General features: G+C 69.1%; 44 protein-coding genes (1 of these 44 running past the window's edge). 20 read left to right on the forward strand and 24 right to left on the reverse strand.

Features of this window, described 5'->3' with window-relative positions:
- Positions 1-362, forward strand: partial view of a dihydrolipoyl dehydrogenase family protein gene (locus ACIRG5_RS43910; protein WP_402916595.1) — the 3' portion only. 979 nt of this gene lie to the left of the window's left edge; 362 of the gene's 1,341 nt are visible here — the last part of the coding sequence; the start codon falls outside the window, past its left edge; it ends in the stop codon at positions 360-362.
- On the opposite strand, the gene ACIRG5_RS43915 is transcribed toward ACIRG5_RS43910, so the two are convergent.
- The 3 genes from ACIRG5_RS43915 to ACIRG5_RS43925 are packed head-to-tail and all read right to left on the reverse strand — an operon-like array spanning position 350 to position 1,893.
- Positions 350-1,087: a TetR/AcrR family transcriptional regulator gene (locus tag ACIRG5_RS43915; RefSeq protein WP_402916597.1), complete on the reverse strand. Its 738-nt coding sequence runs from the start codon at positions 1,085-1,087 to the stop codon at positions 350-352. The two genes, ACIRG5_RS43910 and ACIRG5_RS43915, sit on opposite strands and share 13 nt — an antisense overlap.
- Entirely contained in the window at positions 1,071-1,289 is a 219-nt protein-coding gene (locus tag ACIRG5_RS43920) for a DUF6343 family protein (RefSeq protein ID WP_319978537.1), read from the reverse strand. The genes ACIRG5_RS43915 and ACIRG5_RS43920 overlap by 17 nt, the downstream gene beginning before the upstream one ends.
- Position 1,290: 1 nt before the next feature.
- Positions 1,291-1,893, reverse strand: a complete 603-nt coding sequence (locus ACIRG5_RS43925; protein WP_402916599.1) for a hypothetical protein — start codon at positions 1,891-1,893, stop codon at positions 1,291-1,293.
- Positions 1,894-2,028: 135 nt separating this feature from the next.
- Between ACIRG5_RS43925 and ACIRG5_RS43930 the strand changes: the two genes are divergently transcribed.
- Both ACIRG5_RS43930 and ACIRG5_RS43935 read left to right on the forward strand, forming a co-directional pair.
- Positions 2,029-2,457 (forward strand): MarR family winged helix-turn-helix transcriptional regulator, encoded by a 429-nt coding sequence (locus ACIRG5_RS43930; RefSeq protein ID WP_402916601.1) that lies wholly within the window; start codon positions 2,029-2,031, stop codon positions 2,455-2,457.
- Between the two features lie 125 nt (positions 2,458-2,582).
- Positions 2,583-4,814: a HelD family protein gene (locus tag ACIRG5_RS43935; RefSeq protein ID WP_402916672.1), complete on the forward strand. Its 2,232-nt coding sequence runs from the start codon at positions 2,583-2,585 to the stop codon at positions 4,812-4,814.
- A gap of 68 nt (positions 4,815-4,882) precedes the next feature.
- Here the strand turns inward: ACIRG5_RS43935 and crcB are convergent, their stop codons facing one another.
- From crcB to ACIRG5_RS43950, 3 genes are read right to left on the reverse strand one after another with little or no spacing between them, the layout of a single operon-like run.
- On the reverse strand, positions 4,883-5,221 hold the full coding sequence (gene crcB / locus ACIRG5_RS43940; RefSeq protein WP_402916603.1) for a fluoride efflux transporter CrcB: 339 nt from the start codon (positions 5,219-5,221) through the stop codon (positions 4,883-4,885).
- Positions 5,218-5,544 carry a fluoride efflux transporter FluC gene (locus ACIRG5_RS43945; protein ID WP_402916605.1) on the reverse strand — a complete coding sequence of 109 codons (327 nt, stop codon included), beginning with the start codon at positions 5,542-5,544 and terminating at the stop codon, positions 5,218-5,220. Before ACIRG5_RS43945 ends, crcB begins: the two co-directional genes overlap by 4 nt.
- Positions 5,525-5,968 carry a MarR family winged helix-turn-helix transcriptional regulator gene (locus ACIRG5_RS43950; protein WP_402916607.1) on the reverse strand — a complete coding sequence of 148 codons (444 nt, stop codon included), beginning with the start codon at positions 5,966-5,968 and terminating at the stop codon, positions 5,525-5,527. Before ACIRG5_RS43950 ends, ACIRG5_RS43945 begins: the two co-directional genes overlap by 20 nt.
- Positions 5,969-6,025: 57 nt before the next feature.
- On the opposite strand from ACIRG5_RS43950, the gene ACIRG5_RS43955 reads away from it, so the two are divergent.
- From ACIRG5_RS43955 to ACIRG5_RS43965, 3 genes are all read left to right on the forward strand, one after another.
- Complete coding sequence (locus tag ACIRG5_RS43955) at positions 6,026-7,060, forward strand: MFS transporter (RefSeq protein ID WP_402916609.1); 1,035 nt, start codon at positions 6,026-6,028, stop codon at positions 7,058-7,060.
- Between the two features lie 73 nt (positions 7,061-7,133).
- Entirely contained in the window at positions 7,134-7,937 is an 804-nt protein-coding gene (locus ACIRG5_RS43960; RefSeq protein WP_402916611.1) for an SAM-dependent methyltransferase, read from the forward strand.
- 54 nt (positions 7,938-7,991) lie between these two features.
- Positions 7,992-9,965 (forward strand): putative bifunctional diguanylate cyclase/phosphodiesterase, encoded by a 1,974-nt coding sequence (locus tag ACIRG5_RS43965; protein ID WP_402916613.1) that lies wholly within the window; start codon positions 7,992-7,994, stop codon positions 9,963-9,965.
- Here ACIRG5_RS43965 and ACIRG5_RS43970 read toward each other — a convergent pair.
- From ACIRG5_RS43970 to ACIRG5_RS43990, 5 genes are all read right to left on the reverse strand, one after another.
- Positions 9,931-11,274, reverse strand: coding sequence for an NAD(P)(+) transhydrogenase (Re/Si-specific) subunit beta (locus ACIRG5_RS43970; RefSeq protein WP_402916674.1), 1,344 nt, complete (start codon positions 11,272-11,274; stop codon positions 9,931-9,933). The genes ACIRG5_RS43965 and ACIRG5_RS43970 overlap by 35 nt on opposite strands.
- A gap of 11 nt (positions 11,275-11,285) precedes the next feature.
- Positions 11,286-11,552, reverse strand: coding sequence for an NAD(P) transhydrogenase subunit alpha (locus tag ACIRG5_RS43975; protein ID WP_053737731.1), 267 nt, complete (start codon positions 11,550-11,552; stop codon positions 11,286-11,288).
- Positions 11,549-12,646, reverse strand: a complete 1,098-nt coding sequence (locus ACIRG5_RS43980; RefSeq protein ID WP_402916615.1) for a Re/Si-specific NAD(P)(+) transhydrogenase subunit alpha — start codon at positions 12,644-12,646, stop codon at positions 11,549-11,551. Before ACIRG5_RS43980 ends, ACIRG5_RS43975 begins: the two co-directional genes overlap by 4 nt.
- A 180-nt stretch (positions 12,647-12,826) precedes the next feature.
- The gene (locus tag ACIRG5_RS43985; protein WP_402916617.1) at positions 12,827-14,002 is read right to left on the reverse strand and encodes a nitric oxide synthase oxygenase; all 1,176 of its coding nucleotides are present in this window, start codon (positions 14,000-14,002) and stop codon (positions 12,827-12,829) included.
- Between the two features lie 291 nt (positions 14,003-14,293).
- Positions 14,294-15,340, reverse strand: a complete 1,047-nt coding sequence (locus tag ACIRG5_RS43990) for an FAD-dependent monooxygenase (protein ID WP_402916619.1) — start codon at positions 15,338-15,340, stop codon at positions 14,294-14,296.
- Between the two features lie 58 nt (positions 15,341-15,398).
- Between ACIRG5_RS43990 and ACIRG5_RS43995 the strand changes: the two genes are divergently transcribed.
- The 5 genes from ACIRG5_RS43995 to ACIRG5_RS44015 all read left to right on the forward strand — a co-directional run bounded on the left by ACIRG5_RS43995 (position 15,399) and on the right by ACIRG5_RS44015 (position 19,928).
- Complete coding sequence (locus ACIRG5_RS43995) at positions 15,399-15,947, forward strand: TetR/AcrR family transcriptional regulator (RefSeq protein WP_402916621.1); 549 nt, start codon at positions 15,399-15,401, stop codon at positions 15,945-15,947.
- Between the two features lie 77 nt (positions 15,948-16,024).
- Positions 16,025-17,614 carry an ABC-F family ATP-binding cassette domain-containing protein gene (locus ACIRG5_RS44000; protein ID WP_402916676.1) on the forward strand — a complete coding sequence of 530 codons (1,590 nt, stop codon included), beginning with the start codon at positions 16,025-16,027 and terminating at the stop codon, positions 17,612-17,614.
- A gap of 31 nt (positions 17,615-17,645) precedes the next feature.
- Positions 17,646-18,854, forward strand: a complete 1,209-nt coding sequence (locus ACIRG5_RS44005; RefSeq protein WP_402916623.1) for a cytochrome P450 — start codon at positions 17,646-17,648, stop codon at positions 18,852-18,854.
- Entirely contained in the window at positions 18,851-19,042 is a 192-nt protein-coding gene (locus tag ACIRG5_RS44010) for a ferredoxin (protein ID WP_319978552.1), read from the forward strand. Before ACIRG5_RS44005 ends, ACIRG5_RS44010 begins: the two co-directional genes overlap by 4 nt.
- 85 nt (positions 19,043-19,127) lie before the next feature.
- Positions 19,128-19,928: a phospholipid scramblase-related protein gene (locus tag ACIRG5_RS44015; RefSeq protein WP_402916625.1), complete on the forward strand. Its 801-nt coding sequence runs from the start codon at positions 19,128-19,130 to the stop codon at positions 19,926-19,928.
- Here the strand turns inward: ACIRG5_RS44015 and ACIRG5_RS44020 are convergent.
- Positions 19,909-22,845 (reverse strand): BTAD domain-containing putative transcriptional regulator, encoded by a 2,937-nt coding sequence (locus ACIRG5_RS44020; protein WP_402916627.1) that lies wholly within the window; start codon positions 22,843-22,845, stop codon positions 19,909-19,911. The two genes, ACIRG5_RS44015 and ACIRG5_RS44020, sit on opposite strands and share 20 nt — an antisense overlap.
- A 73-nt stretch (positions 22,846-22,918) precedes the next feature.
- On the opposite strand from ACIRG5_RS44020, the gene ACIRG5_RS44025 reads away from it, so the two are divergent.
- Entirely contained in the window at positions 22,919-23,356 is a 438-nt protein-coding gene (locus tag ACIRG5_RS44025) for a hypothetical protein (protein ID WP_402916629.1), read from the forward strand.
- A gap of 114 nt (positions 23,357-23,470) precedes the next feature.
- On the opposite strand, the gene ACIRG5_RS44030 is transcribed toward ACIRG5_RS44025, so the two are convergent.
- The 6 genes from ACIRG5_RS44030 to ACIRG5_RS44055 form a co-directional block, all read right to left on the reverse strand.
- Positions 23,471-24,427, reverse strand: coding sequence for a hypothetical protein (locus ACIRG5_RS44030; protein WP_402916631.1), 957 nt, complete (start codon positions 24,425-24,427; stop codon positions 23,471-23,473).
- 279 nt (positions 24,428-24,706) lie between these two features.
- Positions 24,707-24,904, reverse strand: coding sequence for a ferredoxin (locus ACIRG5_RS44035; RefSeq protein ID WP_402916633.1), 198 nt, complete (start codon positions 24,902-24,904; stop codon positions 24,707-24,709).
- Complete coding sequence (locus ACIRG5_RS44040) at positions 24,901-26,094, reverse strand: cytochrome P450 (protein WP_402916635.1); 1,194 nt, start codon at positions 26,092-26,094, stop codon at positions 24,901-24,903. Before ACIRG5_RS44040 ends, ACIRG5_RS44035 begins: the two co-directional genes overlap by 4 nt.
- Before the next feature lie 64 nt (positions 26,095-26,158).
- Positions 26,159-26,737 (reverse strand): TetR/AcrR family transcriptional regulator, encoded by a 579-nt coding sequence (locus ACIRG5_RS44045; protein ID WP_402916637.1) that lies wholly within the window; start codon positions 26,735-26,737, stop codon positions 26,159-26,161.
- 23 nt (positions 26,738-26,760) lie between these two features.
- Positions 26,761-28,653, reverse strand: coding sequence for a glycosyltransferase (locus ACIRG5_RS44050; protein ID WP_402916639.1), 1,893 nt, complete (start codon positions 28,651-28,653; stop codon positions 26,761-26,763).
- 82 nt (positions 28,654-28,735) lie between these two features.
- Positions 28,736-29,155 carry a DUF6542 domain-containing protein gene (locus ACIRG5_RS44055; RefSeq protein ID WP_402916641.1) on the reverse strand — a complete coding sequence of 140 codons (420 nt, stop codon included), beginning with the start codon at positions 29,153-29,155 and terminating at the stop codon, positions 28,736-28,738.
- Positions 29,156-29,189: 34 nt separating this feature from the next.
- Here ACIRG5_RS44055 and ACIRG5_RS44060 point away from each other — a divergent pair, with 34 nt between their 5' ends.
- Complete coding sequence (locus ACIRG5_RS44060; RefSeq protein WP_402916643.1) at positions 29,190-30,257, forward strand: LCP family protein; 1,068 nt, start codon at positions 29,190-29,192, stop codon at positions 30,255-30,257.
- Positions 30,258-30,270: 13 nt separating this feature from the next.
- On the opposite strand, the gene ACIRG5_RS44065 is transcribed toward ACIRG5_RS44060, so the two are convergent.
- Positions 30,271-32,502 (reverse strand): ATP-binding protein, encoded by a 2,232-nt coding sequence (locus ACIRG5_RS44065; RefSeq protein WP_402916645.1) that lies wholly within the window; start codon positions 32,500-32,502, stop codon positions 30,271-30,273.
- Positions 32,503-32,691: 189 nt separating this feature from the next.
- On the opposite strand from ACIRG5_RS44065, the gene ACIRG5_RS44070 reads away from it, so the two are divergent.
- Positions 32,692-33,468 (forward strand): STAS domain-containing protein, encoded by a 777-nt coding sequence (locus tag ACIRG5_RS44070; RefSeq protein WP_402916647.1) that lies wholly within the window; start codon positions 32,692-32,694, stop codon positions 33,466-33,468.
- Between the two features lie 15 nt (positions 33,469-33,483).
- Here the strand turns inward: ACIRG5_RS44070 and ACIRG5_RS44075 are convergent, their stop codons facing one another.
- Positions 33,484-33,738, reverse strand: a complete 255-nt coding sequence (locus tag ACIRG5_RS44075; protein WP_402916649.1) for a hypothetical protein — start codon at positions 33,736-33,738, stop codon at positions 33,484-33,486.
- 157 nt (positions 33,739-33,895) lie between these two features.
- On the opposite strand from ACIRG5_RS44075, the gene ACIRG5_RS44080 reads away from it, so the two are divergent.
- From ACIRG5_RS44080 to ACIRG5_RS44095, 4 genes are all read left to right on the forward strand, one after another.
- Complete coding sequence (locus ACIRG5_RS44080) at positions 33,896-34,768, forward strand: hypothetical protein (RefSeq protein ID WP_402916651.1); 873 nt, start codon at positions 33,896-33,898, stop codon at positions 34,766-34,768.
- 92 nt (positions 34,769-34,860) lie between these two features.
- Positions 34,861-35,223 (forward strand): hypothetical protein, encoded by a 363-nt coding sequence (locus ACIRG5_RS44085; protein WP_402916652.1) that lies wholly within the window; start codon positions 34,861-34,863, stop codon positions 35,221-35,223.
- Between the two features lie 132 nt (positions 35,224-35,355).
- Positions 35,356-36,027 carry a response regulator transcription factor gene (locus tag ACIRG5_RS44090; RefSeq protein WP_402916654.1) on the forward strand — a complete coding sequence of 224 codons (672 nt, stop codon included), beginning with the start codon at positions 35,356-35,358 and terminating at the stop codon, positions 36,025-36,027.
- Positions 36,024-37,355: a histidine kinase dimerization/phospho-acceptor domain-containing protein gene (locus ACIRG5_RS44095; protein WP_402916656.1), complete on the forward strand. Its 1,332-nt coding sequence runs from the start codon at positions 36,024-36,026 to the stop codon at positions 37,353-37,355. Before ACIRG5_RS44090 ends, ACIRG5_RS44095 begins: the two co-directional genes overlap by 4 nt.
- On the opposite strand, the gene ACIRG5_RS44100 is transcribed toward ACIRG5_RS44095, so the two are convergent.
- From ACIRG5_RS44100 to ACIRG5_RS44110, 3 genes are read right to left on the reverse strand one after another with little or no spacing between them, the layout of a single operon-like run.
- The gene (locus ACIRG5_RS44100; protein WP_402916658.1) at positions 37,311-37,931 is read right to left on the reverse strand and encodes a hypothetical protein; all 621 of its coding nucleotides are present in this window, start codon (positions 37,929-37,931) and stop codon (positions 37,311-37,313) included. The two genes, ACIRG5_RS44095 and ACIRG5_RS44100, sit on opposite strands and share 45 nt — an antisense overlap.
- A 16-nt stretch (positions 37,932-37,947) precedes the next feature.
- Complete coding sequence (locus ACIRG5_RS44105; protein WP_402916678.1) at positions 37,948-38,817, reverse strand: exodeoxyribonuclease III; 870 nt, start codon at positions 38,815-38,817, stop codon at positions 37,948-37,950.
- A 31-nt stretch (positions 38,818-38,848) separates the two neighbouring features.
- Positions 38,849-39,961 (reverse strand): MFS transporter, encoded by a 1,113-nt coding sequence (locus ACIRG5_RS44110; protein WP_402916680.1) that lies wholly within the window; start codon positions 39,959-39,961, stop codon positions 38,849-38,851.
- A 75-nt stretch (positions 39,962-40,036) separates the two neighbouring features.
- On the opposite strand from ACIRG5_RS44110, the gene ACIRG5_RS44115 reads away from it, so the two are divergent.
- The gene (locus ACIRG5_RS44115; RefSeq protein ID WP_402916660.1) at positions 40,037-40,768 is read left to right on the forward strand and encodes an AraC family transcriptional regulator; all 732 of its coding nucleotides are present in this window, start codon (positions 40,037-40,039) and stop codon (positions 40,766-40,768) included.
- Here the strand turns inward: ACIRG5_RS44115 and ACIRG5_RS44120 are convergent.
- Positions 40,765-41,466, reverse strand: coding sequence for an SDR family NAD(P)-dependent oxidoreductase (locus tag ACIRG5_RS44120; protein ID WP_402916662.1), 702 nt, complete (start codon positions 41,464-41,466; stop codon positions 40,765-40,767). The genes ACIRG5_RS44115 and ACIRG5_RS44120 overlap by 4 nt on opposite strands.
- Before the next feature lie 110 nt (positions 41,467-41,576).
- Here ACIRG5_RS44120 and ACIRG5_RS44125 point away from each other — a divergent pair, with 110 nt between their 5' ends.
- On the forward strand, positions 41,577-42,134 hold the full coding sequence (locus ACIRG5_RS44125; RefSeq protein WP_402916664.1) for a TetR/AcrR family transcriptional regulator: 558 nt from the start codon (positions 41,577-41,579) through the stop codon (positions 42,132-42,134).
- The last annotated feature ends 224 nt before the right edge of the window (positions 42,135-42,358 follow it).

Raw genomic sequence — 42,358 nt, forward strand, 5'->3', positions numbered from 1 at the left:
CCGATCACGTGGCGGTGCCGCAGGTCGTGTTCACCGACCCCGAGGTGGCGTTCGTCGGGCACACCGCCGAGGAGGCGCGGGCTCAGGGCCGCGACGTGAAGGTGGTCGACCTGGACATCGCGGTCGCCGGGTCGTCGCTGCACGCCGACGGTTACAAGGGCAAGGCGCGGATGGTCGTGGACGAGCGCACGCGCACGCTGGTCGGTGTCACGTTCGTCGGCCAGGACGTCGCCGAGCTGCTGCACTCGGCCACCGTCGCGATCGTCGGGGAGGTGACCGTGGACCGGTTGTGGCACGCGGTGCCCTCGTACCCGACGATCAGCGAGGTGTGGCTGCGGTTGCTGGAGTCCTACGGGCTCTGAACCGGATCCTGGGGTTTCTCCAACACCGACCCCAGCATGCCGGTGAGCAGTTCGTTCGCCGTGCCGACCACGTACGCGCGGTCGTCCTCGTCGACCCGTTCGGCGAGCTTGAACAGCGCGTCCGCGGTCTGCACGGCGATCCGGAACGTCAGCATCACCGGGGCGTCGCCGTGGGCGCCGAACCGGTTGACGAACATCTCCGCCAGCCGTTCGGCCATCAGCTCGTACTGGTCGACGCTGGAGTCGAGCCGGTGGCTGTCCAGCATGTCGCTGAACCGCACCCGGCCGAAGCCCGGCACGTCCGTCAGCATCCGCATGTACACCGCGACGATCTGCGCCATGGCCTCGCGCCACGTGTCCGCGATCAGATCCGCGGCGAACAGTTCCCCGACCTCGCGGAGATAGGTCTCCATACCGCGAAGTGCCAGAGCGTGCACAACGGATCGTTTGTCGGGGAAGTACTGATAGAAGGAACCAATGGGCACTCCGGCCACATCGACGATGCGAGCTGTGGTGATGTCGTCGTAGTCGTATTCGTTCAGCAGGCTCGCACAAGCGTCCAGGATCGCGGAGACAGTCGCCGCGCCGCGCTGTTGCACAGGCTGCCGGCGCATCACCCTGGCTAACCTGCCTTTTGCCGGATCTTCATGCACACGAACATCTTTATCCATAAGTGTGCTCATTGCCCAGCACAGGTTCCTGACAGGTTCAGCCCGGATCTCCACGCCGTTTGCGGTGAACCACCCAGCCGAAGTCCACGAGACAGACGACGGCGAGTAGTAAAAGCAGGATTCCAAGCCAGGTGAAGTCGGCTCGCAGCGCCAGCCAGCCCGCGACCGAGTTGAAGACCAGCCCGAACCCGGCCAGCCACAACCGCAAGGTCAGCGCACTGCGCGGGGGCGCCGGAGGCGGCAGGTAGTCGCTCACCTCATCCGGTTTCCCGCAGCAACGGGACCTCAACCCGCCTCAACTGGCGCGGAGGTTTCGTCACATAGGGACGAACGAGACGGGTCAGGGCCAGACCAGGAGCGATGAGCGGGACCACGGCGGTCAGCACGGCGGCGGTGATGCCCGCTCGCACGACGTCCTTCGGCATGACGGCGACGCGGTCGACGACGAACGCGCGCCGCCCGGTGATCGACACGGCCGCGAGGACGAGCAGGAACACGACCATGCTGAGCATCGCCCGCTGCACCGCGTGCTCGTACCCGGCCGCCTCTCCCGCGACGAGCACCGCGAACCACCCGGCGAGAGCAGGCAGCTGACCCTGTTCGGTGGTGGCCGCCCAGCTCAGACCGCCGAGCGTGGCGAGCCAGGCGAGGACCTCCGCGCGCTCCTGAGCCCATAGGGATGCCGAATCGAGGGGAATGCCGGTCCAGGCGAGTAGCCCGAGCGGGCTCAGGGGGTTCTCGGCGAGCTGGCCGAGCACCCAGGCGAGCGTCCACGCGGACAGCAGGACCGCCACGACGAGCTGCCACCGGGGCCGGCGCACCACGCAACGGGCGAGCCGGACGATCTCCGCACGCGTCATACCCCCACCTTGCCGTTTCCTGGTGGTTTGCGGAGAAACGTCACCCCAACGCTCACCCTGTCGGCCCCCGTCCGAGGCGGTTCCTCACGCAGCGCTATCCACGATCGGGGGACAGATCTTTTCTAGACTGACGACATGAGCATTGATCAGCTTCTGCGTCTTCCCAGCTACCTGATGCTCGGGCTGGTGAGGGAGGCGCGCCGGATCGGGCGGGCGGACCTGCGGGGTCCTCACCTGACGGTGCTCGCATACCTCTCCGAACAGGAGGCGGTGGCGCAGAAGCGGATCAGCGACCGGGTGCGGATGGATCCGAGCGACCTCGTGTCGGTGCTCGACGTGCTCGAGGGCTTCGGGTTCGCCCAGCGCAGACGCGACGAGAAGGACCGGCGGCGGTTCACCGTGTCGATCACCGAAGAGGGCAGGCAGGCGCTGCTGGAGCGACTGGAGGCAGCGCGGGCACATGAGGACGAGCTGCTGGCGCCGTTGACTCCGCACGAGCGCGATACGTTGGCCACACTGCTGCGTAAGGCGTACCTGCATCACGCTGATATGCGTGTAGATTAGACAGTCTGCGCTCAGCGACCACAGCGCGGGCAGGACAGTGCGAATCGGAATAAAAGCCGACGCCGCATGATATCGAGAAATGAGGCAAGTTGTCAAGCCCCTCCGATGACCTCCGGCTCGCCGAAATGGAGCCGGAGCAGGAATACGTGGCCATGTTGTACGGCCGGCTCGACGACCTCCGCGAACAGACGTCGAAACGACTCGCACAATCGTTGCGACAAACCGGCGGCACGCATCAGATGCGGTCCGAGCGCGACACCTCCGTCGCGATGTACACAGATCAATTGGCCCAGTACAGCGCGGTCGAGAACGGACTCGCGTTCGGCAGGCTCGATTTCCACAACGACGACCGCTTCTACATCGGCCGAATCGGTCTCTTCGACGAGGACAAGGATTACGAGCCGCTGCTGATGGACTGGCGGGCGCCCGCCGCCAGGCCGTTCTACCTCGCCACCGCCGCCTCCCCTGACGGCGTGCGGCGGCGCAGGCACCTGCGGACCCGCTCGCGCAAGGTGATCGGCCTCGACGACGAGGTGCTCGACATCAACTCGGTCAGCCGCTCGTCCAAGGACAGCCTGACCGGCGAGGCGACGCTGCTCGCCGCGCTGAACGAGTCGCGCACCGGCCAGATGAGCGACATCGTCGCGACCATCCAGGCCGAGCAGGACAGGATCATCCGGTCCGAGCTCAACGGCGTCGTCGTCGTGCAGGGCGGACCCGGCACCGGCAAGACCGCCGTGGCCCTGCACCGGGCCGCGTACCTGCTGTACACCCACCGTCGCCAGCTGGCGAAACGCGGTGTTCTCGTCGTCGGTCCGAACACGACGTTCCTGCGCTACATCAGTCAGGTCCTCCCCTCCCTGGGTGAGACCGGCGTCCTGCTGTCCACGGTCGGCGAGCTCTACCCCAACCTGACCGCCACCGGCCGCGAGTCGGCAGCGGCGGCCGCGGTCAAGGGCCGCCTCGAGATGGCCGACGTGATCGCCGCGGCCGTGCGGGACCGCCAGGAGGCGCCGCCGTCCGTCGAGATCCGCTTCGACAACGACGTGCTGCGCCTGGACCGGCGGGCGATCGCCGAGGCACGGGGCAGGGCGCGCCGGACCCGTCGCGCGCACAACGAGGCACGCCGCACGTTCGCCCGCGAGATCATCTCGACGCTCTCGGGCATGGTGGCGAACCGGCTGGGCAATCATCTGCTCGACAAGGCGGACATCGACGACATCCGCCGCGAGCTGCGCGAGTCCCCGGAGGTCCAGGCCGCGATCTCGTCGCTGTGGCCGGTGCTGACGCCGTTCTCGCTGCTCTCGGAGCTCTACGCGAACCCGAAGCGCCGCAACCGCGCGATGTCGAAGTTCACCCGCGAGGAACGCGACCTGCTGCAGCGCGTGGGCGACGACTGGACGCCGGCGGACGTGCCGTTGCTGGACGAGGCAGCCGAACTGCTCGGTGAGGACGACACGGAGGCCAAGGCCCGCGCCGAACGCCAGCGCCGCCAGGCCGTCGAGTACGCCCAGGGAGTTCTCGACATCCTCGACCTGGAGGACGACGCGGACCCCGACATGCTGACGGCCACGGACCTGATGGACGCGTACCGACTGGCCGAGCGTCACGGCGTCGACCGCTACGAGACCGCCGCGGAACGTGCCGCGGCCGACCGCACCTGGACGTTCGGCCACATCATCGTGGACGAGGCCCAGGAGCTGTCGGCGATGGCGTGGCGCACGCTGATGCGCCGCTGCCCCAGCAAGTCCATGACGGTCGTGGGCGACATCGCGCAGACCGGTGACATCGGCGGCGCCACCTCGTGGGGTTCCGTGCTGTCGCCGTACGTGCAGAACCGTTGGCGCCTCACGGAACTGACGGTCAACTACCGCACGCCGGCCGAGATCATGGAGGTGGCCGCGGACGTGCTCGCCTCGGTCGACGCCTCCCTGGTGCCGCCGACGTCGGTGCGCGAAACCGGTGTGGCGCCCTGGGTCTCGACGGTGACGTCGTACGCGTCCGAGGTGCCCGCCCTGATCGCGCGCGAGGTCACCGCGGTCGGCGACGGCAAGATCGCGGTGATCGTGCCGGCCGCGCTGCTGTCGTCGGTGGGCTCCGCCGTGGCGTCGTCGGTTCCGAACTCCTCCGTCGGCAACGAACTGGAGGAGGCGCAGGTCGTAGTGCTCGGTGTGACCGACGCGAAGGGCCTGGAGTTCGACGCGGTGGTCGTGGTCGACCCGGACGGCATCCTCGCCGAGTCGCCGCGTGGCGCGTCGGACCTGTACGTCGCGCTGACCCGTGCCACGCAACGGCTCGGCGTCGTGCACACCGGGACGCTGCCAGATGTGCTATCCCGGTTGAAGGACGTTTCGTAGCGGCCGAGCGGAAGCCTGGGTGGCGGCTGTTCGCCCCCAGGCTCTCCCCAGGTCGTGCCGCGGTGGAGTCAGTGCGCCAGAGCGAGACCGACGGCCGCCGCCCCTACTCCGAGCACCACGCTGACCAGAACGTTCAACAACGCCGGGCGGTACTTCTCCGCCTCCAGCAGCTTCACCGTCTCGTAGCTGAACGTCGAGTACGTCGTGAGCCCACCGCAGAACCCGACGCCGAGCAGCGGCATCCAGGACGTCCCCGCGACGAACCCGATGAGCAGGCACCCGACGACGTTCACCGTCAGAGTCCCGAAAGGGAAGTCCGACGAGTGCCGCGACTGCACGAACCGATCGAGCAGGTACCGGCAAGGCGCACCCAAAGCAGCCCCGAGGAACACCGCCAGCACGGTCATCGAGTCACCCTCAGCCCGAGAAACGCGGCCAGCACAGCACACACCGGCGTGGCGAGCAGCGCCCACGACCACGACGCCGCGTACGACGAGAACGTCGTGAAGCCGCCCAGCATCCCGACCCCGAAGAACGCGCGCACCAACGGCTTGGGCACCAGCCCCATCAGCACGCCGATCAAGAACGACCCCAGCACGTTGATGACGAACAGGCCCCACGCGCCCGGCACGAACACCGACAGGCCGTAGCGCGCCACTCCCCCGAGCCCGCCGCCCAGCGACACCAAAGAGACGAAGGCCAGCGGACGGTCAGGCTGTGGGTTCGGCAAGGTGCTCCACCAGGTGGTCCAGGGCCTTCAACGCGCGCACGACGTCCTCCCGTTCCGAGGACTCCAGCTTGCCCAGTGCGGCACCGATCCGCTTCTCGTGTTCGCGCTGCCAGACGAGCAGCTGGTCGTGTCCACGGGGTGAGACGGACAGCCGGGCTACCCGTCTGTCCTTGGGGTCTCCGCCGCGGACGACGAGGCCCGAGTCGATCAGCTGGGACACCAGTCCGGACACCGTGTTGGGGGCCAGTCGCAGGGCCGCGGCGAGGTCGCCGACCTTCATCGGCGGGCGCTCCGCCAGGGTCTGCAGCAGCTCTACCTGCGCCATCGGCAGGGATTCCCACGGCCAGTCGGCCCGGATGCTCGTCCGCAACGCCCGGCGCAGGCGAGTGACGACGTCGGTGAGCGTGCGGGCTTCGTCTGACATGCGGAAATCTTACTGGGCTCACGACAATAGCTCTGTGTCAGATATAATCTGACCACGATGAACTGGTTCGTCACGGAGTCGCCCAGACCGGCGTGGATCGCCCGCCGGTCGTACGCGCCCTGGCTGGTCATCGCGACGGTCTGCTTCGGCGCGTTCATGGGTCAGCTCGACGCCTCGATCGTCACGCTGGCGTTCCCCGCGATGAGCGCGCACTTCCAGGCCGATCCGGAGTGGATCTCGCTCAGCTACCTGATCACGCTCGTGGCGCTGCTCGTCCCAATGGGCAGGATCGCGGACCGGATCGGCCGCAAGATCGTCTACATCTACGGCTTCGCGCTGTTCACCGGAGCGTCCATCGCGTGCGTGTACGCGCCGGGGTTCGACTCGCTCATCGCCGCCCGGATCGCGCAGGCCGTGGGGGCCGCGATGCTGCAGGCCAACAGCGTCGCGCTCGTCACCACGGCGGTCGCGCCGGAGCAGCGGCGCAAGGCGCTCGGGGTTCAGGCCGCGGCGCAGGCGACCGGGCTGGCGGCGGGGCCGTTGCTCGGCGGGTACCTGACCGAGAACTACGGGTGGCAGGCCGTGTTCGCGATCAACGTGCCGGTCGGCGTCGTCGCGATGGTCATGGGCCACTACCTGCTCCCCCGCACGAAAACCGCGCGGGACAGGGGAAAGCCGACGTGGAAGGTGCTGCCGGGGCTGGTGGGTGTGCTGCTCACCTATGCCGCGTTGTTCGCGCCGATGACGTTGCTGCCGTTCACCATGAAACAACCCTTGGCACATATAGGATTCACGGTCGCCGCACTGCCGCTCGGGTTCGCGGTCGCGGCGACGCTGCTGAACAGGACGGGGATCAGGACCGGAGCGCTGATCACGGCCGTGGCGCTGATCCTGCCTGTGCCGCAGGTGATTCAGCTCGTCGTCGCGGGCATCGGGCTCGGGATCATCGCGCCGGCCTGCACGAAACGGGTGATGGGCGTGCTTCCGGACGGATCGGCCGGGGTCGGCAGCGGGCTGGTCAACGTCGCGCGAGGCCTCGGCACCGCACTGGGCGTCGCCGTGGCGACGCTGCTGATTCACACTTTCCAGTGATAGCAGCGGTTCTGTTGGAGCAATGGGGCTCAGGGGCTGCCGTACGCGTGTGGCGTCTCAGTAGCCTGGTCACATGTCTGAACGGGTGAGCTGGGTTCCGGAAGGTGTCGACACGGGCAGGCCGAGCGCCGCTCGCCTCTACGACTATCTGCTCGGGGGCGGGCACAACTTCGCCGCCGACCGGGCACTCGCGGAGAAGTTCCTGCAGGCCCAGCCGAACGGCCGCACGATCGCCCGGCTGAACAGGGCGTTCCTGCGCCGGGCCGTGCTGCTCATGATCGACGAGGGCATCCGCCAGTTCCTCGACCTCGGCTCCGGCATCCCGACTGTCGGCAACGTGCACGAGATCGCCCGCAAGGCCGACCCGGAGGCGCGCGTCGTCTACGTGGACTTCGAGGACGTCGCGGTCGCGCACAGCCAGCTCATCCTGGAGGGCGACCCGCTCGCGGCGATCATCCAGGAGGACATGACCAGGCCCGACGCGGTGCTGCGGTCGGCGCGGGACAGCGGCCTGATCGACTTCTCGCAGCCTGTCGGCGTGCTCACGGCCGGCGTCTTCCACTTCGTGCCGCCGGAGGCCGACCCGAACGCGGTCGTGGCGGCCTACCGCGACGCCGTGCCCGCGGGCAGCTACCTCGCGGTCTCGCAGTTCACCCAGGACCTGCAGCCCAAGGAGATGGCCGGGATCGTCGAGGTCATGAAGAAGAGCCAGAACCCGATGTACCCGCGCACGAAGAGCGAGATCGAGGCACTCTTCGCCGGGTTCGAACTCGTGGAGCCCGGCATCGTGCCGACGCCGTTGTGGCGGCCGGAGGGCACGGACACCGACGATCCGGACAAGGCAGGCATCTACGCCGCCGTCGGCCGGAAGGTGTAGTGCGCCTGTCGTTGTTGGCCGGGCAGCGGTGAATCCGTACGCTCTGTGAACAGCATGGAACTTCCGGAACTCGCCGCCCGCTGGATGCACGCGCTGACTCCCACCGCGTACATCCCGCTGTCCCACGCCGAAATCGAGCAGGCGTTGCTCGATTCGCTGCGTGAGCTTCCGGGGTCGCCTGAATCGGTCGCCTATCGATTGGTGTCACTGCACGCGACCGGTCCCGACTCGTTGCGCGCCACGATCGAGGTCCTTTCGCCCGCGTTCGAACTGCCCGTGCTGGCCCGCATGGCCTCCGCGTACGCACAGGCCATGCGGATGGACGCGTTCGACCAGCAGGAGGAGATCAAAGTCGCGATCGTGCGGGCCAAACAGCGGGTCGAGCGCACGCTGATGGTCAGTCAGGCGCGGTTCCAGGAGGTGTTCGACTCCGCGGCGCTGGGCATCGCGATCACCGACTTCACCGGCAGGTGCGTCCAGGCGAACGACGCGCTCGCCGAGATCGTGGGGCTGGAGTCGGGCGCCGACGTCAACGACCGCGACCTGCGCGACTTCTACCACCCCGAGGACGTGGCCGCCCTGGGCGCCTCGTACCGGAAGGTGCAGGAGGGCCACGTCGACAGGTTCCGCGACCAGCGCAAGCTGATCCGCGTGGACGGCGAACCGGTGTGGGTGCACCTCGCGGTGTCGGTGCTGCGCGACGCGGACGGCGAGCCGACGCACCACGTGACGATGGTCGAGGACATCAGCGAGCTGCACCTGTTGCAGCGCAGTCTCGACCACCAGCTGCTGCACGACTCGCTCACCGGCCTGTCGAACCGTCAGCACTTCATCTCGCAGGTGGAACGCCGGCTCGACGGGCGGCCGATCACGTTGTACCACCTGGGCCTGGACGCGTTCTCGGTCGTCAACAACGGGCTCGGTCAGGAGACCGGCGACAAGCTGCTCAAGATCGTCGCGACCAGGCTGGGCAGGTTCGCCGACGAGAAGGGCGCGATGGTGGCGCGGGTCGGCGGCGACGAGTTCGCGATCCTGGTCGCCTCGGACACCGTCACCTCGACCGTCGAGGAGATCCAGGAGGTCCTCGGCGAACCGACCTTCGTGGACGATCACGGCATCGCGCTGTCGGCGAGCATCGGCGTGGTGGACCGGCCACCGGCGTTCGTCACGGCCGCCGAGCTCATGCGGTGCGCGAACTCCGCGCTGCGCCAGGCGAAAGCGCGCGGCAAGCGGCAGTGGGCGTTGCACGACCCGCACGACGACGCCCGCCGCCGCGGCAAGTACGCGCTGGCCGCGTCGATGCCGGGCGCGTGGGAGCACGGCGAGATCGAGATCGTCTACGCGCCGGTGCACGACCTGGAGACGAGCGAGGTGCTCGGCGCCGTCGCCCGCCTGCACTGGGACGACCTGAGCCACAACGACACCATGGCGCTGGCCGACTCGACGGGTCTGTCACTGCCGATCGGGCGGTGGCTGCTGCGGGAGGCGTGCGCGCAGGCCGCGAGATGGGTGGCGGAGTTCGGCGACCGGGCGCCCACGCTGCACATCGCGTTGGGCGCCCTGCAGTCCCGTGACGAGGACCTGGTCGCCGACGTCAAACGAGCGCTCGACGAGACGGGCCTGCCGGCCGAACGGCTGCGGCTCTCGCTGGACATCGCGTCGGTGCTGGCGGGCGACGACAACGCCGTGGTGCTGCACGACAACGGCATCGTCACGGCGCTGGACGGGTTCCACGGCGGCCACGACGAACTGGCCGTGCTGACCGAGGTACCGGTCCGCTCGGTGATCACCCGCGCACCAGCGCCCAGCCCGGACTCCCCTCTGTACCAGGCGATGCGCGCTCTGATCGCGACCGTGCACAGCTTCGGCGTGCGGTTCGGCGTCGACGAGGTGCACACCCACGCCGACGCCGAGCACTGGAGACAGGCGGGCGCGGACGGCGTGATCGGGCTGCTGCCCGCCCTGACCGCGGCCGAGGTGACCGAGCTGCTGGCTACAGCTGCTTCACCGCCGCCAGCAGCTTCGTGAGCGAGTCCTTCGCGTCCCCGAACAGCAACGTCGTCTTCGGGTTGTAGAGCAGCTCGTTGTCCACGCCGGCGAACCCAGGCCGCATCGAACGCTTCATGAACACCACGGACTTCGCGCGATCCACGTCGAAGATCGGCATGCCGTAGATCGGGCTGGTGGGCTCGTCCCGCGCACCCGGATTCACCACGTCGTTCGCACCGACCACGACGGCCACGTCGACCGAAGTGATGCCGGGGTTGACGTCGTCGAGTTCCTTGAGCTGCTCGTACGGCACGTCCGCCTCGGCCAGCAGAACGTTCATGTGCCCCGGCATGCGCCCCGCGACGGGATGAATTCCGTACGCCACCGACACTCCACGCCGTTCGAGCTGCGACACGAGCTCACGGACGGCGTGCTGTGCCTGCGCGACGGCGAGTCCGTACCCCGGCACGACGACCACGTTGTTCGCGTACCCCAGCAGGATCGCGACGTCCTCGACCGTGCCGGACTTGACCGTCCGCTGCTCTTCCCCCTGCACGGCAACGGTTGTCGCCTTGAACGCACCGAACAGGATGTTCGTGAGCGACCGCCCCATCGCCTGCGCCATCAGCCGGGTCAGGATGGTGCCGGACGCGCCGACGAGCGTTCCGGCGACGATCAGCAGCGTGTTCGCCAGCACGTACCCGGACGCGGCGACCGCGAGGCCGGTGAAGGCGTTGAGCAACGAGATCGCGATCGGCACGTCCGCGCCACCGACCGGCAGCACGAAAAGCGCACCGAGGGCGAGCCCGACGACGGCGAGCAGCCAGAGCAGGAACCCGTTCGGCACCGCCATCACCAAGGCGCACAAGGCGACCGACGACGCGGCGGCCGCGATCGCGAGCTGCTGCCCTGCCGGCAGCAGCACCGGGCGGGTCGTCATCAGCTCCTGCAACTTGAGGAACGTGACCACCGAACCGGAGAAGCTGACCGAACCGATCAGCACCGTCAGCACGGTCGCGAGCCGGAACATCACGTCGGTGTCCGGCACCGCGAAGAACTCGGCCAGCGCCACCAGCGCCGCCGCCGCGCCACCGACACCGTTGAACAGCGCCACCATCTGCGGGATGGCCGTCATCTTCACCGACCGCGCGGCCGGAATGCCCACCACGACACCGAGTGCGACGGCGATCAGGATCCACAGTCCGTTGTGGACGACGCCGTGCACGTACGCGGTGACGACGGCGACCAGCATGCCGAACGCGCCGATGAAGTTGCCGTAGCGCGCGTATTTGGGCGAGCTCAGGCCTTTCAGCGCCAGGATGAAGCACACCGACGCGACGAGGTACATCAGCTGGACCGTCACCTTTTGAACATCTCCAGCATCCGGTCGGTCACCACGAAGCCGCCGACCACGTTGACCGTGGCCAGGAAGACCGCGAGCAGCCCCAGAACCAGTTCCAGGGTGCTCTCGGCGGACCCCGTGATCAGGATCGCGCCGACCAGGATGACGCCGTGAATGGCGTTGGCCCCGGACATCAGCGGAGTGTGCAGGATCGTGGACACCTTCGAGACCACCTCGAAGCCCACGAAGACGGCCAGCACGAAGATCGTCAGCAGGTCGATCACGGCAACTCCTTGCGGATCTGACCGTCGTGGGTGAGGCAGCAGCCGTCGAGCACCTCGTCGGAGAGGTCCGGCCGCACCGAACCGTCCGCGATCATCAGCTTGAGCAGGTTCAGCACGTTGCGCGAGTAGAGCTTGCTCGCGTGCACCGGCATGGACGACGGCAGGTTCAACGCGCCGTGCACCAGCACCTCGCCGACCCAGGTCTCCTGTCCCGCAACGGAGGCAGCGCAGTTGCCGCCGGACTCCGCCGCCAGGTCGACCAGCACGGAACCGGGGGCCATGGCCTTGAGCATGTCGGTCGTGACGAGCACAGGGGCCTTGCGGCCGGGGATCGCGGCCGTGGTGATCACGACGTCGGACGCCGCGACGTGCTCGCCGATGAGTTCTCGCTGGCGTTCCAGGAACTCCTCGGACTGCACGGACGCGTAGACGCCGGACTGGGTCTCCAGTTCGAGTTCGAGGAACTTCGCGCCGAGGCTGCGGACCTCCTCGCCCGCGGCCTTGCGCACGTCGTAGGCCTCCACGACGGCACCGAGCCTGCGCGCGGTCGCGATCGCCTGCAGGCCCGCCACTCCCGCGCCCAGCACCAGCACCTTCGCCGGCGGCACGGTTCCGGCGGCGGTGGTGAACATCGGCAGGAACCGCGGCAGTCGTTCGGCGGCGACCAGGACGGCCCGGTAGCCGGCGACCAACGCCTGGGAGGACAGGGCGTCCGCGCTCTGGGCACGGGTGACCCTGGGCAGCAGGTCGAAGCTGAACGACGTGACGTTCCGCCGCGCATAGACCTCTAGTAGTTCCTGCTCGCCTTGGGGCTGCAGAAAACTGATGGTGACCGCGCCGGGTTTGAGCTTCTCGGCCTGGTCGGTGGTCAGCGGTTGCACGGACACGACGACGTCGGATTCCGGCGTCGGGTCCTCGGGCGTCACGGTCGCCCCGGCCGCGCGGTAGGCGGCGTCGGGGGCGTGGGCATGACGCCCGGCGTTTTCTTGGACGTGCACGGTCAGTCCAGCGTCGACCAACGACGACACCGTTTCCGGTACGCAGGCGACTCGGCGCTCGGCGGGCCGCGACTCTGCGGGGGTTCCCACTTTCACCGTACGCACGTTACGCGATCAAAGGTGACCTGGGCCACATGACAGTTGCCAGAGCACCGCACCGGCCAATGTCAGGCACTCCACCAGCCCAATCACCGGTGTGAGGCGCTCACCGAGCGTCTCCGCGAGGCGTCCGAACGCACACCCGGCCGCCGCCGCGGCCGGGGTTCAGGCTCCAGTTCAGTGGGCGACAGGACATCCGGTGGGCTTGTCCGCGGGGAAGAAGTTCGGCAGCAGCTCAGCGGAGTCGTAGTAGCGGTGGTAGACCGGCGTCACCCCGCCCGACACGGGTGGCACGATCCAGGACCAGTCGGCGGGACAGGATCGTCCCGCGGCCTCCTCCTTCTCCAGGTGCGTCAGGAACCTCTTCGACTCGGTGTGGTGGTCGGTGATCGTCACGCCGGCCTCGCCGAACGAGTGCAGGACGGCGCGGTTGAGCTCCACGAGAGCTCGGTCGCGCCACAACGTCGCCTCCGACGACATGTCCAGGCCCATTCGCTTCGCCAGGTACGGCAGCAGGTCGTAGCGGTCGTTGTCCGCCAGGTTGCGGGCGCCGATCTCGGTGCCCATGTACCAGCCGTTGAACGGCGCCGACGGGTAGTCGATGCCGCCGATGCGCAGGCGCATGTTGCTGATGGCGGGAACGGCGTGCCACTTCACGCCGAGCGCCCCGAGCCACGGGAAGTCCGGGTGCGCCAGCGGGACCTCCAGCACGGCGTCGGCGGGGATCTCGACGAGTGCGGGGTCGTGGCCCTTGCAGGACACCATGAGCGGCAGCACGTCGAACGGGCCGCGCGTGGCGGGCGGTTGCCAGCCGCGCTTCACCGCGAGGTCGGTGAGCTCCAGGTTCCGCGCGTCGCCGAGCACTCCTCCGTCGGTGCCGCGGTAGGCGGCGTAGCGGATGATCTGCTCGTTGATGATCTGCGGCGCGTCCATGCCGGGTTCGGCGGGCGCGAAGATCGTGATGACGGGCCGGATCTTGCCCTTGTTCGTCGCGACGCGGAGGTGCTCGACGCAGTCCGCCGCCACGTCGGCGGGGGCCGAGACCTCGCGCTGGTCGCGCACTTTCAAGCTCCGCCAGTACAGGCGGCCGATGCAGCGTGAGCTGTTGCGCCAGGCCACGCGGGCGCCGAAGGTCAGTTCGGCGGTCGTGTGGCGGTAGGTGCCGGTCGCGGCGATCTCCGCGTGCACCTCGGCCAGCCTGGCCTCGACGGGACCGAGTTCCGGATGTTCGGCGTGGTGCTGCCGGACGAAGTCCTCAGCCTCGGAGATGTCGAACTCGCCGATGTTCTCGACCTGCGCCGGGGGAAGCGCCGTGAGGGAACGGGGCAGCACATCAGTCGGGACGGGGGTCATGGCGAGGCACCGTAGTTGCGCTTTCGTGGAGCGGGAACCGCCTGTCGCGTTACGCCATCTGGATCACTGGGCCGCGTCCGGTACGCACAGCAATTACTTGATACCGCAACCGGGTGACAATGGGCGCTACAAAGGGTGGTTCTCCGCTGTTATCGCGCTGACATCAAACATTGACCAGTGATTCAGCTCACCATTGGATTCGACCCGTTCGAGTGAACTTCACGATTCCACCGCGCGGGAATCACCGCCAGCATCGCACCAACATGCCCCGTGATGTCCATTGTGCACACATCATCGAGGCATCGCGGGAACCTCCCACGCGGAGAACCGGGTCATCCCCCGTACGGCCAGTGACGACGGCACCACGCGGAAGGCGAAGTTCCGCAACGCCAGCGCGAACGGCGACCGCACTTCGATGCCGACCCGGCCCGCCATCCGCGAGCCCTTCCACACCGACTGCGAGCGTGGCCTGCGCAACGCGTCGTAGCGGGCGAGATCACCGTCGACCGAGGCCAGCGTCACCGCGTCCTCCAGCGCCATGCACGCGCCCTGCCCGAGGTACGGCGTCATCGCGTGCGCGGCGTCTCCCAGCAGCGCCACCCGGCCCTTCACGAACGTGGGCAGCAGTGGCAGTTCGTAGATGTCGTGCCGGATCACGTCGGCGGTCGAGGCGATCAGGTGCGGCAGCGGGTCGTGCCAGTCCGCGAACAACGAGACCGGGTCCAGGTCGGCCTGGGCGGGAGCGACGGCCGCGACGTACCAGCAGACCCTGCCGTCGCCGAGCGGCAGGACGCCCGCCTCGCCGCCGGGGCCGAGAGTCTGCGAGAGGGGCAGGTCGCAGGGGCCCGGCGCCACCCCTCGCCACGCCGTGGCGCCCGCGTACACCGGTCCCGGCGCGTCGGGAAGCAGTTCCGCGCGCAGGCGGCTGTTGATTCCGTCCGCCGCCACCACGAGGTCGGCGTCCAGGTCGTCGGCGCTGGTCACCTCGGTGTCGGCGCGGAGGATCCCGGACGGCAGCGCGCGCAGCAGGACGCCGTGCAGGTCGGCGCGGTGCATCGCGACGACCTTCTCCTGGCCGACGTCGGGCAGGTGCACGAGCCAGCGCCCGTCGACCGCCCGGACGCCGCCGGACACGCGCGGCGTGCCCAGCCGCCGGGCCTCGTCGGCGACGCCCATCCACTCCAGCGCCCGCAGCGCGTTCGGCATCACGCCCACGCCGGCGCCGATCTCGCCGAAGGCGGCCGCGCGTTCGTGGACGACGACCTCCCAGCCGACGCGGCGCAACGACACCGCCGCCGCCAGCCCGCCGATGCCGCCACCCACCACGATCGCCTTCATCGCATCCTCCTCTACAGATGTAGAGGACTCTACATCTGTAGACTACAGCTGTAGAGAGATGAGGAGCACAGTGCGCAGGGACCTGATCACCGACGCCGCGATCCAGCTCGTCGCCGAGCAGGGCATGCGCGGGCTCACCCACCGCGCGGTCGACCGTCAGGCCGGACTGCCGGAAGGCTCCACCAGCGCGTACTTCCGCACGCGCAAGGCGTTGATCGAGGGGTTCGTGGCGCGGCTCGCGGACCAGGAGCGGCTGGACGTCGTGCCCGATCCCGACGACGTCGCGGGCAGCATCGCGAGGACGCTCGACAGCTGGCTCGTCGAGCGGAACAGGACGCTCGCGCGGTACGCGGCGATGCTGGAGGCCACGCACCACCCCGAGCTGAAGTCGATCATGGTCCACTCCCCGCGCGAGCAGGCCACCGCGATCGCGAAGATGCTGGGCCACTCCGATCCCGAACGGGCGGGCGCGCACTTCACCGCGTTCCTGGAGGGCCTGCTCTTCTACCGGCTCGTCGGCGGCGGCAGCACGGTCGGGCCGGAGCCGGGCACCGAGGAGAGCGTGCGGGACCTCCGCGAAGCCGTCGAAAAAGCGTTGCGACCGTAAGTACCGTGGGTTTCATGGGATTCGGGTACGGGGTCTTCTACCTCTGATCACGGACGTGTGCCACCGCGCTACACGTCCTGATTTCGCGTACCCAGAAGAGGATCCCCGTGCGTTCGCATGTTCATTTGACGACCCAAGATCTCACCAAGGGCTATGAGGCCGGGCCCGTCGTCGACGGCATCTCGCTGAAGGTCTCCGCGGGCCAGCGTCTCGGCATCATCGGCGAGAACGGCCGCGGCAAGACCACCCTGCTCCGGCTGCTGGCCGAGGACCTGGCACCGGACCAGGGAACTGTCACCCGGCACGGATCGTTGAGCCTCGTGCAACAGGAAATGCCGTTCCACGCAACCGAAACGGTGGGGGACCTGCTGTCCGAGGCGCTGCGCGAAAGCCGTCAGGCACTGTCCGAACTGGACGGTGCGGCGGAGCCGTTCGACGAACAGCGTTACGAGAAAGCCCTGGCCCACGCCGAGAACATCGAGGCGTGGGACGCCGATCGCCGCGCCGGAATCGCACTCAAGGCCCTCGACGCCGACCACGCCAGGTCGACCAGGCTGTCCGGGCTCAGCGTCGGGCAGCGGTACCGCGTCCGGCTCGCCTGCCTGCTCGCCGAGCGCGCGGACGTCCTGCTGCTGGACGAACCGACCAACCACCTCGACGCGGCGGCGCTGGCGTTCCTGACCGAACGCCTTCAGCAGCACCACGGCGTCGTGGTGCTGGTGAGCCACGACCGCACGCTGCTGGACGACGTCTGCACCCAGCTCCTCGACCTCGACCCGTCCCCGGACGGCGAGGTGCACCTGCACGGTGGCGGCTACCGGGCGTTCAAGGAGGCCAAACGCGCCGAACGCCAGCGGTGGGAACAGCGGTTCGCCCAGGAGGAGGCCGAGCACGGCGAACTGGCCGAGAAGGTCGACCGCGCCCAGTCCCGCCTGATCGACGGCTGGCGTCCGCCGAAGGGCACGGGCAGGCACCAGCGCACCACCCGTGCGGCGAACAAGATGCGCAACGTCGCACGCCGGTTGGAGGAGCTGGACGACCAGCGCGTCGACGCTCCCCCGCCGCCGATGCGCTTCACGCCGCCGGAGCTGGATGCGAGCGGCGACCTGCTGCACGCCACCCCGCTCGAAGTACCCGGAAGGCTGACCCTCACCGAGCCCATCTCCCTGAGCGCGGGCGAGAAGCTGCTGGTCACCGGTCCGAACGGAGCGGGCAAGTCGACGTTGCTGAACGTGCTGGCCGGCCGCCTCCAGCCGTCGAACGGCACGGTGCACCACGTCGGCAGGGTCGCCTTGCTGACCCAGGAATCGACGTTCGAGAACGAGGACGCCACGGCCGCGCAGGTGTGTTCGCGGGTGGGGGAACTCGGTCTGCTCAGAGGAGAAGACCTGGTGCGCCCGGTCGGCCGGCTGTCCACTGGACAACGCAGGCGCCTGGAGCTGGCGATCCTGCTGAGCAGCGCTCCGCACGTCCTGCTGCTCGACGAACCGACCAACCACCTGTCGATCGCCCTGGTCGACGAACTGACCGAAGCGCTGGACCAGACCCGTGCGGCGGTGGCCGTCGCGACCCACGACAGGCAGATGCGGACAGATTTCGGTTCGTGGCGGGCCGTGATCCTCGATTCACCTTCACGGAGTCATGAAAGTTCTGTAGCTTCGAAATAGGTCCTCTACCGAGCACTGGGAGGTGTGCGAGATGACCGAACTGATCTCCGAGAAACTGCCCACTACGCGCCAGAACCCGTTCGACCCGCCCGCCGAGGTCACGGCGATCCGCGAGCAGGCCGCCGTCAGCAGGCTGAAGTTCGCCGACGGTCACCTCGGCTGGTTCGTCACCGGTCACCACCAGGTGCGTGAGGTCCTGGGGAGCCCGAAGTTCACGAACGACCCCTCCAGGCACCACCTGCTGGACGTCAGGTTCCAGGGCGAGGCGCCGGCGGAGAGGCGCAAGGTCGAGCCGGGCATGTTCCTGAGCCAGGACCCGCCGGACCACACCCGGCTGCGCCGGATGCTGCAGGGCCAGTTCACCGTCCGGCGGATGAACCAGCTGGCCGAGTGGATCGGCACGATCGTCGACGACCAGCTCAAGCACCTGCGCACGTTCGACGGCCACGCGGACCTCGTGAAGGAGTTCGCGCTTCCGGTGCCGTCGCTGGTGATCTGCGCGATTCTCGGCGTCGACTACGACGAGCGGCACAGGTTCCAGGAAGACACGACGAAGATGCTGAGCCTGGAGTCGACGTTCAAAGAGGCCATGGAGGCGATGGCGCGCATCCAGGAGTTCATGCGCGAGCTGGTCGTCCGCAAGAAGGCCGACCCGGGCGACGACATGATCAGCGATCTGCTCGCCACAGGTGAGCCGACCGACGAGGAAGCGTCGAACATGGCGCTGCTGCTTCTGCTGGCCGGTCACGAGACCACGGCGAACATGCTGGGCCTCGGCACGTTCACGCTGCTGCAGCACCCGGACCAGCTCAAGATCCTGCGCGACGAGCCGGACGTCGTCGACAACGCCGTCGAGGAGCTGATGCGGTACCTGTCGATCATCCACTTCGGACCGACGCGCACCGCCGTCGAGGACGTGGAGATCGACGGTCACCTCATCAGGGCCGGTGACACCGTGGTGATGCACGTACCGGCGGCCAACCGCGACCCGGAGAAGTTCTCCGGCAACCCCGAGGAGCTCGACCTGCGCCGCCCGGCCGGCGGCCACGTGGCGTTCGGGCACGGCATCCACCAGTGCCTGGGTCAGCAACTCGCCCGCATCGAGATGCGGATCGGTTTCTCCAGGCTGTTCCAGGAGTTCCCGGACCTCCGGCTCGACATCGACCCCGAGGAGGTGCCGCTGCGCACCGACATGGGGATCTACGGAGTCCACTCGCTGCCAGTAGCGTGGACGGCATGAAGATCTCCGTCGACCAGACGAAGTGCTGCGGTTCGGGAATGTGCGTTTTGACCGACCCGGACCTCTTCGACCAGAGCGAAGACGACGGCACCGTCGTACTGCTGGAAGAGCACCCCGACGCCGCGCACGAGGCCACCGCGAAGGAAGCGGCGAGCCTGTGCCCGGCGGGCGCGATCACGATCAGCTGATCCGCGCCGCGTTGAAGAGCGGCCAGGCGACACGCGTGCCCCGTCGCCTGGCTCCAACGACCGTGCGAAGTCGTACGCTCTCGGCATGAACACCGCGCCGGGCTGGTACCCGGACAACGCCGACCCGCGTTTCGTGCGGTGGTGGGACGGCACCCAGTGGACGTCCCACGTGCAGCCGCGCCAGGAACAGGCCGACGCCCACCACGCCGAGGTGCAGATGGGCGGCACCGGTCAGGACCGGGTGGCGCGGCAGGTGCAGCGCGCCGGCGTCCAGGGCGTCGTCGGCGGAGGCGGTGGCACCCTGTTCACCGAGCCCGTCCTGGTCGTGAACCAGAAGGCGAAGCTCGTCGAGATGTCGAACTCCTACGTCATCTACGACCAGCACGCCCGCCACATCGGCACCGTGGAACAGGTCGGTCAGTCCGGCACCGCCAAGGCCCTGCGCGCCTTCACCAAGATGGACGCGATGCTCGACGTCCGCCTGGAGATTCGCGACGTGCAGGGACTGCCGCTGCTGCGCGTCACCCGTCCCGCGACGATGTGGAAGTCCAAGGTCCTGGTCGAGCGCGGCGACGGCATGCCGATCGGCGAGATCGTGCAGGAGAACGTCTTCGGCAAGGTCCGCTTCGCCTACGTCTGCAACGGGATGAAGGTCGGCGGCATCTACGCGGAGAACTGGCGCGCGTGGAACTTCTCGCTGCAGGACCACACCGACACCGAGGTCGCGCGCATCACCAAGACCTGGCAGGGCATGTCCAAAGCCCTGTTCACCACTGCGGACAACTACGTCGTGCAGTTCCACCGCCAGGTGCCGGACCCGTTGCTCAGCATGATCATCGCGTCCGGGGTCACGGTCGACACGGTGCTCAGCCAGAACCAGGGCTAGTGGCGAGGCGGAGTTCGTCGACCTCGGCCTGGAACCCGGCCGCCGTCAGCGTTTCCTCCGCCTGCCGCCAGTGCTCGCGAGCCTCGTCCAGCCGCCCGGCCCGTTCCAGGGCGTTGCCCAGCACCCGCAACGACCGCCCGAACTCCGGCGGTGACCCCATCTCCCTGGCCTGTTCCATCGCCAGGGACGCCAGCGTCAGGGCCTCCTCCGCCGAGGTGGTCATGCCGGACCTCAGGCGCCACACCCAGATGCGGCCCTGCCGGTCGTCGTGCTCCTCGAAGAACTCCCACGCCTGCCGCAGCTGGTCCTCCGCGAGGGAGTTCTGCCCGGACCGGATCAGCGTGTCCGCCAGGAACAGCCGGATGTTCGCGGCCAGGTCCGGGTCGCCGAACCTCTGCGCGGCGGCGAGGGAGGCCCTCAGGAACTCCGCCGACAGCGTCAGCTCGCCGGTGAACTGGTGCAACCGCCCCAGTTCCAGCGTGGCCATCAACTCGCTCTGCGAGTCCCCCATCTGCCCGGCGAGCCGGCAGGCCCGCTCCAGATAGCCCTGCGCGGCGACCAGGCCGCCGGCGCGGCGCTCGATGGCTCCCAGCGAGCACAGCACCTCGATCTCGCCGTGCGGGTTGTCGGAGGCGGCGAACCGCGTCTTGGCCTCACGATGGGCTTCACGGGCCTCCGAGGAGCGTCCGCTCCACTCGTGCATCCAGCCCATGCCGTACCAGGCGTAGGCCTCGCCCCACACGTCTCCGGCGGCGGCGAAACCCTCCTGTGCGGCCTGGAAGTGAGCCGAGGCCGCGGCGTAGTCGTGCAGCCGCGCGCTCAGGATCCCGCGCTGCTGGAACAGCATCGGCCGGCGGGACTCGGGCGCGCACGCCAGGCCGAGGTCGTTGATCTGCTCCCAGTCGTCGAACCGGGCCCGCAGGTCGCAGAACGCCGCCGACCGGATCGCCAGCTCCGCGGCCAGCGCTCCCAGTCCCAGCGCCGCCGCCTGGGTGATCACGGCGTGGATGTTCAGCCACTCCGCGTCGAACCAGTCGGCCGCGTCGCCGAGGTCGAACCGTTCCAGGTCGAGGGGTTCCAGCCGGACGCCCTGGTGCGGCAGCTCCGCGTCGGCCCGCATCGCGAGGTCCAGCCACTGCTCGAACAACGCCCCCAGCGCGATGGCCGGGTCCTCGGTGGCGGCCTCCCGGCCGAAGGCGCGCAACAGGTCGTGCAGCCGGTACCGCACCTGCCCCAGCCCGTCACGTCCCGCGTACTCGACCAGGCGGGCGTCGACCAGCGCCTCGACGTGGTCCTCGGCGTCGTCGAGATCGAGGCCCAGCAACGGGGACGCGACCCACGCCGGGAAGTCCGGGGTGTCCACCAGCGACAGCAGCCGGAACGCGGTCTGGCGCGTCTTGTCCAGGCCGTCGTAGGACAACGCGAGCGAAGCCCGCACGTCGAGGTCGCCCAGCGACAGCTCGTCGAACCGGCGGCGTTCGTCGGACAACCGGCCGGCCAGCTTCGCGAGCTGCCAGTGCGGACGCGCCACCAGCCGGGCCGCGGCCACCCGCAGCGCCAGCGGCAGCTTGCCGCAGTAGGTCACGATCTCCTGCGCCGCACCGGGTTCGGCGGCGCACCGGGCCTCGCCGACCGCGGCCCGCAGCAACGCCAGCGCGTCCGCGGACGGCAGCACGTCCAGCGGCACGACGTGCGCCGCCTCCAGTCCGGCGAGCGCTGCCCGCGAGGTCACCAGGGCGGCGCCCGAGGTGGTCCCCGGCAGCAACGGCCGGACCTGGGCCTCGTTCACCGCGTTGTCCAGCACGACGAGGATCCGCCGGTCCGACAGCAGGTCCCGGTAGAGGTCGACCCGATCCTCCACAGAGGACGGGATGGCACCGCCGGACACGCCCAGGCCGCGCAGCAACCGGTCCAGGGCGGCCCCTGGTTCGACGGGCTTCTGCTCACCGCCTCGCAGGTTCAGGTACAGCTGCCCGTCCGGGAAGGCGTCCCGGACGGCGTGAGCGCAGTGCACGGCCAGCGACGTCTTGCCGACGCCACCGGGCCCGGTGATCGTCCACGTGCCACCGGCGCGCAACCCGGCGGTCAGCCGCACGACCTCGTCGGACCGCCCGGAGAAGTCACCGACCGCGGGCGGCAGCCAGGACGGTCCGGACTGGACGGCCACGGGCGCGGAAGAGCCTGCCAGGACCTCCATGTGCAGGGCGCGGAGCTCGGCGTTCGGGTCGATGCCGAGCTCGTCGGCGAGCACGTCGCTGGCCCTGCGGTAGACGTCCAGCGCCTGCGCCTGCTGGCCGGTGCGGTGCAGGGCGAGCATGAGCTGGTACCAGAAGCGTTCGCGCAGCGGGTGTTCCGCGACGAGCGAGCGCAGTTCGTCGACGATCTGGTCGTGCCGGCCCAGCTGCAGCTCGGCGTCGTTGCGGCGTTCCAGCACCTCCCAGCGCTGTTCGTTCAGGCGCTGCACGTCGGTCTGTTCCATCCGCAGCGACGACACCTGGTCCAGTGCCGGTCCGCGCCACAACGCCGCGGCCTCGCCCAGCAGCCGCGCCTCCGTCTCCAGATCGGGCGCGCGACGGGCTTCCGCGCGCAGCCGCTGGAAGGTCAGCAGGTCGAGCTGGTCGTCCTCGACGTGGATCGAGTAGCCGGTCGGCCACGTGCGGACGAGTTTGCGGTCGGCCAGGTCGTCCAGCGACTGTCTCAACCGCATGACGTACGTCTGCAAGGTCGCGCGCGCCGCACCTGACGGCTCGTCGCCCCAGAGGTGTTCCATCAGCTCGTAGGACGAGACCGGCGCGTTCGGCTTCATCAGCAACGCGGCGAGCAGGACACGCTGTTTGGCCGAGCGCAGCTCCACCGCCCGGCCCGAGTCGGTGACCTGCAACGATCCGAGAACCCTGAACTCCCACCGGCGTTGCATGGGCCCGATCCTAACCAGCCGGTAACCCGAGGTGTCAGCGAAATGTCAGCGGGCCGCGTGATGCTTCTCGCCCATGAAGCGGACAACCTTCCTCGCCGTGGCGGCGTTGTTCCTGGGAGTCGCCATGTCCGGCCAGGCCCAGGCCGAAAGCGCCCCCGGCTGTGGACCGGTGACGCAGATCGGCACGACCGGCTACATCGGATCCGGCGGGCAGAAGTGGGCCTCGGTCAAGCAGTTCAAGGGCTGCGGCAAGAACTGGGCCTACATCTACACCTGGAACAGCGTGCACACCGCGGGCGCGCCCTACACCCCGCTGTTCGTCATCATCGCCAAGTGGGGCAGCGAGTCGTCACGTGAGCCGTACGCCCACGCGGGCCGCAAGGCGGGCGGCTACCGGCAGCAGGAACTCTGGTCGTACGGAACGGACACCCTGGACACCTGCACCAACGCGTTCGCCGAGTGGTCCTCCGGTGCCGCGACCTACCGCGCCGAGACCAGCATCCGCTGCTGAAGCACCAGACCGGAGCGGCGTCTTGGCCCCCAGCGGGGCGCCGCTCCTCCCCAGACGGTGTCGCCGGGGCCCGAAGCCCAAACCTCTCCTCGGGTCCCGGTGACGCCTCCAGTGTCAGGCTGCGCCCTGTGACGTCATGAACTTCCCCAGACGTGACGCCAGGTCGTCCGCGGCCTCGTTGCCCCGCAACCGTTCCGCCTCCTGCCTCAACGGCCGCATGCGATCCCGGGTGCGGGCCGAGCGGATGGGACCGGACACCGCGATCGCCTGTTCCCCGACCTCGCGCGCGCGTTCGGTCTCGTTCTGCACCAGGTAGTTCATCGCCAGCGCGGCCAGCCGGAACGACTGGCTGCGCGACGTTTCCTCTCCCCCTGCGGAAATGGCCCTGGTGAGCAGCGGGATCGCCGACCGCGCGTACTTCACGTCGCAGGTGCGCGCGAGTTCGGTGTGCACCATGCCGCCGATGGACACCAGGTCGGCGAGGTCGAAGAACCGCGCCCACGGCGGTGCGTCCTCCGCGACGGACTGTCCGAACTCGTCCTCGGCACGCGCGAACTGGCGCAGCGCCTGCCTTTCCGCGCCCATCTTCGCGAACGCCCACGCCTCGTTGGCGTGCAGGATCGACACGGCCAGCGTGGACCCGCTGGCCTGCGCGATGGGCAGACCTCGCTGGAACGAGGCCAGAGCGTCCTCGGCGAGCTCGTAGTGCAGGTGCACGCGGCCCATCCGGTAGTGGATGTTGGCCTCCAGCGCGGTGTTGCCGGACGCGCGCGCGAGGCCCATCGCACGGCCGAAGTGCAGGTGTGCGGACTCCAGCAGCCCCATGTCGAAAGACGCCCAGCCGGCCAGGTTGTGCAGGTCGGCGATCGCCACCTGGAGGCGGTGCAGGACCTGTCCGCCGGAGCCGGTGTCGAGCAGCGGGTTCGCCCAGTTCAGCAATGCGACGCAGGCGTCCCGGCAGGAACCGCCGCCGTATTCGTGGTCGAGTGCCCGCAGCGCATTCGTCAGAGTTTCGACATGCCGCACGTCGGTCTTGTCCACGCGAGCTGGAAAAGCTTCGCTGCTGAACATAGGTTGGCCCTCCTGACGTGCGCCGCGCACCCGTTGTGCAGATACCCGTTACACACCGCCGGTATTCACCGCGCCGCCGCCACCATCCCTCTGTAGGGCCTGGTCGGGAAGGGTCTTTGGACTCTCCCGGGACACGTCGGCGCGGCCACCACAACGCCGTGGTGGCCGCGCCTACGATTTCGGACGGCCGTGGTGATCGGAAAGGGGCCAACAAGGTGTCGGCACCGCCGAACTGAATCCATTTCCGGTAATTGCCCCTCACCGGAACGGCCGATCAAGTCACTCTTCCAGGGTCACCACCTGAGCGGGACACCTGTCCACCGCGTCACGAACGCCCGGTAGCAGCTCGGCGGGCGGTTCGGCGACCAGCACGACGCCGATCCCGTCGTCATCCGACTGATCGAACACGTCCGGTGCGGCGAGCACGCACTGGCCCGATCCGATGCACTTCGTCTGGTCTATCCGGACTGTCGTCACCAGACCACCGGAATCTCGGCAGCGCCGTAGGTGATCATGTCCTCGCGGAAGTCCATCTCGGCCACGGGAATCGCGGGCCGGACGTTCGGGAAGCGCGTGAACAGCGTGCGGAGCAGGATCTGCAGCTCCGCACGAGCCAGGTTCGCGCCGAGGCACTGATGCGGCCCGAAACCGAACCCGAGGTGCGACACGGCCCTGCGCTCCAGGTCGAGCTCACCGGCGCGCGGGCACAGCTCCTCGTCGAGGTTGGCGTGGAACGTCACCGCGACCCACTCGCCCGCCCGGATGGTGACGCCGTCGACCTCGACGTCCTCGGTGGCCTTGCGCGCGAGCCCCGCGCCGCCGAGCCTGCCGACGGTGTAGCGCATCAGCTCCTCGACGACGACGTCGGCACGGCTCGGGTCGCGCTGCAGGATCGCCAGCTGGTCCGGATTCTCGAACAGCGTGAGCGTGAACAGGCCGAAGAAGTTGGACGTCGTCTCGTGACCCGCCGCGAGCAGGCCGATGGCGAGGAACAGCAGCTCGTCCATCTGGAAGTCGGTGTCGTTGACCATCAGGCCGATCAGGTCGTCGGTGGTGCCCGACGCCTTCTTCTCCTCCACGACCTCGAGGAGGACGCCGCCCAGTTCCTCGGCCTTGGCCTCGTACTCGGCGCGCGAGCCGTTCTTGCCGAACATCTCCCTGGCCGTGGCCTGGAACAGCTCCTGGTGCTCCGGCGGCACGCCGAGCAGTTCGGCGATCACCAGCGACGGCACCGGCAGGCAGACCGACGACACGAGGTCGGCGGGCGCTCCCGAACGTTCCATCGCGTCGAGGTGCTCGTCGACGATCTCCTGGATGCGCGGCCGCATCTCGTTGAGGCGCTTGACCATGAACGCCCGCGAGAGCGGCCGGCGCAGGCGCAGGTGGTCGTCGCCGTCCATCACGTTCATGTTGCCCGGCTCCGGCAGGCCGAGGACCTGCTCGCCCTCGGTGCGCATCTCGGGCTGGCCGTCCTTGTTCGCGCTGAACCGCGGGTCGGAAAGCACCTTGCGCACGCCGGCGTAGCTGCTCACGACCCAGGCGTCGACGCCGTTGGGCCAGCGCATCCTCACCGGTCCGTTGCCGATGGCCTCCTCGAACCCGGCGGGCGGGCCCAGCGGGTGCGTGCGGTTCTCGTGCGGGACGGGGCAGACGGCAGCTTCGGTCATGGGAGATCCCCCTAAACAGAACAGAACTGTTCTTTTGAATCCATGACCGAACGTAGCGAAGAAACTACTCTTTGACGAGTTGTTTGGCCCTGAAGGTGCCAATGAGCGGTCTCAACAGGCCGTCGACGATGCCGTCGATCACGCCCGGTTCCTCGGACCGCAGGACGAACGTCGAGATCAGCGCGGTGATGAGGATGTCGGCGTCGAGCCGCTCCGGCAGCTCACCGCGCGCCTTCGCCCGGTCCACGGCGACCCGGAGGTGCTCGGTGTAGGCGCGGTCGACGTGCTCCTCGCGCAGGCATGCGAGGTCGGCGTCCTGACGGCTGCCCTCGAGCAGCCCGAGGAAGATCCCGGCGGTGTCGAACGGCATCGGCTCGCCCCACGCCAGCAGGATCTGGCGGACGTCCTCGGCGAACGTCCCCTCGTCCGGTTGCGGCAACTGGGGCAGGTTCGCCTTCAGCGCGTCCGTGATGAGCCGCGCCTTGGACGGCCAGCGCTGGTAGAGACTCGCCTTGCTGGCACGCGCCCTGCTCGCCACCAGGTCCATGTTGAACCTGGCGTACCCGACCTCGGCCAGCACTCCGAGCACGGCGGCGAAGACCTCCTGCTGACGCGCCGGTGCGTCCAAAGGCGTGCGACCCACGCATGGTCCCCTCGTGAGGCGGCTCAGGTGACGTGCACCGTACCGCCGGGCGCATCCGTGAGCCGACCCGTGCGCCGCACCGACATCCACCGCAGCTGCGTGCCGTGCACCGCCGTGATCAACGACTGGATCACCACGACGTACATCAACTGCCGGTACACGACCTGCTGCAGCGGATAGGCCCACAACGGCTTGAGCGACTCGCCGTCGAGCCTCAGCGCGTAGCCCGCGCTCGCCGTCTGGATCAGCAGGAACACCATCCACACGATCAACGCGAGCGGTGCGTCGGCGACGAGGAACCCGTACAGCACGAAGAGGTCCATCACCGGCGCGAGCAACGGCAGCAGCAGGTGGAACGCCAGCAGGTAGAGGATGCCGAACCGGCCCATCGGCCCGTTCTCCACCAACGCGCCGCGGTGCTTCCACATCGCCTGAAAAGTGCCGTACGACCAGCGATAGCGCTGCTTGAACAAGCCGTGGACGGTCGCCGGTGCCTCGGTCCAGGCCTTGGCCTCCGGACGGTAGGCGACCCGCCAGCCCGCGCGCGTGACGGCCATCGTGAGGTCCGTGTCCTCGGCGAGCGTGTCGTCGCTGACGCCGCCGACGTCGACGAGCGCGGCCCTGCGGAACGCCCCGACCGCGCCCGGCACCGTCGGGATGCAGCGCAGCGCGTGCAGGATCTGCCGGTCCAGGTTGGACCCCGCGCAGTACTCCAGGTGCTGCCAGCGCCCGAGCAGGCCCTGCCGGTTGCCGACCTTCGCGTTGCCGGAGACCGCGCCGACACCGTTGTCCGCGAACGGCTGCACGAGCTGGCCCACCGTGTCCGGCTCGAAGATCGTGTCGCCGTCCACCAGCACCAGCACGTCGTGCGTCGCCTCGCGGATGCCCGCGTTCAGCGCCGCCGGCTTGCCCTGGTTGGACTGCCGGATCACGGTGACGCCGGGCAGGTCCAGTTCCTCGGCGACGTCCGCGGTGCCGTCCGTCGAGCCGTCGTCCACGACGATCACCTCGACGTCGGCGAGGTGGTTGTTCGCGGTGATGGACCTGACGGTGGCGACGATGTTCAGCACCTCGTTGAACGCCGGGACGACCACCGAGACCGGCGGCGCGAACCACGGCGGTGGCTCCTCCTCGCTCTCGCGCCGCAGCCGGCGGTCGGTGTGCGCGAGGCCGAGTTGCATGAGGGTGCGCAGCAGGCCGAGCAGGGCGGCGATCGCGATGGCCGTGCCGAACAGCACCAGCACGACGCCGCCGTTGCGCTGCGACCACGTGGTGACCGCGCCGGTGAATCGTTCGCGCGCGGAGGCCTCGACCGGCTGCTCGTCGCTGATCAGCACGAACCGGTAGCCGGGCTGCTTCGCGAGCTCACGGGCGATGTCGCCGCCGATGCTGCCGTCGTCGTGCAGCCGGACGACGCCGCCTTTCTCCCGCAACGCCGTCCGGACCAGCGTGCCGATGTCCTGGTACTCGCGGTCGCCGCTGTCGACCTCGGCGGGAGCGCCGACCAGTCGCGTGTGGACACCCAGCGCGTCGGCGAGCGCGGCCTGGGCGAAGGCGAGGTTGAGCGAACTGGCGAGATCACCCTCGGCGCGGAAGCCGTCGAGGCCGATCCGGTGCCCCTCGGCGACGATGCGGCGTGCCACGTCCGGATGCCGGGTGACCTGGGCCCCGGTGACGTAGAAGGTCGCCTTGACGCCGGCGGCCCGCAGCCTCTCCAGGGTGCGCGGGGTCCACTTCGGGTCGGGGCCGCCGTGGAACGCCAGCGCGAGCGTGCCGTCGGGCAGTTCCCGGTGCTCCCCGGCGATCCGCACGGGTCCGGGCTTGATCGCGGCGTAGGCGTGGAACGACACCACGCCCATCAGCACGAGCAGCCCGAGCAGGATCGAGATCCAGTGCAACCGCGGCGTGCGCTTCACCACGCTCCCAGCAGCGTGCCGCCCACGACCGCGGCGAACAGGATCAGTCCACTCGCGACGGTCCAGCTGACGAGTCTCGCCGCTACCCGTCTACCGCCGTTTCGATCGACGAAGACCTGCATTTCCTTCTGCCCCCAATGAAAACGCGGACGACCACGACGACCAGTGCCGCGACGACCGCCGCCGCCATCCACGGAAACCCGTTCACCAGCCACGGGATCGCGTCCGCGGCGAACTCCTTGCTGCTCCCCCACGGCGCGTACCTCTTCGACTGCCGTTCCCAGGCCGCGTTGCCCACCGCGACGACGACGAAAACGAGAGGTGGCGCCGGTGCCACCGTCCACAACCCGATGCGACGAACCAGTGCCGAGGCCACGACCGTGCCGCCCACGAGCCACACGCCGAAGGCCCAGCCGATGTCGCCCCCGTCCACCCAGACCCCCGTCTGCGTGAACACCGCCAGCATCGCGAGCGCGGCGAGACTGGGCAGTTGAACCCCCATGAGCACCTAGAATAGTTCAGGGGGTGTCCTGTTCATGCAATCAGGTGGTGGCTGTCACCGCACGGTCTTTCTCGTTCTGACGCGCACCGCCTGGCTGGCACTGAGCGCGGTCCTGCTCGCAGCCTCGGCGTTCGCCTGGTCCACTGTGTCCACCCTCTCGACCGGCGTCGAGCGGTCCTACGCGATCCCGGACGACGCGCCCCGGTCGGAGTCCGGCCGCAACATCCTGATCATGGGCCTGACCACGAGGCTGGACCTGCACGGCGAACCGCTGCCCGACGACGTGCTGCGGCGCATGCAGGCGGGCGAGAGCGACCGGGGCGGCTACAACGCGAACACGCTGATCCTGTTGCACATCCCCGTTTCCGGGCCCGCGGTGGCGATGTCCGTGCCGCGCGACAACCTCGTGCCGCTGACGTCGGGCGGCGAGGGCAAGATCAAGGAGGCCTACGGCCGGGCCAAGATCGTCGAGGAGGACCGGCTGCGCGAGGCCGGGACGCACGACAAGCGGGAGCTGGAACGCGCCGGGCGTGAGGCGGGGCGCAGGGCGCAGGTGCAGACGGTGTCGGCGTTCCTGAGCCAGCCGATCGACCACCTCGTGGAGATCTCGCTGATCGGGTTCTTCCACATCGCCGAGGGGCTCGGCGGCGTGGACGTGTGCCTGCGCGACGCGGCGAAGGACCCGTTGTCCGGGGCGGACTTCCCGGCAGGGCCGCAGCACCTCGACGCGGGCCAGACGCTGTCGTTCGTGCGGCAGCGGCACGGTCTGCCGAACGGCGACCTGGACCGCACGCGGCGGCAGCAGGCGTTCCTGTCGGCCGTGACGAAGAGGCTCAAGGGCGCGGACGTCACCGCCGTGCAGGCGATGATCGACATGGCGAAGCAGGACGTCGTGCTGGACGCGCGGTTCGACCTGACCGAGTTCGCCGGGAACATCCCGTCCGAGGTGCGGTTCGACACGCTGCCGATCGAGGGCGGCGCGCACCTGGGCGGACTCGACGTGAACAAGGTGGACCAGGCCAAGGTCCGGGCGAAGGTGACCGAACTGGCCACGGCCCCGCCGCCCCCGCCGCCGAACGACGGGATTCCGTGCATCGACTAGTGGCGTGTCGCTGCTAGCTGCGTCTTTCGGTGACCCAGGTGGCGATCTGCGCGCGCGAGGTGAACCCGAGCTTCTGCAGGATTCGCTCGACGTGCCCCTCCGCGGTCCGCCGCGCGATCACCAGCCTGGCCGCGATCTCCTTGTTCGACTTGCCACCGGCGATGAGGTCGGCGACCTGCTGCTCGCGGCGGGTCAGCGGGGTCGGGGTCACGGCCGGAGCCGGGTCTTCGGCCTGTTCCTCGCCGATGGCGAACGCGATGGCGTCCTCCAGTTGGAGGTCCATGCCCTTGCGGAACATCTCCCGGAACTCGTGCTCGCCGAGCGCGGCGACCGTCACCGACTCGCACTCGCCGTGCGGGGTGCCGAAGTAGCGCGACCCGAACATCGGGTAGCCCACCGACTGCCAGATCTCGTTGGTGGCACCCAGCAGCGTGGCGGCACGCACCGCGTCGCCCTGCGTGGCGGAGATCCAGGCCAGCACCTCCATCGCGAGCACGATGCCCAGCAGGTCGTGGAACGAGCGTTTCATCCGCAGGCACTCCCGGCCGAGCCGGTCGGCGCGCACGAGGTCGCCGCTGACCCACGCGCACAGGGCCAGTCCGTAAACCGCGTACGCCTGCGCCCACAGTTCGCCGTGCTCCTCGCCGACGGCCCTGGCCTCGACGCAGAGCCGTTCCGCGGCGGCGAAGTCGTGCTGGAACGTCGCGGAGATCGCCAGTTCGATGCCGGCGAGCATGGTGTGGCTGTTGACGGTGCCCTGACCCTGGTAGAGGCGCATGGCCTCCTCGAACAGGCTGTCCGCGAGGTGCAGGTCGTCGCCCACGAGGTGCGTGCAGCCGAGGCGGTGGGTCGCGTAGGCGAGCGCGGGACCGTCGCCGGACGCGACGGCGTACTCGCGGCACTCGTCGAGCATCCGCGTCGACGCGGGCAGATCTCCCTGCAACGTGGACACATAACCGTTGACCCACAACGCCTTGGCCCGCAAGGGGCCCGGTTTCGCCCTCGCCACGGCGCGGTCGAGCCAGTGGCGGCCCTCTCCGAGCATGCCGCAGCCCGCCCAGTAGAACCACAGTGTGCTGGCCAGACGCACGCAGTGGTCGGTGTCGTGGTCGAAGCAGAAGTCCAAGGCGGACCGCAGATTCTGGTGCTCCAGGCGCGTCAGCGAGAAGATCTGCGGCTGGGCGGGGCCGAACCACTCCCGCTCACGCCGCTCGGCCCAGTCGATGAAGTGATCGCGGTGCCGTTCGCGCAGCACCTGCTCGCGGCCGGCGTCACGCAGTTTCTCCAGGCCGTACTGGCGCAACGGCTCCAGCAGCCGGAACCGGGTGCCGGACGGGTGCTGCTCCGACACCACGACCGACTTGTCGACCAGGCCCATCAGCGAGTGCATGACCTCCTCGGGTGCGACGCCGTCACCGGAGCAGACCCGTTCCGCCGCCTCCAGGTCGAACGTGCCGGAGAACACCGACGCCCGCGCCCACAGGATCTGCTCGGGCCGCGTGCACAAGTGGAAACTCCAGTCGACCGCGGCGTGCAGCGTCTGGTGGCGCGGATCGCCGCCGCGCTTGCCGTCCACCAGCACCCGGAAGGTGTTGTCCAATCTGGACGACAAGTGGTCAAGGCTCAACACGCGCAGGCGCACCGCGGCCAGTTCGATGGCCAGCGGGATTCCACCGAGCAGGGCGCAGATCTGGCTGACCTCGGCGTGGTTGCGCGCGGTGAGGACGAATCCGGGTTCGACGGCCGCGGCCCGTTCGGCGAACAGCGCCAGCGCCGGGTCCTGCGGCAGCGGCGCGACCTGCCAGAGGTGTTCGCCGTCGACGCCGAGGCGTTCCCTGCTGGTGACGAGCACGCGCAGGCTTGGGACACCACGCAGCAACGTGTCCACGAGGTCGGCGGTGGCCCCGACGACGTGCTCGCAGTTGTCCAGGACCATCAGCGTCTGCCGGTCGTGCAGGTGTTCCATCAGAACGGTGCGGTGCACGCGGACTGTGTCGTTGTGCACACCCAGTTGTTCCAGAACCGTGTGCACGACCAGTTCCGGGTCGGTGACGCCGCCCAGCTCCACGAACCACACCCCGTCGCGGAACGCCCTGCTCGTCTCGGCGGCAGCACGCAACGCCAGCCGTGTCTTGCCGACGCCACCGACACCCGTAAGAGTGACGAGGCGCGACTCGGACAGCAGCCTCCGCACTTCGGCGACGTCGTGCTTGCGGCCGACGAAAGTAGTTGTGTCAGCAGGCAAATTGCCTCTGCGACCTGGGGAAAGCGAACCGCACACAGCCGCACCCTAGGTCGGTGCGATCTCCCGCTGCAACGCGGTCCCCCGGAGGTACCAACGTGGAAACACGGGTAGTTACCCCCTAGGGCCCGTGCAGTGACGCCATCAGGCTTGGGCCCTTGGGGAACCTGCCTGTGGGGAGGGGACGGGGTCATGGCCGGTGACAGCCTCGGGGTGGACGTCCGGGAGCAGAACGGCGTGCTCGTCGTCCGGCTCAGCGGGCAGCTCGACTGGACGACCTACATGCGCGCGCAGGACGTGCTGCTCGACTGCGCGACCAAGGAACTCGTCGGCGTGGTGGTGGAGCTGGACGACCTCGTCGCCGAGTCGCCCGCGCTGCTCGTGCTGTTCGACGTCGTGTGGCTGTCCGCGGCGCGCTGGCCGGGCATCTCACTGAGCCTCGTCGTGAGTGATCACCGGCTGCGGTCGACGCTGGAGTCACGCGGCCTTCCCCGGCACATCCCGCTGTACTCGACGACGCCGGAAGCGCTGGCCTCGGTGGTGCGACTCAGGCACGAGGACCGGGTGGACGCGCAACTGCCGTCGTGCCGCTGCCTTCCGCACGTGGCCGAGCGCATCACGGAACGCGCCTGCGAACGGTGGGGCGTCCAGTCGTTGCTTGACGTAGCACCGCAGGTGGCCGTGGAGCTCGTGTCGCACATCGAGGACGACAGCCCTCTCGCGCTGCTGCTGCGCATGCGCGGCGACAAGATGTCCGTCGCCGTGCGCACGACCGCACGCTTCGACCTCAAGCAGTGGCACGTCATGCGGCACAACATCGCGTCCATCGCCGTCTGCAACTTCACCATGGGCGAGACGCCGGCCGGTGGCGGCCGGCACATCATCTGGGCGTTGCTCGACGTGCCGGAGGACAGCCAGCGGCCTCCGAGCCATCTCCAGGAGGCCGCCGTCTTCACCCACCAGGTTTAGTTCTTCCGGGTCTTTCTACCGCGTGCACCTTCCAGCGTTCATCGCCGCGATGCTCGTCCGGTAGGCCCGGACGAACTGACGATTCGCCGCGGTGTCCGGCGGCGAGGCCACGCACTGGTGCAACCAGCAGCGATGCCAGCCACACGTCACGCGGGCCTCGGGATCGAGGCCGAGCTCCTCAGCCAGGTCTTCGGCGTTGAGAACCGCCGCCAGCGTCGTGTCCACGACCTCGGAGGAGGTCACCAGCCGCAGATGCGCGCGTCGCCTCATGATGCACAGAATGCACGCGCCGACCAGAGCACGCATACCCGGATTTATACCTGTTCAATCGCGTCTTCCGCAGAATTCCATTCGACACTGGCCCCCTTCTCAGCAGGGCTTGCGCGCCCTAGGCTCGGATTCCAACGGCGGCGCAGAGGTGTACTCCATGGCGGATCCTGCGTTCTTCCCTCCTCCACACTCCAGCCGCATCGGCACGAGCGATGTGGAGCAACTGGAGGCGCAGACCCGTTCGCTGCGCTCGGTCGACTACCAGTACGGCGGAGGGGCGTGCCGCGACGCCGTCGTCGTGCGGATCTATTGGGCGCAACAGCTTCTGACCGCCGAAGCCTCGGACACCGTGCGTGCGCGCCTGCTGTCCGCCGTCGCGGATCTGCACAACCTGGCCGGGTGGACGTCGTTCGACTGTGGTCAGGTCGGGGCCGCCTACCACCATTTCGACCGTGCGCTGGATTTGGCGCGTCACGACGAAGACCTGACGACCAACATCGTTTACCGGCGTGGACGCGTGCATCTGCATCACGGCGCACCGGGCGATGCGCTGGCTTACTTCCAGAGGGGCGCTTTCGCGCCATTGGCGTCGAGCATCATGTATTTGAACGAGGCCTGGGCGTACGCACGCCAAAGCCGTTCCGCCGAGGCGTTGCGCGCGCTGGGCAAGGCACACAACTCGTTCGCGTCCGCAGACCCTGCACGCGCGCCGGACTGGGCTCGGTTCCACGACGAGACGGACCTGACCGCGATGACCGGCACGATCCACGCGGAGCTCGGTGACACCCGGCTGGCGGTTCCGGCGTTGTCGTCGGCGATCGAGGGGTTCGGGCCGGCAATGGCGCGCAGCGGCACGTTCTGCCTGATCGCCCTGGCCGCGTGCCACTTCCTCGACGGCGACCTCGACGAGGGGCAGGCCGTGGGGCTGCGGGCGGTGAGCGCGGCGGAGGAGCTGCGGTCGGAACGGGTGTGGGACCGGTTGCGGCCGATGGCGCAGGCGGCGGCCACGCGCGGGATCTCCCTGCGTTGACGGTGCCGGGCCGACGTTGCCGGGGTGATCTTTGCAGAACCCGAACATTCGGCGGACCGTGCTCTGATCGTGAGCGGTCATCGTTCTGTGCCATGAACATTTCGCGAATCGGTGGGCTCGTGCTGGGGATGCTGCTGCTGGGCGCGGGGACCGCGTCGGCGCAGGAACCGATCACGATCAGCCCGGAGAAGGTGCAGCAGATCTGCTCGAACCGCGTGCCTCGCGTCGAGGGCAAGGTCAAAGCGCTGACGGACAAGATCAACGGCAGTCCGGAGACCCTGGGCTCGAAGAAGTGGATCGAGCAGAAGGCCGCCGACGCCCGCAAGGCCGGCAACACGGCCCGCGCGGACGTCCTCGACGCGCGGCTGAAGCTGCGGGACGCGCAGCTCGTGAAGCTGGCGAAGGCCGGCGAGCGCGTCGCCAAGTTCAAGTCCGAGCACTGCGGGTCCAAGTGAGGTGGGTCGCGGCTCTGGTTCTGCTGGTGTCCCTGACGGCGTGCCGGGGTGAGGCGCCGGTGTCGGACCTCGATGATGTGGAATCAACGCTGAACAGCATCGAGTCGGACATCAACCAGCCGGGGTGAACGCGTGGAACGTGGCCTGGTGCTCGTCGTGGAGGACGAACCGGCGATCGCCGAACTCGTCGCGCTGTACCTGAGGCGCGACGGCTTCGGCGTGCACCTGGAGTCCTCGGGGGACGCGGCACTGGCCGCGGTCCGGTCGCTGTCGCCCGTGGCGGTCGTGCTCGACGTCGGCCTGCCCGTGCTGAACGGCATCGAGGTCTGCCGGGCCATGCGCGCCGCCGGTGACTGGACTCCGGTGCTGTTCGTGACGGCCCGGGACGACGAGGTGGACCGCCTGCTCGGGTTGGAACTGGGCGCCGACGACTACATCACCAAGCCCTTCAGTCCACGCGAACTGTCCCTGCGCGTGCGCACGGTCCTGCGCCGCTCGTCCGGCCCAGCGCCGGACGTTCTGCAGGTGGGTTCCGTACGGCTCGATGTCGGCGAACGGCGAGCGTTCGCCGGTGCCGACGAGGTGTCGTTGACGTCGACGGAGTTCGGGCTGCTTTCGTACCTGATGAAGAATCCACGTCAGGTGTTCTCGCGCGAGCAGCTGCTCTCCGCCGTGTGGGGCTACTCGTCCGTGGCCGGCACACGGACCGTTGACGTCCACATAGCCCAGCTACGAGCCAAGTTCGGTTCGTTGAGTCCAATCAGGACAGTGCGCGGCGTCGGCTACTCGGCGGACGCGTCGTGAACCTCGCCGGCCGGATCGCGTTGCTGTGCCTGGGAGTCGCGTTCGTGGCCGTGGCCGTCGCGGGCTTCGTGTCACTGCGCCTGGTGCTCTCGACCTCGCAACAGGTGAGCCGCGAGTCCTTGCGCTCCCAGGCCGACGTGGTGGCGGGCCAGATCTCGAACAACCGCGTGGAACAGATCCTGGAGGGCCAGGACATCGCGATCGTCCGGATCACCGCCGCCGGAGACGTCACGGGCGCCGATCGCGCCGCGGTCCGCGCGGTCCGCGCCGTCGACTACCGCGGGGTGCTGTCGGGTTCTCCTGTGTCCGGGGTGAGCGGCCGTCTGAACGTGGAAGCCCGTCCGTCGGGGGCGGGCGGCTTCGCCCTGGTCCAGGAGACCGAGACCACCGGCACCTACCGCAAACTGGTCCGCAACATCCTCGGCGCCCTGGGCATAGGTCTCGCCGTGGCCTGCCTCGCGGGCCTGGCCCTGGGCACGTTCCTGGCCCGCCCGCTGCGCCGAGTCGCCTCAGTGGCCCACGCGATGAGCGCGGGCCGCCGCGACCTCCGAGTCCCGGTGGCCGGCACCCACGAACTGGCCGAGGTGAGCACGGCCGTCAACTCGCTCGCGGACGCGTTGCAACGCAGCGAATCCCGCCAACGCGACTTCCTGCTCTCCGTCTCCCACGAACTGCGCACCCCGCTCACCGCCGTGACGGGCTTCGCGGAATCCCTGGCGGACGGCGTGGTCTCCGGCGCCCAGGTCGCCCCCGTGGGCACCGTGATCCTGGAGGAGTCCCGCCGCCTGGACCGCCTGGTCACCGACCTGCTCGACCTGGCCCGCCTGGGTGCCGACGACTTCCGCCTGGACATGGCGACCGTGTCCCTGGAACCCGTCGTCCGCTCCGCAGCCGAGGTGTGGCACGCCCGCTGCCACGCCCGAGGAGTGACCTTCGTGCTGGACGTGTCGGCCTCCCCGGTGGTGCAGGCCGACGCCCGGCGCCTGCGGCAGGTGATCGACGGCCTGATGGAGAACGCCCTGCGTGTCACCCCTGCCGGACGTCCCGTCGTGCTCGCGTTGTCGTCCGTGCTGGAGGTGCGGGACGGCGGCCCCGGGCTGGCCGCCGAGGACTACGCCGTGGCGTTCGATCGCGGGGTGCTGCACGCGCGGTACCAGGACTCTCGGCCTGTCGGGACCGGTGTGGGGCTCGCGCTCGTGCACGGGCTGGTGACGCGGATGGGTGGGACGATCACGGCCGGGCCCGCCGCGGAGGGCGGGGCAGCCTTCACCGTGACGCTGCAGTCAGGACCTCAGCATCCGGGACGGGAACACGACGCGGGCGGCTGACGGCAGGTCCGCGCCGTCCGGCGACACTCCCGCGACGTCCCACACCTCTTGCAACGCACCGAACAGCTCCCCGATCTGCCGTCCGGTCTTGGCCCCCAGCGAGTTGCTGCGCTCCCAGGCGACCTCACGCCAGCCGCCTTTCGACACTCGGCGCGCCGAGTTGGCCAGCGGCCGCAACGAGGCCTGCAACCGGTGCTCAAGCCCTTCGCCGACCGCCCTGACGCCGAACTTGTCGATCGCCGCGGCGGCGTGCGGGAGTTGCGACCACGCCACCACCGCGACGCGGTGCCAGATCTCGGGAGGGAACGTGTTCGCCAGGTGGTGGCTTTCGCCGATCGCGAGGTCCTTCAGCCTGCGTCCGGCCTCCAGCGTCTGCCCGACGTACAGCAGTCCCCACTGCAGCCACACCCCGTAGACGGCCGGACCCGTCAGGCCACCGGCCAGCGCGCTCCCGAGCTGGTGCGCGAACGTGTAGCGGTGCTCGCGCCAGGCGCGTGCCGTGTCCTCGGTCGCGGCGACGTCACGCATCGCGTGCCACCAGCGGTCGAACGGGACGTCGGGTACTCCGGGGACCATCTGATCAATCTAGCGATCACTTCGCCTGCGGCAGCTTGACCTTCTTCTTGGAGCCCGGCGAGGACGGCGGCGGCACCACGGGCCCGATGTCGCCGTCCGGAGCCTCGTCCAGGTCCACGATCACCGGCGCGTGGTCGCTCGGCCCGGTCCCCTTGCGGGCGTGCCGGTCGATCCAGGCGGCCTTGGCCCGCGGCGCGACGGAGCTGGACGCGAGGATCAGGTCGATCCGCATGCCGAGGTCGCGGTGGAACATGCCGGCCCGGTAGTCCCAGTAGCTGAAGATCCGCTCCGTCGGCCACCGGTCGCGCACGACGTCGTGGAACCCCAACGCTTCGATGGCCTGCAGGGCGGCGCGTTCCGGTTCGGTGACGTGGGTCTGGCCGATGTAGGCCTCGGGGTCGAACAGGTCGGCGTCGGCCGGCGCGATGTTGATGTCGCCGCACACCAGCGCGTCAGAAGGCCCTGCCTCCAGTACGTCGCGCAGTGCGGCGAGCCATTCGAGCTTGTACTTGTAGTGGTCCGACTCGGGCTCACGGCCGTTCGGCACGTACAGCGAGTGGACGCGCACGCCGCCGCACGTCGCAGCTACGGCGCGGGCCTCGACGTGCGGGAAACCCGGTGCGCCTGCCACACCTACAGCCACGTCTTCCAAGCCCACGCGGGAGAGGAGGGCCACGCCGTTCCACTGGGTTTCACCGAACAACGCGACCTCGTAGCCGCGTTCCTTCAGGGCGTCTCCGAGCAGGGCGGTGAAGGCGTCGTCGGCCAGCTTCGTCTCCTGCAGGCACACGACGTCCGGCTGTCGCTGGTCGAGCCACGGCAGCAGGCGGGGCACGCGTTGCTTGACGGAGTTCACGTTCCAGGTCGCCACTCGCACGCGCTCCACGGTAGTCATCGCGGCTAGAGCCCGCATCGAGCTACACGCGCACAGGTGATCGCAAACCGCGTGCCGCCACCCACGCGACGATGGGCAGCACTACGAGAGACAACAGGCCCCACTGGAGGTTCGTGGTGCTCGCGACCGCACCGACCACCGGCGATCCCAGTCCACCGACGCTGACGGCGAGGCCCAGCGTGACGCCACTGGCGGTGCCGAGCCGGTTGGGCAGGTAGTCCTGGCCGAGGGTGACGTGCAGCGAGAACGGCACGTACAACGCCACGGCCGTGAGCGCGACCATCACATAGACAAATGGACCGGGCACCAACGCGACACCCGCGACGGCAGGCACCGCGGCCGCGTAGGACACCTGCAGAATCCGGACACGCCCAAAACGCCCGGCCAGCACGCCGCCGAGCAACGTGCTGGCAGCACCAACCCCGAAGAGCACGACCAACGCCGCCGCACCGGCCGCCGGACCACCGCCGACCCGTTGCGTCACCCAGATCGCGAGGAACGTGCCGAGCCCGAACGTCACCATCGACCGCGCGACGATCACCGCCGTCAGCCGGCCGAACTGACCCCGGTCGTCGCGGCCCACCGCCACCGGGACCGCGGCCGAAGCGCCGTGCACGCCGCGCAACGCAGCGAACGTCAACACACCTCCCACCAGCGCGGGAACAGCGAGCATCGGGCTCCACGCGAGCCCGCCGAACGCCAGCACCGGCGTGACGAGCACCGGTCCCAGCGCGAACCCGACGTTGCCGCCCACCGCGAACCAGCTCATGCCGACGTGACTGTCCTGCGCGACGCGACGCGCGAGACGAGCGGCTTCCGGGTGGTACGCGGCGACGCCGAGACCGGACAACGCGATCGCGAGCCACGTGAGGACGTACGAGTCGCTCAGCCCGGACAACCCGATGCCCACGCCCGCCAGCGTCATGCCCACGGGAACCAGCCACGGCATGGGCCGCCGATCCGTCAACACACCGAACAACGGCTGCACGACCGACGACAGCAGTGTCGCGGCGACCGTGATGCCGGCCGCCGCGAGGTAGCTGTACCCGCGTTCGAGCACGAAGAAAGGCACGACGGCCGGCACGGCACCCTGGTAGAGATCGTCCACCGCATGGCCGGCGACCAGGACCGACATCCGCCGGCGAGAGTTGTCCACGCACCGATCGTGGCCCCGTCCGGTACGTTCGCGATTCCGATATTCTGCCGATGTATGTCGAATTCTCGCCATTTGCCGGCCGCGCCGACCACGAGCCGCGACCTGGCAGCCACCAGCGGCGTCAGCGCGCACTGGCACGACGAACACCAGATCGTCTACGCCAGCCGCGGCGTCGTGGCAGTGCACACCGAGACGTCGAGATGGATCGCACCCGCGCACCGTGCGTTGTGGATCCCGTCCGGCGCCGTGCACTCGCACCGCGCGTACGGCGTCACACGGCTGCACTTCCTCGGCCTCACACAGAACCCGTTGAAGCTCCACGAGCCGACCGCTCTCGCCGTGTCGCCACTACTAAGAGAACTGCTGATCGCCTACACAGAGCTCACCGACCGAGAAACCCCTGCGGGCAAACGAATGCGCTCGGTGCTGCTCGACCAACTCGCCACCGCGTCCGAACAACCCGTGCGCGTGCCGGCCGCCCACGACCCCAGGCTCGCGGCGGTCTGCGCGACGCTCGAGACCGACCCCTCGGACGCACGCGGTCTCGAAGCGCTCGGACGGGAGGCCGGCGCCAGCGGCAGGACGCTCACCAGGCTGTTCCGCGACGAGATGGGCATGACCTTCCCCCAGTGGCGCACGCAACTGCGGCTCTACCACGCCCTGCGCCTGCTCGCCGAGGGCCAGCCCGTCACGGCCGTGGCGCTGCAGTGTGGATTCGCGACCGCGAGCGCGTTCATCGACGTCTTCCGCCGCTCGCTCGGTCACACCCCGGGTTCGTACCTCTAGAGAACGTTGAACACCTCCTCCGCGCGGTCCCGCTTCACGAACATCTGCCACGCGGTCTCGGCGATGTCGTCCGGGTCGAGCGTGTGCCCGGCCAGACCCCCGAACTGCTCGGGCCGGGACTCGACCAACTTGTGGATGTCGCCGCGTTCGATCACACCGCCGATGGTGAGCGTGCCCGCGTACGCGCCCTTGTCCGCGAGCGCCGCGTTGAGCGTCACGGCGTAGTTGCGCATCGCGGCCGACGACAACGCAAGAGCACCAAGGATCGGCATCGGCACCACCGAGCTCAGCCCGCCGGCCAGCAGCACGCCACCGCCGCGCTCGACCAGGCCCGGCAGGACGTGCTCGACGACGTCGATCGCCGGGTAGACCATGTCCATCGCGGCGCGCGTCTCGTCGGACGTGGTCTTCGTGATCTCGCCGGGCATGTTCTCCATGTCCACGGCGGCCGGCCCGTAGTAGACGACGTCCACCGGCCCGATCTCGTCCAAAGTGGACAGAAGTCGCGCGCGATCGCTCACGTCGACGGCGACCGCCCGTGCTTTCACACCAGCGTCGGCGAGTTCGGCCAGGTAGCCGGCATGCCGCTCACTGCCGCGCGAGATCAGCACCACGTCGTAGCCCTCGCGGCCGAACCGGTGCGCGATGGACATGCCGAGCCCGGGACCGACCCCGAGCACAACTGCGGTGGGAGACATGGGTTTCGTCCTTCCGAACGCTAATTCGAGGCAGCCCTCGACTTACCGGATCGACGCTACCACAAAACTTGAGGGCACCCTCGACTTAACCCACGAGTAGGATCCCGCCCATGGTCACCGCGTCGAAGCCCCTGCGTGCGGACGCGGCACGCAACCGGGAGAAGCTGCTGGCAGCGGCCACACAGCTGTTCTCGGAACGCGGCCTCGACGTCCCGATGGAACACATCGCACGCCACGCGGAAGTCAGCATCGGCACGCTCTACAAGCACTTCCCGACCCGCGAGGACCTCTTCACGGCGATCTTCCCTCAGCGCCTGGCCGCCCTGGACGTCATCGGCGAGAAGGCCCTGGCGGACCCGGATCCGTGGCACGCGTTCGTCGTCTACCTCGACGACCTCTACGCCCTGCAAGCGGAAGACCTCGGACTCAACGACATCCTGGCCCGCGACCTCCCGCGCGCCCCGGAAGTCGTCTCAGCCTGTCACCGCGGCGTGGGACACACGGAAATCCTGATCGACCGCGCTCTGGCCGCCGGCGTGCTGCGCCCCGACTACTCGATCACGGACATGGCGACGCTGACCAGGGCCATGGCCCAGGTGATCCGCGACTCTCCCGGCGAGTGGCGCCGCTTCCTGTCGATCTACGTCGACGGCCTGCGCACGCCGTAGACCTCGCGGGCAAGGTGCCTAGTAGCGTGTCGCTGCTTAGTTATGGAGTCTTTGGCTGGGAGGCTGTGGTGATGGCCTCCCAGTTGAAACGGCCGGTCACGTTGTCGGCGCGGGATCGTGAAGCGTTGCTCCGGCTGACCACCACGGGCGTGCACTCGGCGTCGGCGATCCGGCGGGCGCGGGTGCTGCTCGCGCTGGATACTTCGGTAGGTGAGCCTGATCCG

The sequence above is a fragment of the Lentzea sp. NPDC102401 genome, from assembly GCF_044765805.1.
In the GTDB taxonomy this organism is placed as follows: domain Bacteria; phylum Actinomycetota; class Actinomycetes; order Mycobacteriales; family Pseudonocardiaceae; genus Lentzea; species Lentzea sokolovensis.

Excerpts from the sequence above, each read along its gene's own strand:
- ACIRG5_RS43925 (WP_402916599.1), bottom strand. The coding sequence starts at position 1,893 with ATGACGCGTGCGGAGATCGTCCGGCTCGCCCGTTGCGTGGTGCGCCGG.
- ACIRG5_RS44100 (WP_402916658.1), bottom strand. The coding sequence starts at position 37,931 with ATGGTCCCCGGAGTACCCGACGTCCCGTTCGACCGCTGGTGGCACGCG.
- ACIRG5_RS44060 (WP_402916643.1), top strand. The coding sequence starts at position 29,190 with ATGCAATCAGGTGGTGGCTGTCACCGCACGGTCTTTCTCGTTCTGACG.
- ACIRG5_RS43970 (WP_402916674.1), bottom strand. The coding sequence starts at position 11,274 with ATGTACCTCGTCGCGTCGGTGTGCTTCATCCTGGCGCTGAAAGGCCTG.
- ACIRG5_RS44120 (WP_402916662.1), bottom strand. The coding sequence starts at position 41,466 with ATGTCTCCCACCGCAGTTGTGCTCGGGGTCGGTCCCGGGCTCGGCATG.
- ACIRG5_RS43935 (WP_402916672.1), top strand. The coding sequence starts at position 2,583 with ATGGAGCCGGAGCAGGAATACGTGGCCATGTTGTACGGCCGGCTCGAC.
- ACIRG5_RS43965 (WP_402916613.1), top strand. The coding sequence starts at position 7,992 with ATGGAACTTCCGGAACTCGCCGCCCGCTGGATGCACGCGCTGACTCCC.
- ACIRG5_RS44010 (WP_319978552.1), top strand. The coding sequence starts at position 18,851 with ATGAAGATCTCCGTCGACCAGACGAAGTGCTGCGGTTCGGGAATGTGC.
- ACIRG5_RS44085 (WP_402916652.1), top strand. The coding sequence starts at position 34,861 with ATGAACATTTCGCGAATCGGTGGGCTCGTGCTGGGGATGCTGCTGCTG.
- ACIRG5_RS43930 (WP_402916601.1), top strand. The coding sequence starts at position 2,029 with ATGAGCATTGATCAGCTTCTGCGTCTTCCCAGCTACCTGATGCTCGGG.
- ACIRG5_RS43955 (WP_402916609.1), top strand. The coding sequence starts at position 6,026 with ATGAACTGGTTCGTCACGGAGTCGCCCAGACCGGCGTGGATCGCCCGC.
- ACIRG5_RS44070 (WP_402916647.1), top strand. The coding sequence starts at position 32,692 with ATGGCCGGTGACAGCCTCGGGGTGGACGTCCGGGAGCAGAACGGCGTG.
- ACIRG5_RS43960 (WP_402916611.1), top strand. The coding sequence starts at position 7,134 with ATGTCTGAACGGGTGAGCTGGGTTCCGGAAGGTGTCGACACGGGCAGG.
- ACIRG5_RS44020 (WP_402916627.1), bottom strand. The coding sequence starts at position 22,845 with ATGCAACGCCGGTGGGAGTTCAGGGTTCTCGGATCGTTGCAGGTCACC.
- ACIRG5_RS44075 (WP_402916649.1), bottom strand. The coding sequence starts at position 33,738 with ATGAGGCGACGCGCGCATCTGCGGCTGGTGACCTCCTCCGAGGTCGTG.
- ACIRG5_RS44055 (WP_402916641.1), bottom strand. The coding sequence starts at position 29,155 with ATGGGGGTTCAACTGCCCAGTCTCGCCGCGCTCGCGATGCTGGCGGTG.
- ACIRG5_RS44080 (WP_402916651.1), top strand. The coding sequence starts at position 33,896 with ATGGCGGATCCTGCGTTCTTCCCTCCTCCACACTCCAGCCGCATCGGC.
- ACIRG5_RS44125 (WP_402916664.1), top strand. The coding sequence starts at position 41,577 with ATGGTCACCGCGTCGAAGCCCCTGCGTGCGGACGCGGCACGCAACCGG.
- ACIRG5_RS43985 (WP_402916617.1), bottom strand. The coding sequence starts at position 14,002 with ATGACCCCCGTCCCGACTGATGTGCTGCCCCGTTCCCTCACGGCGCTT.
- ACIRG5_RS43995 (WP_402916621.1), top strand. The coding sequence starts at position 15,399 with ATGAGGAGCACAGTGCGCAGGGACCTGATCACCGACGCCGCGATCCAG.
- ACIRG5_RS44110 (WP_402916680.1), bottom strand. The coding sequence starts at position 39,961 with ATGTCGGTCCTGGTCGCCGGCCATGCGGTGGACGATCTCTACCAGGGT.
- ACIRG5_RS44015 (WP_402916625.1), top strand. The coding sequence starts at position 19,128 with ATGAACACCGCGCCGGGCTGGTACCCGGACAACGCCGACCCGCGTTTC.
- ACIRG5_RS44115 (WP_402916660.1), top strand. The coding sequence starts at position 40,037 with ATGTCGAATTCTCGCCATTTGCCGGCCGCGCCGACCACGAGCCGCGAC.
- crcB (WP_402916603.1), bottom strand. The coding sequence starts at position 5,221 with ATGACCGTGCTGGCGGTGTTCCTCGGGGCTGCTTTGGGTGCGCCTTGC.
- ACIRG5_RS44040 (WP_402916635.1), bottom strand. The coding sequence starts at position 26,094 with ATGACCGAAGCTGCCGTCTGCCCCGTCCCGCACGAGAACCGCACGCAC.
- ACIRG5_RS43950 (WP_402916607.1), bottom strand. The coding sequence starts at position 5,968 with ATGTCAGACGAAGCCCGCACGCTCACCGACGTCGTCACTCGCCTGCGC.
- ACIRG5_RS44005 (WP_402916623.1), top strand. The coding sequence starts at position 17,646 with ATGACCGAACTGATCTCCGAGAAACTGCCCACTACGCGCCAGAACCCG.
- ACIRG5_RS44025 (WP_402916629.1), top strand. The coding sequence starts at position 22,919 with ATGAAGCGGACAACCTTCCTCGCCGTGGCGGCGTTGTTCCTGGGAGTC.
- ACIRG5_RS43990 (WP_402916619.1), bottom strand. The coding sequence starts at position 15,340 with ATGAAGGCGATCGTGGTGGGTGGCGGCATCGGCGGGCTGGCGGCGGCG.
- ACIRG5_RS44030 (WP_402916631.1), bottom strand. The coding sequence starts at position 24,427 with ATGTTCAGCAGCGAAGCTTTTCCAGCTCGCGTGGACAAGACCGACGTG.